The sequence below is a fragment of the Janthinobacterium sp. AD80 genome, assembly GCF_002878455.1.
Taxonomy (GTDB): domain Bacteria; phylum Pseudomonadota; class Gammaproteobacteria; order Burkholderiales; family Burkholderiaceae_D; genus Janthinobacterium.
In genome coordinates, this window is the sequence record NZ_NRDQ01000120.1 from 1 (window position 1) to 42,908 (window position 42,908).

At 63.3% G+C, this 42,908-nt stretch carries 44 protein-coding genes; 22 read left to right on the plus strand and 22 right to left on the minus strand.

Features of this window, described 5'->3' with window-relative positions:
* The 3 genes from nadC to JaAD80_RS20555 all read right to left on the minus strand — a co-directional run.
* Positions 1-689, minus strand: a 689-nt coding sequence (gene nadC, locus JaAD80_RS20545) for a carboxylating nicotinate-nucleotide diphosphorylase (protein WP_102296811.1), incomplete at its 3' end; no start/stop codon positions are given.
* The gene (gene nadA, locus JaAD80_RS20550; RefSeq protein WP_102296901.1) at positions 686-1,819 is read right to left on the minus strand and encodes a quinolinate synthase NadA; all 1,134 of its coding nucleotides are present in this window, start codon (positions 1,817-1,819) and stop codon (positions 686-688) included. The genes nadC and nadA, both read right to left, overlap by 4 nt.
* A 228-nt stretch (positions 1,820-2,047) precedes the next feature.
* Positions 2,048-3,646 carry an ABC-F family ATPase gene (locus JaAD80_RS20555; protein ID WP_102296814.1) on the minus strand — a complete coding sequence of 533 codons (1,599 nt, stop codon included), beginning with the start codon at positions 3,644-3,646 and terminating at the stop codon, positions 2,048-2,050.
* Positions 3,647-3,865: 219 nt separating this feature from the next.
* Here JaAD80_RS20555 and JaAD80_RS20560 point away from each other — a divergent pair, with 219 nt between their 5' ends.
* The 3 genes from JaAD80_RS20560 to JaAD80_RS20570 all read left to right on the plus strand — a co-directional run bounded on the left by JaAD80_RS20560 (position 3,866) and on the right by JaAD80_RS20570 (position 6,303).
* Positions 3,866-4,534 carry a hypothetical protein gene (locus JaAD80_RS20560; RefSeq protein WP_146012451.1) on the plus strand — a complete coding sequence of 223 codons (669 nt, stop codon included), beginning with the start codon at positions 3,866-3,868 and terminating at the stop codon, positions 4,532-4,534.
* Positions 4,535-4,905: 371 nt separating this feature from the next.
* Positions 4,906-5,451, plus strand: coding sequence for a DUF2939 domain-containing protein (locus JaAD80_RS20565; RefSeq protein ID WP_180979509.1), 546 nt, complete (start codon positions 4,906-4,908; stop codon positions 5,449-5,451).
* Between the two features lie 168 nt (positions 5,452-5,619).
* Positions 5,620-6,303, plus strand: coding sequence for a hypothetical protein (locus JaAD80_RS20570; protein WP_102296820.1), 684 nt, complete (start codon positions 5,620-5,622; stop codon positions 6,301-6,303).
* A gap of 101 nt (positions 6,304-6,404) precedes the next feature.
* Here JaAD80_RS20570 and JaAD80_RS20575 read toward each other — a convergent pair whose 3' ends face one another.
* Positions 6,405-7,097: a DUF3334 family protein gene (locus JaAD80_RS20575; RefSeq protein ID WP_102296904.1), complete on the minus strand. Its 693-nt coding sequence runs from the start codon at positions 7,095-7,097 to the stop codon at positions 6,405-6,407.
* Positions 7,098-7,539: 442 nt separating this feature from the next.
* Between JaAD80_RS20575 and JaAD80_RS20580 the strand changes: the two genes are divergently transcribed.
* The 11 genes from JaAD80_RS20580 (at position 7,540) to JaAD80_RS20630 (ending at position 15,242) form a co-directional block, all read left to right on the plus strand.
* Positions 7,540-9,234, plus strand: coding sequence for a DUF6138 family protein (locus JaAD80_RS20580; RefSeq protein WP_102296823.1), 1,695 nt, complete (start codon positions 7,540-7,542; stop codon positions 9,232-9,234).
* A 95-nt stretch (positions 9,235-9,329) separates the two neighbouring features.
* Positions 9,330-10,019, plus strand: a complete 690-nt coding sequence (locus tag JaAD80_RS20585; protein ID WP_102296826.1) for a hypothetical protein — start codon at positions 9,330-9,332, stop codon at positions 10,017-10,019.
* 24 nt (positions 10,020-10,043) lie between these two features.
* Entirely contained in the window at positions 10,044-10,376 is a 333-nt protein-coding gene (locus tag JaAD80_RS20590; RefSeq protein WP_102296829.1) for a hypothetical protein, read from the plus strand.
* A 109-nt stretch (positions 10,377-10,485) separates the two neighbouring features.
* Positions 10,486-11,127, plus strand: a complete 642-nt coding sequence (locus JaAD80_RS20595) for a hypothetical protein (protein ID WP_146012452.1) — start codon at positions 10,486-10,488, stop codon at positions 11,125-11,127.
* A gap of 132 nt (positions 11,128-11,259) precedes the next feature.
* Positions 11,260-12,126: an alpha/beta hydrolase gene (locus tag JaAD80_RS20600; protein ID WP_102296832.1), complete on the plus strand. Its 867-nt coding sequence runs from the start codon at positions 11,260-11,262 to the stop codon at positions 12,124-12,126.
* A gap of 106 nt (positions 12,127-12,232) precedes the next feature.
* Complete coding sequence (locus tag JaAD80_RS20605; RefSeq protein WP_102296835.1) at positions 12,233-13,087, plus strand: undecaprenyl-diphosphate phosphatase; 855 nt, start codon at positions 12,233-12,235, stop codon at positions 13,085-13,087.
* A gap of 59 nt (positions 13,088-13,146) precedes the next feature.
* Complete coding sequence (gene mntP / locus JaAD80_RS20610; RefSeq protein ID WP_102296838.1) at positions 13,147-13,716, plus strand: manganese efflux pump MntP; 570 nt, start codon at positions 13,147-13,149, stop codon at positions 13,714-13,716.
* Between the two features lie 115 nt (positions 13,717-13,831).
* On the plus strand, positions 13,832-14,053 hold the full coding sequence (locus JaAD80_RS20615; RefSeq protein WP_102296839.1) for a DUF2158 domain-containing protein: 222 nt from the start codon (positions 13,832-13,834) through the stop codon (positions 14,051-14,053).
* Between the two features lie 94 nt (positions 14,054-14,147).
* On the plus strand, positions 14,148-14,354 hold the full coding sequence (locus tag JaAD80_RS20620; RefSeq protein ID WP_146012454.1) for a hypothetical protein: 207 nt from the start codon (positions 14,148-14,150) through the stop codon (positions 14,352-14,354).
* A gap of 138 nt (positions 14,355-14,492) precedes the next feature.
* Positions 14,493-14,897, plus strand: coding sequence for a hypothetical protein (locus tag JaAD80_RS20625; protein WP_180979510.1), 405 nt, complete (start codon positions 14,493-14,495; stop codon positions 14,895-14,897).
* Positions 14,898-15,005: 108 nt separating this feature from the next.
* Positions 15,006-15,242, plus strand: a complete 237-nt coding sequence (locus JaAD80_RS20630) for a hypothetical protein (protein ID WP_146012456.1) — start codon at positions 15,006-15,008, stop codon at positions 15,240-15,242.
* 16 nt (positions 15,243-15,258) lie between these two features.
* Here JaAD80_RS20630 and JaAD80_RS20635 read toward each other — a convergent pair whose 3' ends face one another.
* Complete coding sequence (locus JaAD80_RS20635) at positions 15,259-15,480, minus strand: hypothetical protein (RefSeq protein WP_102296849.1); 222 nt, start codon at positions 15,478-15,480, stop codon at positions 15,259-15,261.
* Between the two features lie 153 nt (positions 15,481-15,633).
* Here JaAD80_RS20635 and JaAD80_RS20640 point away from each other — a divergent pair, with 153 nt between their 5' ends.
* The gene (locus JaAD80_RS20640; protein ID WP_102296851.1) at positions 15,634-16,350 is read left to right on the plus strand and encodes an SOS response-associated peptidase; all 717 of its coding nucleotides are present in this window, start codon (positions 15,634-15,636) and stop codon (positions 16,348-16,350) included.
* Positions 16,351-16,386: 36 nt separating this feature from the next.
* Here JaAD80_RS20640 and JaAD80_RS20645 read toward each other — a convergent pair whose 3' ends face one another.
* The 8 genes from JaAD80_RS20645 to queE form a co-directional block, all read right to left on the minus strand.
* Entirely contained in the window at positions 16,387-17,529 is a 1,143-nt protein-coding gene (locus JaAD80_RS20645; RefSeq protein WP_258003104.1) for a DUF418 domain-containing protein, read from the minus strand.
* Positions 17,530-17,579: 50 nt separating this feature from the next.
* Positions 17,580-18,497 carry a muramoyltetrapeptide carboxypeptidase gene (gene ldcA / locus JaAD80_RS20650; protein WP_102296907.1) on the minus strand — a complete coding sequence of 306 codons (918 nt, stop codon included), beginning with the start codon at positions 18,495-18,497 and terminating at the stop codon, positions 17,580-17,582.
* Between the two features lie 43 nt (positions 18,498-18,540).
* On the minus strand, positions 18,541-19,458 hold the full coding sequence (locus JaAD80_RS20655; protein WP_102296857.1) for an alpha/beta fold hydrolase: 918 nt from the start codon (positions 19,456-19,458) through the stop codon (positions 18,541-18,543).
* 271 nt (positions 19,459-19,729) lie between these two features.
* Positions 19,730-20,887 carry a hemin-degrading factor gene (locus JaAD80_RS20660; protein ID WP_102296859.1) on the minus strand — a complete coding sequence of 386 codons (1,158 nt, stop codon included), beginning with the start codon at positions 20,885-20,887 and terminating at the stop codon, positions 19,730-19,732.
* A gap of 61 nt (positions 20,888-20,948) precedes the next feature.
* Positions 20,949-23,312: a TonB-dependent hemoglobin/transferrin/lactoferrin family receptor gene (locus JaAD80_RS20665; protein WP_102296861.1), complete on the minus strand. Its 2,364-nt coding sequence runs from the start codon at positions 23,310-23,312 to the stop codon at positions 20,949-20,951.
* 274 nt (positions 23,313-23,586) lie between these two features.
* Positions 23,587-24,132 carry a tRNA adenosine(34) deaminase TadA gene (gene tadA / locus JaAD80_RS20670; RefSeq protein WP_374755262.1) on the minus strand — a complete coding sequence of 182 codons (546 nt, stop codon included), beginning with the start codon at positions 24,130-24,132 and terminating at the stop codon, positions 23,587-23,589.
* Position 24,133: 1 nt separating this feature from the next.
* On the minus strand, positions 24,134-24,580 hold the full coding sequence (queD, locus tag JaAD80_RS20675; protein WP_035819191.1) for a 6-carboxytetrahydropterin synthase QueD: 447 nt from the start codon (positions 24,578-24,580) through the stop codon (positions 24,134-24,136).
* Between the two features lie 8 nt (positions 24,581-24,588).
* Entirely contained in the window at positions 24,589-25,224 is a 636-nt protein-coding gene (gene queE / locus JaAD80_RS20680) for a 7-carboxy-7-deazaguanine synthase (RefSeq protein WP_102296909.1), read from the minus strand.
* 313 nt (positions 25,225-25,537) lie between these two features.
* Here queE and JaAD80_RS20685 point away from each other — a divergent pair, with 313 nt between their 5' ends.
* The 6 genes from JaAD80_RS20685 (at position 25,538) to JaAD80_RS20710 (ending at position 33,744) form a co-directional block, all read left to right on the plus strand.
* On the plus strand, positions 25,538-26,440 hold the full coding sequence (locus JaAD80_RS20685) for a sensor histidine kinase (protein WP_102296866.1): 903 nt from the start codon (positions 25,538-25,540) through the stop codon (positions 26,438-26,440).
* 87 nt (positions 26,441-26,527) lie between these two features.
* Positions 26,528-27,514, plus strand: a complete 987-nt coding sequence (locus JaAD80_RS20690; RefSeq protein WP_258003105.1) for a diguanylate cyclase — start codon at positions 26,528-26,530, stop codon at positions 27,512-27,514.
* 83 nt (positions 27,515-27,597) lie between these two features.
* A complete protein-coding gene (locus JaAD80_RS20695; protein ID WP_102296868.1) occupies positions 27,598-27,885 on the plus strand; it encodes a type II toxin-antitoxin system Phd/YefM family antitoxin in 288 nt (95 codons plus the stop codon).
* A gap of 1 nt (position 27,886) precedes the next feature.
* Positions 27,887-28,219 carry a hypothetical protein gene (locus tag JaAD80_RS20700; RefSeq protein ID WP_102296869.1) on the plus strand — a complete coding sequence of 111 codons (333 nt, stop codon included), beginning with the start codon at positions 27,887-27,889 and terminating at the stop codon, positions 28,217-28,219.
* Positions 28,220-28,320: 101 nt separating this feature from the next.
* Positions 28,321-31,197: a pitrilysin family protein gene (locus JaAD80_RS20705; RefSeq protein ID WP_102296872.1), complete on the plus strand. Its 2,877-nt coding sequence runs from the start codon at positions 28,321-28,323 to the stop codon at positions 31,195-31,197.
* 183 nt (positions 31,198-31,380) lie between these two features.
* A complete protein-coding gene (locus tag JaAD80_RS20710) occupies positions 31,381-33,744 on the plus strand; it encodes a M28 family metallopeptidase (protein ID WP_102296874.1) in 2,364 nt (787 codons plus the stop codon).
* Positions 33,745-33,767: 23 nt separating this feature from the next.
* On the opposite strand, the gene JaAD80_RS20715 is transcribed toward JaAD80_RS20710, so the two are convergent.
* Positions 33,768-34,022, minus strand: coding sequence for a hypothetical protein (locus tag JaAD80_RS20715; RefSeq protein ID WP_102296876.1), 255 nt, complete (start codon positions 34,020-34,022; stop codon positions 33,768-33,770).
* Positions 34,023-34,042: 20 nt separating this feature from the next.
* Positions 34,043-34,828 carry a DNA/RNA non-specific endonuclease gene (locus JaAD80_RS20720; protein ID WP_102296878.1) on the minus strand — a complete coding sequence of 262 codons (786 nt, stop codon included), beginning with the start codon at positions 34,826-34,828 and terminating at the stop codon, positions 34,043-34,045.
* Positions 34,829-35,044: 216 nt separating this feature from the next.
* Between JaAD80_RS20720 and JaAD80_RS20725 the strand changes: the two genes are divergently transcribed.
* On the plus strand, positions 35,045-35,572 hold the full coding sequence (locus JaAD80_RS20725; protein ID WP_102296881.1) for an SRPBCC family protein: 528 nt from the start codon (positions 35,045-35,047) through the stop codon (positions 35,570-35,572).
* 177 nt (positions 35,573-35,749) lie between these two features.
* Here JaAD80_RS20725 and JaAD80_RS20730 read toward each other — a convergent pair whose 3' ends face one another.
* The 7 genes from JaAD80_RS20730 to JaAD80_RS20760 form a co-directional block, all read right to left on the minus strand.
* Entirely contained in the window at positions 35,750-36,085 is a 336-nt protein-coding gene (locus tag JaAD80_RS20730) for a hypothetical protein (RefSeq protein ID WP_146012457.1), read from the minus strand.
* A gap of 201 nt (positions 36,086-36,286) precedes the next feature.
* Positions 36,287-36,628, minus strand: coding sequence for a hypothetical protein (locus JaAD80_RS20735; protein WP_102296887.1), 342 nt, complete (start codon positions 36,626-36,628; stop codon positions 36,287-36,289).
* A 148-nt stretch (positions 36,629-36,776) separates the two neighbouring features.
* Positions 36,777-37,790, minus strand: coding sequence for a response regulator (locus JaAD80_RS20740; RefSeq protein ID WP_102296890.1), 1,014 nt, complete (start codon positions 37,788-37,790; stop codon positions 36,777-36,779).
* Positions 37,783-38,880 carry a hybrid sensor histidine kinase/response regulator gene (locus JaAD80_RS20745; protein WP_102296893.1) on the minus strand — a complete coding sequence of 366 codons (1,098 nt, stop codon included), beginning with the start codon at positions 38,878-38,880 and terminating at the stop codon, positions 37,783-37,785. Before JaAD80_RS20745 ends, JaAD80_RS20740 begins: the two co-directional genes overlap by 8 nt.
* Complete coding sequence (locus JaAD80_RS20750) at positions 38,881-40,224, minus strand: sensor histidine kinase (RefSeq protein WP_102296896.1); 1,344 nt, start codon at positions 40,222-40,224, stop codon at positions 38,881-38,883. It lies immediately after the preceding gene.
* Entirely contained in the window at positions 40,224-41,618 is a 1,395-nt protein-coding gene (locus tag JaAD80_RS20755; protein WP_102296899.1) for a class I SAM-dependent methyltransferase, read from the minus strand. Before JaAD80_RS20755 ends, JaAD80_RS20750 begins: the two co-directional genes overlap by 1 nt.
* Positions 41,619-41,901: 283 nt before the next feature.
* On the minus strand, positions 41,902-42,908 hold a 1,007-nt coding region (locus tag JaAD80_RS20760; protein ID WP_374755261.1), incomplete at its 5' end, for an AraC family transcriptional regulator.

A 42,908-nucleotide genomic window follows, 5' to 3' on the forward strand; every position in this document is an offset into this window, starting at 1 on the left:
TTGCTGAAGTTATCGAGCAAGACGGAGACGGCGCCCGCGTCGAGCGCTTCCTGCAATTGCGCCAGGGTTTCCACTTCGATCTGCACGGGCACGCCCGCGTCGAGGTTGCGCGCGTTTTCCAGGGCCTGGCTGACACCGCCGGCGGCCGCGATATGGTTTTCCTTGATCAGGATGCCGTCGTACAGGGCCAGGCGCTGGTTCTTGCCGCCACCGACGCGTACCGCGTACTTTTGCGCCAGGCGCAGGCCGGGCAAGGTCTTGCGCGTATCTAAAATGGACGCCCTGGTGCCGGCCACCACGTCCACATACTGGCGCGTGGCCGTGGCCACGGCGGATAGCAGTTGCAGGAAATTGAGGGCGCTGCGCTCGGCCGTGAGCAAGGCGCGCGCCGGCGCTTCAATCGTGCAGACAACGCTGTCGGCCGCCATCATGTCGCCTTCGGCATAATGCCAGGCAATGTCGATGCTGCGGTCCAGGCTTTTCATGATGCCTTCAAACCATGGCGCGCCGCACAGCACGGCCGCTTCGCGCACGATGACACGGGCCGTGACGATATGGTCGGGCGGCACCAGTTCGCCCGTCAGGTCGCACTGGCCCACGTCTTCCAGCAAGGCGGCCAGCAAATTGCCTTCGAACGCGCGCGCCAGGGCCGGGTCAAAGGGAGCGAAAGAATTAACGAGGGTACTCATGCTGGACCGATTCCTTGGAACAATTTAGTTTCTTTTGCCAGATCGGCGCCCGGCTGCACACCGGCCTTCTTGGCGGCGGCGAAGTCGAGCATGCGGTTGATCGAGCGCACGGCCAGCTGGCCGACGGCGGCGTCGACGTGGATTTCGTTGTGCATGTTTTCCAGCGTCTCGGCCAGATTCAGCAAGCCATTCATGGCCATCCACGGGCAGTGCGCGCAGCTCTTGCAGGTGGCGCTGTTGCCGGCGGTCGGCGCTTCGATGAAACGTTTGCCTGGCGCGGCCGCGCGCATCTTGTGCAGGATGCCGTTGTCGGTGGCGACGATGAAAGTGTCCGTGTCCATGCTTTGCGCCGCCGCGATCATCTGCGACGTCGAGCCCACCATGTCGGCCAGGGCCACGACGTTGGCGGGCGACTCCGGATGCACCAGCACCTTGGCCTGCGGATACTCTTCCTTGAGCAAGTCGAGTTCGATGCCCTTGAACTCGTCGTGCACCAGGCAGCTGCCCTGCCACAGCAGCATGTCGGCGCCCGTCTGCTTCTGAATATATCCGCCCAGGTGCTTGTCCGGCGCCCAGAGGATTTTCTTGCCCTGCGCATGCAGGTGGGCCACGATGTCGAGGCCGATGGAAGACGTCACCATCCAGTCCGCGCGCGCTTTCACGGCCGCGCTGGTGTTGGCATACACCACCACCGTGCGGTCAGGATGCGCGTCGCAAAAGGCCGTGAACTCATCAGCCGGGCAACCGAGGTCGAGCGAGCAGGTCGCGTCGAGGTCGGGCATCAGCACGGTTTTTTCAGGACTGAGGATCTTGGCCGTTTCGCCCATGAAACGCACGCCGGCCACGACGAGGGTCTTGGCCGGATGGTCGCGCCCGAAGCGGGCCATTTCCAGCGAATCGGAGACGCAGCCGCCCGTGGCTTCCGCCAGGTCTTGCAGGTCAGCATCAACGTAGTAGTGGGCAACGAGCACGGCTTCGCGCTCGGTCAGCAGGCGCTTGATGCGCGCGATGAGTTCGGCTTTTTCAGCCGGGGACGGCGTCGCTGGCGTGCGTGCCCAGGCGTGGGCAGTGCAGCTGGCTCCGTCTTGTGGATGTTCATACTCGACGGATTTGATGGCTAAAGTTTGCATGGCTGTGTCAAACAAAAACGGGATAGACCGGCACGATTGCAATAAAGCAGGTGCGCCGGAACGAATGGACCGCGGCGCGTCGGTGCGGGGCTGGGTGGCAGCTGGCCGGCATTGTCGGATTACGCTGCGCCTCGGCGGCCCCGCTAATCCGACCTACACGACAAACTCACCCTGGCGTAGGTCGGATTAGCGCACAGCGCGTAATCCGACGCAACGTTAAGCTACAAATCAATCAATACCCTGGCTCTTCAGATAGTCTTCATAGTTGCCACGGTAGTCGACCACTTCATCTTCCTTGATCTCGATGATGCGGTTGGCCAGCGAGGAAACGAATTCGCGGTCATGCGAGACGAAGATCAGGGTGCCCGCGTATTTTTCCAGCGCGATGTTCAAGGATTCGATCGATTCCATGTCCATGTGGTTGGTCGGCTCATCGAGCATCAGCACGTTGTGGCGGCCAAGCATCAGCTTGCCGTACATCATGCGGCCTTTTTCACCACCGGACAGTACCTTGACGGCCTTTTTCACGTCGTCGCCGCCGAACAGCAAGCGGCCCAGGATGGAGCGCACGGCCTGGTCGTCGTCGCCCTCTTTCGTCCACTGGCCGATCCAGTCGGTCAGGTTCGTATCCTTGGCGAAATCTTCCGTTGGGTCTTGCGGCATGTAGCCGACATTCGCATTTTCCGCCCACTTCACGCGGCCCTGGTCTGGCTGCAGGCCGGCGATCTCGCCCGCGATGCAGCGCAGCATGGTGGTCTTGCCGGCGCCGTTGGCACCGATGATGGCGATGCGTTCGCCCGCCTCGACCATGATGGAAAAGTTCTTGAACAGCTGGCGATCGAAGCCTTTCGAGATGTTCTCGACTTCCACGGCCAAACGGTGCAATTTCTTCTCGCCGTCAAAACGCACGAACGGGTAGGCGCGCGACGATGGCTTGATGTCGTCAACCTTGATCTTTTCGATCTGCTTGGCGCGCGATGTCGCCTGGCGGGCCTTGGATTTGTTGGCGGCGAAGCGGCGCACGAATTCCTGCAGCTCGGCAACCTTGTCCTTGGCTTTCGCGTTGTTGGCCAGTTGCTGGTTGCGCGCCTGGGTCGAGGCGAACATGTATTCGTCGTAATTGCCCGGATAAATCTTCAAGGTACCGTAATCCATGTCGGCCACGTGGGTGCAGACCTGGTTCAGGAAGTGGCGATCATGGGAAATGATGATCATGGTGGAGTTGCGCTCGTTGAGCACGTCTTCCAGCCAGCGAATCGTGTTGATATCGAGGTTATTCGTCGGCTCGTCGAGCAGCAGGATGTCCGGGTTCGAGAACAGCGCCTGCGCCAGCAGCACGCGCAGCTTCCAGCCTGGCGACACATTGCTCATCGGGCCCTGGTGCAGGTCGATGGCGACACCGGCGCCCAGCAGCAGTTCGCCGGCACGCGATTCGGCCGTATAGCCGTCGTATTCGGAGACTTTGCCTTCCAGTTCGGCCGCCTGCATGTAGTCGTCGTCCGTCGCTTCAGGGTTCGCGTAGATCGCGTCGCGCTGCTGGATGGCGGCCCACATTTCCGTGTGGCCCATCATGACGACGTCGAGGACGCGCATGTCTTCAAAGGCAAACTGGTCCTGGCGCAGCTTGCCCAGGCGCTCGTTGGTATCGAGCATGACATTGCCGCCCGACGGGTCGAGGTCGCCACCCAGGATCTTCATGAACGTCGATTTGCCGCAGCCGTTCGCGCCGATCAAGCCATAGCGGTTGCCGTCGCCGAACTTGACGGAGATATTCTCAAACAATGGCTTGGCGCCAAACTGCATCGTAATATTTGCTGTAGATAGCATGTGATATTGGGTCTTTATTCAGTTAAAACAGCTAGTTAAGTACTTTTCTCCCATTATACAGCACCGGCCATCATCCACTCCATAGTTGCCGGGGCAAAGGCCGTGGCGACAGGCTGAACGGGGCTCGCCTGGCCCCATGCACAGGGTGAAAATATATTCTCGCCAACTACCCGGCAAGCGCTACAATGTTGCACCATTAACAATTTCCCCAGAGGAATAATGAAACGATACAAATCCATCGCCACTTTGCTGCTGGCCACCTTGCTATGCGGCTGCGCGGCCAGCCAGCGTCTGAGCACCGAAGACAGGACGCGGTCAAAAACCGTGACGCTCAGCGAGCATGTCATGAAAGACAACCTGACCATCCAGGCACCAGGCTGGGCCAATCCGGGCATGATGTTCGGCGCCATCGGCGGCGGGGTTGGCGCCGCTGCGGCAGGAAGCCTGGAGGGATCGACAGCGGGCCAGTCGATCACCGACGTGCAAGCGGCGTTCGGCGCCTACCTGAAGGAGAACGGGGTGTCCATCGAGGCCATCGTGCGCGAGGAATTTGAAAGCGTGCTGCGCGAGTCCGGAAAAGTCGTGCTGGTGCCACCAACGGCGGAGAATGCCGCCTTGCCCGTCATCACGGTTTCCGTGCCCATGTATGGATTTGGCGTCACGCACCTGCTCGGTGAAAATGCCGTCCCCATCTTCAAGATCAGCGCCGCCATGACGGACGGCACAGGCAAGCTGATGTGGATCGAAAGCGAGATGATGCTGCCCTCCGTCTTGAGTCCCATGGAGGCGACGCCATGGGTCAAATTGCGCACCGACCCCAAGGTCGTCGAACAGGATTGGCGCAAGGCGTCACGCTACATAGCGCAGAAGATTATCGGCACGCTCTGAACCCGCGCGGGCCCGGGCGCCCCTCCCGCCGCCGCCCGTTGGCACAAGCGCAGCGGCGACCATGGAATCGTGCATGCTTGCGCGGCGCAGTGCTCCGGCAATCAGCGCCAGGCCTGCGGCCAGCATGCCGGCATGCGCCGGTCCAGGCGCCGTGGAGACAATGCTGGTGATCGATGCATTGATGCGCATGGAAATGTTAACAACTATCTGACATCATGCGCCGGCATGGCGGCGAGCAAGCCATGCCAGGAAAATATTATTGCTGTATTTCTATTTTGAAGGTAGGCTGCGACGGCATTGCCTGGACCGCCGCCATGCCCGGGAGCCGGTCACTGGCCGTCTTCTCTTTCCCATACATCAACAGGTATCACTTGAAAAAAATCACCCTCGCCGCCACCGTGGCCGCCATTGCCATCGTCGCTACCGCCTATGCGTCGCCGTACTACGCCCTGCATCAGATTAAGACCGCCGTCGCCGAGCGCAATGCCGACGCCCTGGCCAGCCACGTGGACTTCCCTGCCCTGCGCGACAGCGTCAAGACCCAGCTGCAAACGGCCATGGCCGGCAGCGTCCAGGCTGCGGGTGGCAGCGACAACCCCTTCGCCGCCATGGGCCAGGCCATCGCCGGCGCCATGATGGGCAAGATGGTCGACGCCATGGTGTCGCCCGCCGGCGTCGTCGCGCTGGTCAACAAGAGCGCCGTCAGCCCGCAAGCGGGTGCGGACGATGGCGCCAGCGCCAGCACTGGCGATGCACGGGGAAAAGCCGATTATTCTGCAGGCTATACCGCCTGGGACACCTTCGCCGTACGCTCGAAAGATGGCGAGAAGCATGGCGCGCTGCTCATGAAGCGTCATGGCCTGTGGGGCTGGAAGCTGAGCGCAATCGAGATTGCGCCGGCGCTGGCCGGGCGATAGGACGGCAGGCGCGGCCATCCTTGACGCGCCCGCCATTCTTGCCGGCACGCCACGCCATGCACGCACTTCCTCCCGTGCGCCCATAGGCAAAGCCGGCATTCGATGCCAGAATGCCTATGAGTCGTCTCGATATCCATGTGCTATACCGCTCAACATTTCCGAGGTCCCATGCTGACTAAACACATTCTGACACTGGCCATCGCCGCCAGCCTCGCCGGCCTGGCCCACGCCGCGCCGCTTGAAACGAAGCAGGTCGAGCGCATCCGCGCTGCCGAGGCACGCATGCAGGAAGAAGCGTCGAAAGCGTCCAATCCGGATGCACCCGCAGCGCTGCCGATAGCGACCGACATCTCGCTGGCGGAACTGGAGCGCCGCTGGGCCCTGGGCCAGGCGCAGACGACGGAACAGCGCTTCACCAGCGCGATCGCGCCAGCCGCGCTGAGCGCCATGGCGCAGCAGATCGGCTGCCAGGATATTGTCGGCGTGCAACCGATGGGCTTCCCCATGGCGCGCGAGCAGCCCACCGTGCTGAACGGTGGACACTTGCTGGCCCGTTGCCCTGACAGGGCCTACCTGACGATCTCGGCCATGTCGATGGCTGGCAAGTCCGGTAACCGCGCCAGCATTTCGCCGCAGTCGTTCGACCAGACCGTCGATGGCAAGCCGGCGCGGCGCCTGTACTACAAGGCGCCCAACGGACGCCAGCAGGAAACGCTGACCGTCGCCGATGGCGATCTGGTCTACATGCTTGCCTACTGGTCGCACGATGACGCCAAGCACCCTGGCATGGCCGGAGAACGGCGTCTGTTGAAGCTGTCTTCCCTGCCGGCACCAGCGCCTGCTTCCAAATAAAGTCTGCGTACAACGCAAACCGGCTATGCGGGCCTGTGCGGCCGGCACAGCCGGATGTCGATATGGCGCGGCGGCAAGCATGCCGCCATGCCGGGTGATATTTACATGCCCAGCGACTTGAGCAGGTCGGAGTTGTCGTCCTCGTCCGGCGCGGCCGCTGCCGGCGTTGCTGCCTGGCTGGCCTGGCTGGCGTGCTCGGTGGCCATCAGCGCATCGGTATCGTATTCCTTGGAATCGAAATCGTGCAGTTTGATGAACTCGGTGCGGTCGATGGCCAGTTCCAGGTAGAAAATGTTGTTCTTTTCCGTGTAGAACGTTACGCGGCGCATTTCCGGGCGGTCCAGCGGCGTATCAACGCTGAGCATCACCTGCTTGTTCAGCACCAGCATCTTCGGCTGGTTCTGCGTGATATTCGTTTGCAGCTCACGCCGCACCTTGCCCGTGAAGTCGCCCACGATCTGGTTCATCAGCTCGCCCATGATGTTGGACACTTCGTCCGACGTGTAAAAGCTGGCCAGTTCCGACTTTGGCATACCCATGTGCAACATATAGCGCTCGTAGATCTCCATCGCCGTGTCGGCAGCGAAATTCAAGACCACCAGGCCCGTGAAGCCGCCATCGAACATCACGAAGCAGCCGATGTCCGGCTTCAGCCCGGTCTTGGTGATGCGTTGCACCATGCCCGAATAATTCACCTTGCTTTGCGTCGCCACGTTGAGCACCCGCACGACCGAGTTACACAAACTCATCAACAAATCTTCTGTACCGTACACAACTGCCTTTTCTGGATTCATGAACAACCTCTCTTACTTTTTTAAGATGACAGCACAGCTTCCCTGCCCGCCGCGAGCCGCAACCGGACGGTTGCGCTCAGCTGGCGGACGACTTCATCTTTGCCTGCCCGATGGTGCCTGATGGTGCCTGGCCACGCCAGCCTTCCTGCTGCTGGAGCGTGAGCGTATTCTTACTTTTTTCTGTATAGAAATAAGTATCAGATGCGCAGAATACCGAGATGTAACATTTCCGTCCAGCCATACCTGCATTTACTTGACGATCTGTGCGGAAATACAAAAGCGGCGCGCATCGTCCGCAAAGCGGCCAGGCATGCAACATTATGCGAAAGATCACCTTTCCCGGCCGCTACCCGCGCACGGCAGGCGGCGAGGGGCAGCCGCTTGTTTTATACTGCCGCGCAAGAATGACGCAAACGCAACATGAATGGAGAGGCAACAGACGATGAGCACACTGCAAGAGCAGATCACGGCGGAAATGAGCGCGGCGATCCATGCCTGGTTTGATGAACGGCTACAGCGCACGGACCTGGCACAGACGGTCGAGCGCACATCCTTGCAAGTCGGCATCTTCAACGACTTCATGCTCGACTATAAGCCAGGGCGCGCGACAGCCGACGATATCGACCTGGGCCTGGACTTCGACGACGCCGCGCCACGCAAGACGGTGGAGCGCCTGGACGAGGCGCAGATGCGCGACGCAGTCGTGCCGCAGCTGACGGCCGTGGTGCAGGCCCGGCTGGCCCCGCTGGTGGACACGCGGATGATCGACTACCGCTTTACTTGCCGCGGCAAGTTCCAGACGGCGCAAGGCAAGCTGCATATGACCTTGCTCGACTATGTCAACGAGCCAAAACGCCAGGACTTGCTGGCGCGCATCCACGCCTACGTCGATCAACAGCTGGCCCACGGCACGCAGCCGACAAAGCCACTGGAAACTTTTTTCCTGGCGCGCCACCTGCTCGACCCGCAGCTGTTTCCCAAGCCTGACGCGGCCTGGACCATCGCCCAGTACGAACGCATCCAGGCATTGAGCAAGGCCAACCCCGACGCCTTGGCAGAGCACCGCCACAACATCATCCGTGCCATTACGCAATGGGCGGAAGATGATTTCCTTCCCCAATTTTATGACCGCAGCCTGTCCGCCTACCGCGCCACGGAATACAGCCTGAAGGCGGGCACGCCACCCGCGACCGGCGCGGACGCGCTGCAGCCGATCGACCTGCTGCTGTATGGCGCGGTGATGATCTTGCGCCATGATGCCAGCTATGCCAAATCGAAGGGCCTGAAATTCCTGGAAATCGCCCGTGAACTGGGCAGCGAGCGGGCCGTGCGCATGCTGCAGGAAGGCAGCGGCACCTTCGGCAATGCAGAAGTGCACCTCAAAAATACCCTGCTGGAATGCCGTGCCAATGACGTGTTCGCCACCATGACCATCCACATCGCCAGCGAAGAGGCCGAGGCCTATGCGCAGGCGCTGGCCTTCATCACCCACTTGCTGCGCAACGGTTTTCCGCCCAGCTACCAGATCAAGCTCAAGTCGAAGGTCAAGGACTACTTGCCGGTCAAGGGCCTGGCGAAATCCGATACGCACCGCTTCTTTGCCAACGCCCTTGCCTTCCCCGCCCTGCATATGGCGCTGGAAACGTATGCGCGCGCGGCCATCGCGCAGTATGAATTCTATGCCGACACGGAAGGCGAGAAAAATTGCATGCCCGGCAGCTACGCCGCGTTTGGCCTGGGCTTGCTGGACGCCCGCCACTTCCCCCTGGTGCAGAACTACATGGCGCAGGTGGACGAGGAGCATCAATCCGTGCAGGACCATTTCACGGCAGCCTTCGTGGCGCGTCACGGCATCACGCCGCAGAGCATTCCCGTGCTGGTGGCCTGCCTGCGCGCCTGCACGGATGACGTGAAGCTCAAGGTCCAGGCGGACTTCGAGGACGTGGACCACCTGGCCTGCCTGTACCAGCAGCTGCAGCCGCTGGAAGACTATCTGGTCGAACATGTGCTGTATGCCATCTGGGGCAAGCTGGACAAACTGGCGGCGCTGGCGCGCAAGGCGGATGGACGGCGCCAGGAACTGCTGCTGGCCCTGCTTGCTGCGGCGCACAAGAAGGACGGCAACGGCCATGCCTGAAGTGTGCAACGTTATGACTTTCACCATCTATAATGCGCAGCGCAAGAGTTGCCATTATGCATCTTTTGCGCCTGACATTGAATCGTGGAGAAAACATGCAAAAAATGAAACACCGCGCTGCCAGACTGCTGGCCGCTACGCTGGCAACGACGTTCGCCGCCGCGCTGATCCAGCCTGCCATGGCGGCCCCCGCCGCCGAGCTGGCGCCCATCGACGTGGCCAATCTGTACATCAAAACTATCGTCAACCAGGATGAAGCCAGCGTCGCCAGGCTCAACGCCTATCTGCGCCCCACCCGCCTGGCGGGCCAGCAGCCGGCCGAATATGCATCGTTGAGCGGCCTGCAAGAAACCACCGCGCAATTCCCGAAGCAAACCGGCAAGCTGATCGTTGACCTCTTCCCCGCCAGCATGCACGCGGCACTCACGCCGGCCGCCGAGTCGCTGGCCGCGAATGTCATCGCCGCCAAGAATGGCGCCGTCTGCCAAGCCACCAAGGCCGATCCGGTGACGGTGGACAATGGCATACAGACAGCCGCCGTCAGTTTCGAATGCCAGCTCGTCAAGGTCGCTGTCGCCTGGGCACCTGCTTCACAGCAACTGGCGAAGAGCGGCTGCAAGGTCGAGCAATGCGTCGCCGGCTTGCAAAAGATCGCCGCGGCGTACACGTCCTCGCCGAAGCAGACCTGGCGCGCCGTGTTTGCCGTCAGCCGCGAGAAAAACACGGAAGCGTGGCGCAATGATTTTGCGCGCGAAACGTTCGATGAAATCTGGGACTACCTGTAACCGCGCACGCAATGACAAACGCCGATGGATAAACCCAAGCTGACGCCCGTCGCCCAGCCCGCAGGCATGGCCTTGCTGCGCCTGCTCGACCCCGACCACGTGGACGGCGCACTGGTCAAGCAGGTGCTGGCGCAAGACCTGGCCAGCCTGCACGGCAAGCAATTGCTGGCGCTGCTGCGCCGGCTGCGCGCCGCACAATCGAACGAGTGCGATTATGCGGGCGCCAGCCCGGCGCACGCCGGGCAGCAGTTCGGCGCCGCCATCGCCGCCGTCAAGGCGGAGCTGGCGAAGCGCCCGCACATCCTGAACAAGCAGGAAGCCAGGGCGCTGCGCCAGGCCGCAGCCAGGCAGCGCTAATCAAGGCGCAGGCCGGCCGCAAGGCGTCCAGCCGCCTTCCAGCCGTGCGCGCAAGCACGCCACCCGCCTTCTATAATCGACGGATCGTTTCCGCAACTGAAAGGTTCTCATGCCCACCCGATTTACCCGCCACCTTGCCAGCTGCTCGGTGCTGGCGCTGGCCAGTCTGGCCTCCATGCCGGCGACCCATGCCCAGGAGTTAGGCCCCGTCGATGCGCGTGCCGTGTGGCAGGAACGCTCGCTGTCGGCCTGCCGCAGCGAAACATCGACGACCGCGCCCGACGTCTGCCTGCTGCGCACCATACGGCGCAGCGGCGCCCGCCCGCAAGCCATCGCCGCCGCCAGGATGCTGGTAAAAGCCAACAATCCCGGCTTCATTTCGGCCTGGCGGCCGCTGGGCAAGGCCGCCCTGGCCACCGTCACCTATCCTTTCCGCGCCAACATGAATGAAGGCACCCTGCTGATCGGCAGCGATGGCGCGGCCTTCGACGTCGACGTGGGGTCCGTGAGCGAGGAAGACCGCGCCACGCCGGCCTGGCGCGCCTTTGCCGCCGCCCACCCGGATGCCGTACCATTTGCGCTGGCCGATTTCGTGGGCAGCACGGCCACGGCCGATGGCGGCCTGAGCGTGCTGTTTTCCACGGCCCTGAAAACCTGCCACGCCTGCGCGGACGACGGCGCCCTGCTGGTCGCGTATGCCCTCGACAAGGAGGGCATCGTGCGCGAACGAAAGCTATTGACGATCAAGTGATAACGATCAGACGATAACGATCAAACAAGGCTGCAGCAAAGACAAGATAGAGAGGGGAATAAGATAGAATTGCCCGATGGCATGTCTATACGCGTACATGCCATCGTTCTCTATTACTTATCCCAGGAAACCATGCGCCTTTCACGTTTGACCCTGCACCTCAGCACCGCCCTGCTGCTCGCTTCCGGCGGCACCCTCCACCTGGCCCACGCCGCAGCCACCGTTGCCGTCAGTCCAGCCACGCCGCTGACCATCGGCGAAAGCTTCAGCATCGATTCGCAGGCGCTGAAGGAAAAACGCCACATCAATGTGTACATGGCGCGCGCCTGGGATACGCCGCCCGACGCGCCGCTGCCCGTGCTGTACATGCCGGACGGCGGCGTGGCAGAAGACTTTCTCCATGTCGCCGGCTTGCTGCAAGTGTCCGTTGCCAACGGCACCATGCGCCCCTTCATGCTGGTCGGCATGCAAAACACGCAACGCCGCCGTGACTTGACGGGCCCGACTGACAACGCGGACGACCGCAAGATCGCCCCCGTGGTCAGCGGCGCACCGGCTTACCGCGCCTTTATCCGCGACGAGTTGGTGCCGGAAATCAAGCGCCGCTACCGCACCACGGGCGAGACGGCCATCGTCGGTGAATCATTGGCCGGCCTGTTCGTGGTGGAAACGTATCTGCTGGAGCCGCAACTGTTCGACCACTACCTGGCATTCGACCCCAGCCTTTGGTGGAACCGTGGCGCCCTGCCGCGCCAGGCGGCAGCGCTGCTGGCCAAGGGTGCGCCAGGCAAGCACAGCCTTTATCTGGCTACCAGCGCTGAAGTGGGCATCGCCAGCGAAGTGCAGCGCCTGTCCGAGGTGCTGGAAAAACAATCGCCGCCCGGCTTGCAATGGCACGTGGAAAAGATGCCGGAGGAAACGCATGGCACGATTTACCATCCGGCAGCCTTGAAGGCCTTCCGCGCCGTGTTCAAGCCGCAAGCGCCGGCTGCCCAGTAAAACATGGACAAACTGTAATCGTGCGCTGGGCTTGTCCGCCCGGCGAGGCGGGTAAAATCGGCTGCCCTTTCCCGGCAGCTTTTTTCGCCCACCTGAGTCTACCTCCATGAGCTTTTTGCAACTTTTCATCGTTTCCATCGTTCAGGGCTTCGCCGAGCTGCTGCCCGTCTCCAGTTCCGCCCACGTCATCATGGCGGAAAAACTCATGGGGCTCGATCCCACGTCGCCGGCGCTGACCATGCTGCTGGTGATGCTGCATACCGGCACCATGTTCGCCGTCATCGTGTACTTCTGGAAATCCTGGCGCGCCACCTATTTCAGTTCGGCCCCAGCCTTCCGCAGCAATGCCTGGTTGCTGGTGGCCGCCACGGCCCTCACGGGCATCGTCGGCTTCGGCTTGCTCAAGGGCATTACCCACTTCATGCGCAAGACCGCGCCCGGCTTTGAAATCGAACATCTGTTTGGCAACGCAAAACTGATGGCGGGCGCGCTGGCGGCCGCCGGCGTACTGATCATTGTCTCGTCGCGCCAGCAAGCGCGCCAGCACGGCACTTTGTCAGTCGGCAAGGCGATGGTGATTGGCGCCGTGCAGGGCCTGTGCCTGCCGTTCCGCGGTTTTTCCCGCTCGGGCGCCACCATTTCGGCCGGCATCGCCATGGGCGTGCCGCAACGCCGCGCCGAGGAATTCAGCTTTGCCCTGGCCGTGGTGTTGACGCCAGCCGTGCTGGTCAAGGAAGGCTGGCGCTTTTACCAGGCTGTCGCCAATGGCAGCCTGGATCACCTGGAACATGGCAACAGCCTGGCGCACCTGCTCGCCCCCAGCCTGCTGGGCATGCTGTTATCTTTCCTGGCCGGCTTGCTGGCCCTGCGCTGGCTGTCGCGCTGGCTCGAGCAAGGGCGCTGGCATTTCTTTGGCGCTTATTGCCTGGCCGCTTCCTTGGTCGTGCTGGCAGTGGGGTAAAATCGCCGGGTTTGTAGTTTGACATGCACATCCCAGCCAGGTTCCACTGAAAGCCAACGATGAATTTCGCCGCCACCGCCGCCCTCTCGCTTGCCATGTCCACCGATGCCTTCGCGGCCGCCGTGGGCAAGGGCGCCGCCCTGCACAAACCACAATGGCGCGAAGCGCTGCGCACGGGGCTGATCTTCGGCGTCATCGAAGCCATCACGCCCGTCATCGGCTGGGCCCTGGGCAGCGTGGCCGCCCCCTATGTGGAAGCGTGGGACCACTGGATCGCCTTCAGCCTGCTGGGCATTATCGGCCTGTTGATGATACGCAATGCGCTCTCCGATGCCGGCGACGAGGAAGCGCCGGCGCAGTCGCATTCATTCTGGGTGCTGGCCGCAACGGGCCTGGCCACCAGCATCGACGCCATGGTGGTGGGCGCGGGCCTGGCCTTGCTGGGCGCGAACATTGTCGTGACGGCCGCCGCCATCGGCTTTTCCACCTTCGTCATGGTCACGCTGGGCGTGATGCTGGGCCGCGTGCTGGGCACGGTGGCCGGCCGCCGTGCCGAACTGGTGGGTGGCCTGGTGCTGATCGTCATCGGTTGCGTGATCCTGTACGAGCATATCGGCCATCCGGGCTGATGCATGGCAGGCGCGGTGCAATCACCCCCTAAATGCGTGCGCAAGCTGCTTGCACAGGAGTATGATGGCTCTCAGCCAGCGCCATTGCCTGGCCTTGCATGGAGGAAGGGAAGCGATGACGATGCAATTTAACGAGGGCGATATCGTGCGCGTCAAATGCGGCGGCCCCGAAATGACGGTATTGTGTGTCGACGGCAACTATTTCACTCAGGAAGAACGCCGCACGGCTGTCTTTTGCGTGTACGAAAAAGACCATTACCTGTTCGAGCAGGCGTATCCCGAATGCGCGCTCGACATCATCCGCTACGAACGCCGTCGCTACGCGCGCGACGCCTGAGGCCAGGCGCGCACACTACAGGCGTGCGAGTGGACGAGCGCCCGCTTTGTGCTACATTAAATGCTCCGCACTCATGCCTCGCTAGGTGACCATCATGGAAACTCTGGAGCTGCTCTTTGCCTCGCTGGTACGCGACACGGCCGAATCCATACGCGACCACCACGTCCCTTTTGCCATCAAACATGACGAGCGCGCGTATTTCGAATGGATGGATGGGCATCCGATTGATGGCTATATCCAGGAGGCGTATCGGGAGATCGAAGAAACAGCCCAGCAGATCCGCGCCATTCGCGCTGGATGAGGATGCTTGGCCAAATCGGCTGCGCGGGGCGCTGTGCGGCCTGCGATGCTCACCGTACTGACGTACGGTTGCGCTTCTTAGCCACAAATCACCGCCGCTCGCCTTGATTTTGCCAGGCGTTGTGACGCTAGTGGGATCTTGGGTAAAAATTGGGGTATTGATCCAGATCAAACACTCTTCTGTTTCAACCGTGCAGTTGATCCCGTACCGCGACAATTGGTGCTGGAGGGGATGAATATGGATCAGCAACAAAAGCATCAGATCAGGGGCTATGAATATCATGTGACGGGAGCGCTGGAGAAAGATGGGCGCTACCGGGGCATGATTTTGATTAGCAGGCGCGGCGATACGCAACAGGTGTATGCCAAGCCCGTGCTGATCGAAACGGCCAGCAGCTTCAAATCCGTGCATGCGGCGCTGATCGAGGCATCCGCCTATGCCCAGGAAATCATCTACAACGGCGCCATCCAGGCCCTGTTGCCGGCGGAACTGCCCGTCACTGGCAAGCAGGCGCCACAGCCACCGGATTTGGTGGGCAACTAAAGCTTGGCAACCAAGCGGCGATGCTGGCCTGGCAAGCAAGCCCAGCCCTTCGGCACGGCGCGTATAATCACGCGCTTTCCCCGATAAAAACCCGGAACGATGGAATTTGTGAATTTACCGCTGGTCTTCCTGCTCGCCTGCGCGCTGATCGCCTCGCTTGCCAAGCGCAATGGCTATTCGTGGTACCTGTTTTTCTTTGCCGTTGCCGTGCCCGCGCCCCTTTTGCTGCTGATGCTGCCATATGTGCTGGGCGTGGAGATCGCCTCGCTGCCGGCCGTGCGCCTGGGGGCTGTCCTGCTCTTTCCCCTGATCGGGCTGCTGGTGGCGCTGCGGCGCAAGGCATGAAGCGCCTGCAGTGGCCTCAGCGCATCTGTACGCCATCGGCCAGGCGCCAGCCCATCGACAAGGCCACTTGCTGCGCCTCTTTTTCGTTGCTGCAGTCATCGTAGTCGCAGGTATCGGCATACGCGCCGCAGGCCTGGTTCAAGCTGATGAAAGAGCCAACCCAGCGACCGTCGCGGCGCTGGCTGGCCGTGGCGCTGATGGTAAAACCTTTGTGGATGGTGGGATTCTCAAAAGACATATTTCCTCCGATGCAAAGAGCGCCAGGGATCTGACTGCTATCTGACTGTGGCCAGTGTGCGCCGGCGCGCGCAAGCAGTCTGTACGTTTGACCACACTCAGCAAACGTGGCTGCCGCAGCGCGTGCGCCGCGACCTTCGGGTATGATTTCGCCATGTGTGGACGATTCGATCAAAATGACACGGCGCGCGTGCTGGCGTCGTCCTTCGGCTGGACCGACGCGGTGTTCGACAGCGAGGCCGAGCCGCACCTGAACGTGGCTCCCGGCACGTACCGGCCCGTGCTGCATATGGCCGATGGCGTGCGTCGCGTCGACGACGTCTTCTGGGGCTACCGCCCCGCCTGGGCTGCCGCGGCCACGCCCGCCGCCGGCAAGAAAAAAATTCCCATCGCTATCAATGCCCGCCTGGAAAAACTTGCCGGTGCCTACTGGAAGCCGCTGCTGCGCGCGGGCCGCGGCATCGTCTGCGTCGATGGCTGGTATGAGTGGACGGGTGAAAAAGGCGCGAAGCAGCCGTGGCATATCCACCGCCGCGACCGCGCGCCCCTGTTTTTGCTGGCGCTCGCGCATTTCGGCTCCTACAAGCTGAACCGTGAAGAAGCGGGTTTCGTGCTGGTGACGGCCGACAGCCTGGGCGGCATGGTCGACATCCACGACCGGCGCCCCGTGGCCGTCAGCCGCGAGGATGCCTGGCGCTGGCTCGACCCCGCATTGACGCCGGAGCAGGCGCTGCACCTGGCGCGCACCTGCCTGCTCGACGCGGAACTGTTCGAATGGCATGCCGTCGACAACCCGCTGGTGCCGTCCGCCAAGCCCAGGGCAGCGCCGCCGGCCGCGGCGCAAGCGGCGTTTGACTGGGGCGCGGATTAAGCCCCTGTTCCAGCAAGTGCGCCCTGCTCGCAAGCCCTAAGGCAGCCGCGCCAGCCGGCGCCACAGCGCCTCCATGGGCCCTTGCCGAAAGTAGCGCAGCCAGCAGCGGCTCAGCAGCACCTGCCCCGCCATGACCAGCACGGCCAGGCCCAGCATCTCGGCTGGCCGTATAGCCGCGCCCCAGCCCAGGCCCGAGCCTTGCAGCAGCCAGGTGCCGAGCAGCGATTGCAGCAGATAATTGCTCAGCGCCATGCGCCCCACGGGTGCCAGCCAGGCAGCCAGCCAGCGCAGCGCAACGGGGCCGGCCAGCATCAGCGCCGCCACATAGCCGGCCGCCAGCACGGGGCCGCCGGCGAACAGCAGGGCCTCGAACAGCGCCGCATCGAACACCTGCTGATACGGATCGACAACTTGCGCCGTGACGGCCCACGCCGCCAGCAAGTTGAACGGCAGCCCCGCGCCCAGCCCCACGCCACAGACCCAGCGCCACAGGCGCCGGTGGCGATGCGGCCGCGTGAGCCAGCCAACGCGCACGGACAGGATGCCCAGCAAAAACAGCACGATAATATGCGGCAGCATGACGGTGGCGTACAGCAGCGAAACGAGGAAATCGTTGGCGCGCAGCTTGGCCACGGCCCAGGCATTACCTTGCGTGTAGATGGCAAAACGGGCGGCAAAGTTTTGCAGCTCTTGCGCCGTGTCCGGCGCGCCGTCTTGCCGGCCGGTGGGAATGAGCAGGCACATGAACAGCAAAAAGCCGCCCGCCACCAGCCAGGCGCGGTTGCGCACCCGGCTCAGCCTGGCTGCCGCCAGCGGCAGGATCAGCATGCCGGCGACCGCATACGAGGTCAGCACGTCGCCGCTCCAGACAAGGAAACCGTGCAGCAGGCCGAACACCAGCAGCCAGCGCAAGCGGCGGCGATACGCCGTTTGCGCCTGCTCCCAGCTGCCCAGCTGGCGCTTCAGGGAACGCGTCTGCAGGGCGAAACCGGCGCCAAACAGATAGGCGAAGATGGGATAGAACTTGAACTGCGCCAGTGCCGCCACGAGGAAGATCCCCAGCTGGTCAGGCACGGGCGGCTGCGCCGGCAAGGTGCCGTAGCGCAAGGAGATGGTGCCCCAGGCAAAGCCCCAGATATTCACCAGCAGGATGCCAAACACGGCGATGCCGCGCAGCACGTCGAGCTGCAGCAGCCTGCCGGGCGTGGTGGCGGCGGCGTTCAGAGCGTTCAGGGCCGCGCCAGGGTGGGATACTCGCCCACCTGCAAGCTGAAGCCATTGGCATCCGAGCGCAGCCGCGCCTGGCCGCCGAACGGCAGAGTGACCCGGCGGCGGATGTGGCCAAACTCCAGCCCCGTCAGCACCGGCACGGGCAAGCGCTGGCGCACATAGGCCAGCATGGCGTCGAAATCGTAGCCGTTATCCATGGGACTCAATTTGTAGGCGGAAAAGTCGCCGAGCACCACCGCCTGCTGGCGCTGCAGCACTCCCGCGTGCAGCAGTTGCAGCAGCATGCGCTCGACCCGGTACGGGTGTTCGTTGACGTCTTCCAGGAATAAAATGCCGCCATCGATCTGGGGGAAATATGGCGTACCGAGCAGATGCACCAGCATGGCCAGGTTGCCGCCCCATAATTTTCCGCTTAGCTCGACTTGCGGGTTGCCGGCGGCCACGCCCGTCACGGTGTGCGTGGGACCGGCCAGGCACGACCACAGCTGGTCGAGGGTGAACTGCTCGGCCTCGTCGCGGATGAAATCGTCGCAGACCATGGGCCCGGCAAAGCTGGCGCGGCCCGTTTTCGCCATCAGGCCCATGTGGAAAGCCGTGAAGTCGCTGTAGCCGACAAACAGTTTGCCGCTGTCCGCCATGGCAGCAAAGTCGATCTCGGGCAGAATGCGGCTGATGCCATAGCTGCCGCGCAAGGCAAGCACCACTTGCACGTCCGGGTCGGCGGCCGCGGCGTTCAGCTGCGCCAGGCGGCCTGCGTCCGTGCCGCCGAAACGCTGGAATTTGTGCGCGGGATCGTAGTAATTATGCACGGTGGCGCCTTGCGCCTGCAGGCGGGCGATGCCGCGTTCCAAAGCTGCCTCGTCGGGCGCATAACCGCCTGGCGCCACGATGGCGATGCCAATCTCAGGTGTCTTCAACATGCCCGTGCCTTCAAAAGTTGTGGGCGCGCCCGAGTTGCTTTCAAGCTGGCTGGGAGCGCATCTGGGGCGCCATCTTACCTTGCAGATGCACATCGATCAAGGCGAGCAGGCGCTCGATCAGCTGGGGCGGCATGTCGTGCCCCATGCCCTCGATCACTTCCAGCCGCGCGCCCGGGATCAGCGCTGCCGTATCGATGCCGCAGGCAACGGGTATCAGGGGATCGGCCGCGCCATGGATCACCAGCGCCGGACAGCTGATGCTGGGCAGCAAGGCCGTGCGTTCACCCGAGGCGGCGATGGCGACCATTTGCCGCGCCACGCCTTCCGGGCAACTGCCCCGCTCCAGCGCCGCTTCGATGCGCTGGTACAGCAGCCGTTCCGAGACAGGATAGGCGGGACTGCCGATGACGCGCACGGTGGCGGCCATGTGCGCCATCAGTTCGGCGCGGCTGGCCTTGCGTTTCGGTCTTTGCAATAAAGCGTTGCGCGCCGCGCGCGTGGGGCCGGGCAAGCCGCGCCGGCCGCTGCTCGACATGATGGACGTCAGGCTGAGCACCTGCTGCGGCGCGCGCGCCGCCATCACTTGCGCGATCATGCCGCCCATCGACACGCCAATGACGTGCGCCTGCGTAATGCGCAGGGCCGCCAGCAAGCCCAGCGCGTCTTGCGCCATGTCATCGAGTGTATAGGAGGTTTTCAGGGGCCAGCCCAGCAGATTTTTCACGTAGGCCAGCGGCAAATACGGTTTGCCCGCCAGCGCCATCTTGCTCGACAGGCCGCTGTCGCGGTTGTCAAAACGCACAACCCGAAAACCCTGCTCGACGATGCCTTCGACGAAGTCGGATGGCCAGGCGATCAGCTGCATGCCCAGCCCCATCACCAGCAATACGCACGGGTCATCGGGATCGCCGTGGCTTTCATAGGCTATGTTGAGGCCGTTCGCCATGATGGTTGCCATGATTGCCTCTCTTCCAGGAACCAGCACGCAGGCACGATCGCTGCGGCCTTGGAATCAGCATACCACTATTGTGCTTCAGACATGAGACCGGCACGCGGCACCCATGCTGAAGTGTTGCTCTGCTTGCACATGACAGAACCTGCTGCGCGTCGCCACTTGCGCCCTGCGATGCTCAGCGTACCTGAAGTACGCTTGCGCTTCTCAGCCACAATTCGCTGCCGCTCGCCACGGTTCTGTCACGTGCTGATACTCATCAACTTGCAAAAAAACCTTATTTTGCCTTTGGCAGACTGTCGGCCAGATCCACCCACGCTTGCGGCTGCGGCTTGCCGCGCTCGCGCACGCCGAAGAAGGAGACCACTTGCGTGCCATCCTTGTCGAAGAACTCGACCGAGGTGACGCCGCCGCGCTTGACGACCCAGCCGCTGCGCAGTGCCGTGTCGCGGATGTGCAGGTTGAAGTCCGGGTCCAGCACGTTGAAGAAGCCGCCGGCAGCCATGGTTTTCTCGATCTTGCCGCTGTAGATCTGCGTCAAGCCTTCGTTGCCCAGGAACACCATGATGGCGACCTTGTCCTTCGCCGCGTTTTCCAGCAGGGTGCGCAGCGCTTCCGGCGTCACGCGCTCGACCACGCCGGCTGGCGCCAGGCGCAGGGCCTGTTCGCGCGACAAATGGAATTCACGCATGATTTGCGCAAACTGGTGCACGTCCGTCATGTCTTTCCATGCCAGCTGGAATTCCTTGACGTCGATCTCCGCGTCCGGCTTCTCGGCCGCTTTCGGCGCCACGGCCAGCACGTTCAATTCCGCGCTTTGCTGCGGCATGCGGAAGGCGGCTACCAGCTTGTCGTAGACGGCCACGCCCGGTTCGTTGCGCAGGTAGATCTTGTGCACGGCCGTGCCGTTGGCGTCGAAGAATTGCAGGCTGCGCGTCGGCTTGCCGTCACGGCCAGGCTGGACCACGGCAAATGCGTATTTCCAGTTTTCAAAGTGGAAGCGCAGGTCGATGGCGCCGCCCAGGTAGCCGCCGGCGATATTGCGCTGGCGCGCTTCCTGTTCCGGATCCTGCTTGGCATCGGCCTGTTCCGACTTGTCGCCCGCCTGCTTGAACTTGCTGGCCGTGCCCGTCGTTTCAATGACGCCGTTTTCATTGCGCGTGATGGCTTGCACCACGCCCAGGTCCAGCGCGGCGCGCATGATTTCGCGCGGCTGGTTGCCGTCCGCTTGCAGGCGCGTGACGCCGTTGCCGATATTGGTTGCCAGCAATTGTGCCTCCGACACACCCAGCGCGCGCGCCGCGTCGCGGATCTGCAGTTTCGGCTGTTCCGTGCGCAGGGTGGACCAGCGTTCCGCCAAAGTGGCTGGGGCCGCATATGCGTTTGCAATCAGCAGGCTGCCTAGCAGGGATAGAACGAGTTTGGATAACTTCATAGATAGACCATTCAATCAAACATGGAAAAAAAGAGGGGCAGCCGCCCCTCCCCGGTAAAAATCAATAGCTGATGCTGAGGCTGGCGGCAACGTTGCGGCCCGGCCTGGCGTAGCGCTCGATCTCGGCGCGGCTGGCGGCCGTGGTGCCGGCGGCCAGGCTGCGCGAGGCGGCGTAATCCCAGTACTTGCGGTCCGTCAGGTTGTACACGCCGACGATGAGCTTCGCGTTCTTGTGCACGTTCCAGTAGGTCGACAAGTCAAAGATGGTGTACGACGGCACCTTGAAGCGGGGCGCGGTGGTGCCCATCAGCAAGTCGTTCGGCGCCTGTTTTTCGCCGGCATGCAAGGCCGTCAGTTCCAGGCCGAACAGCTTGTTGCTGTGGTCGTAGCCGAAAGTCAGCGCCGTCTTGGCCGGCGCCACCGAGGCCAGGCCGCCGCTCTGGCCCGTCCCGGTATTGAAGGAGCGGCCCTTGGCCACGCCCGTGGCCAGGTCGACGCGGTAGCCCTGCATGGCCGGCGCCCAGGCGCCCAGCTCCGCGTGCAAGCTCAGCTCGCCACCCCAGGTACGCGCATCGCCGATGTTTTCAGGACGGAACAGACCCTGCACGATGGTAGGAAAATTGACGGGATCGTCTTCCTGCGCCACATACTCGATCATGTTCTTGTATTCCGTCTGGTACACGGACGCGTGCATGCTCAGGCCCTTGACGATGTCGCCTTTCAAGCCCAGTTCATAAGCCTGGCTGGTTTCCTTGCGCAAATTTGCATTGCCCAGCACGGCATAACCGGTGCCCGCTCCCGTGTAGCTGAAGGAATCGTAGGTGCCGGTGCGCTCGGCCGCCGTCGGCAAGCGCGTGCCGCGCGTCACCGTGGCGTAGGCATTCATTTGCGGCAAGACTTCCATGGACAGGCTCAGGCTAGGCGTGAAATAGGTATCGCTTTCCTTGCGCACTTCCTTGGCTGCGTTGGGCACGGCGATCACATAGTTCTGCAGGTTTTTCGGCGCCAGCTTGCGGTAGTCGGCGCGCAGGCCCGGCGTCAGCACGGCCTTCTTGCCGCCTAGGTCGAAGCTGTAGTCATCGCGTACATACAGGGCCAGCCTGGTGGTATCCATGTCGGCCATGCGGTTCTTGCGCGTAATCTGGTGCACGCCCGTGGCGATGATGGTGCGGTCCTCCACCCACGGGCGGCGCGACTTGGTTTCTTCCAGCTGCACGCCGTACAGCAGCGCGTTGTCGGCGTTGAGCTGCTTGAGCGCTTCCGAGGTCAGGCCGATGCTGTCATTCTTGAAGCTGGTGTAGATCGAACGCTGGGACGGGCTGCCGAAGGTGTAGCGGCCTTGCGTCTTGTCATCGATTTTCGCATTCTGCAGGTACACTTTCGACGTCAGGCGGTCGAACAGGGCGAAATCCTTGAGTGCCACATCGTGGCCCAGGCTGACGCGCGTGCGCTTGGTGGTGGAGTCCTGCTGCACGCCGGTCGGGTAATAGGTGCTGACCTTGTTGCGCAGATCGCGCTTGTTCTTGCGCTCGAACATGTCGACCGTCAAGTCCAGCTTCTGTTCGCCAGGCAAGGCCCACACCAGCTTCGACAGCAAGGCGTTCGAATGCCAGTCGTCGGGGTTGATGGTCGCCGTGCCGCGGCTGTCGAGCTGTTCGCCATCGCGGTGCACGTACACGGCCAGGCCCTGCAGCTTGGCGCCGATCTTCGCGGCGCCCGTCAGGGTATGCGCATTGCTGCGGTCGGCCGTGGCGCGGCCGTATTTATACGCCACGTAATGGTCTTGCCCTTCGCCCAGGTAATCCTCGGGCGACTTGGTGATGAAGGCCACGCCGCCGCCCAGGCCAGGGCTGCTGCCGCTGACGGAGGTGGTGCCCGACTCGATGCGCACTTCGCGGAAGGTTTCAGGATCAAAATAGTCACGGCCCGTGCCGAAGGCGTTCAGGGTCGTGCCGTCCGGCTTCGGTGCGGCGTCCGGCAGGGATATGCCATCCACGTCCAGGCTGACCCGGTTGCCTTCCAGGCCACGGATGTTGTAGCCGGTATTGCCCGAACCATCCCACACGCTGCCGCCGCCCGAGGCCGCCATCGGTGTGCTGATCAGCGGCTGATAGCGCACGATGCCGGCCATGTCCGTCACGCCACGGCGCTCCAGGTCGTCGCTGCGGATCACCGTCCGGGTACCGGCGCGGCGCTCGTAATCCTGCTTGGCGTTGACGACGATTTCCGGGAAGACGGGCAGCTTGGCCGGTTCCTGGGCGGCCGTGCCCGCATTGACGGCGGCCGTTTGCGCTTGCACCGGCAGCAACGGCGCGGCGAACAGGCCCAGCAAGGCGGCACGCAGCACCAGGTTATGGCGGCGGACAGGCAGGTGGGCTGGGGATACGACGGGTGCAGCGGAGCGCTGCAGAGGCACTGTAGTCATGATGGTCCGGTGGAAGAGTGAAGGCTGGCTCTTGAACCCGGATCGATGACGATACGCAAGGGAAGTTTGCTGGCGAAAACAATACTGTAACACGAATCATTCTCATTTGAGAATGGCAAAGTGGTCTAGACAGATGTTATTTCGCAACAATTATGAAAAATGCCAGCCTGGCGGCTGGCAAAGGAGCACGGCAAGGCGGCCGCGACGCAGAGGAAATGGGCGCGCGCTGCGCGCCACCCTGCCCGGCGGGCCCTCCTGGCCCTCCTGCCATGCTTCAGGCCGGCGGCTGAGCCAGCTTGCGCGCTTCCGCCTGCGCACGGCGGCGCTCGGCAAAGAAGCGCCGCAGGAAAGCGCCGCACTCGTCGGCCAGCACGCCGCCTTCGATGGCCGTCTGGTGGTTCAAGGCGGGCTGCTCGAACAGGTTCAGCACGGAACCGCAGGCGCCCGTCTTCGGATCGCCCGCGCCATACACGACGCGCGCCAGGCGCGCATGCAGCATGGCGCCCGAGCACATCACGCACGGTTCCAGGGTCACATACAGTTCGCAGCCGGGCAGCCGGTAGTTGCCCAGCTTGTCGGCGGCCGCGCGCAAGGCCATGACTTCCGCGTGCGCCGTGGGGTCATGGCGGCCGATGGGCTGGTTGTAGCCCACGGCAATGACGACGCCATCCTTGACGACAACGGCGCCGACAGGCACTTCGCCCAGATCCCACGCATGCTGGGCCTGTTCCAGGGCCAGCCGCATGAAGGCCGCATCGGCCGCGCTCGCGACAGCAGCGGCAGGCGCGGCAGGCGCGGCAGGCGCGGCGCTGTCAGGCATTTCAGTCATCGGTCACTTCTGCCCAGCAATTCGGCGTTTCATGCAGCACCAGTTTATGCAGGTGCAGGCCGGTGCCGAAATGGTCGGTAAACGCCGCCTTGAGGATCTCGAAGGCGATGCGCGCCAGGTTTTCCACCGTCGGGATGCGGTCGATGACGACGGTTTTATGGTCGGGCAGGCTGGCCAGGAAATCGCGCACGGCCGTATCCTTTTCATACACGAGGAAGGCGTGGTCCCAGACGTCGACCAGGTGCTGCTTGGCCAGGGTTTTCACGTCGGAAAAATCCATGATCATGCCATTGTCGGAATTGCCTTCCGCTTCGATGACCTTGCCGACCAGGGTGATTTCCACCGTGTAGCGGTGGCCGTGCAGGTTGCGGCACTGGCTTTTGTGGTCGGGAATGCGGTGGCCCGCGTCGAATTCGAGCTTGCGTGTGATAGTCAGCATAAGTGTTATTAAGGTATTTGCAGGAGTTTATGGGTTTGCAGGCTCAGCTTCCACTTCGGGTTGCTTTTGCAAGTCTCGATGGCCAGCTTCATGTTGTGCGCGGCCAATGGACCATCCATCGCCTGCACGAAGAAGTTCTCGAAATCGAGCTGTTCATAAGCGGCCAGGTCTTGCTGGAACTGGGGAATCACCACCTTGATTTCGTTACCCTTGTGCACCACCAGGGTGGAACCCATCTTCGGGCTGACGCAGATCCAGTCCACGCCTGGCGGCACGGGCAAGGTGCCGTTGGTTTCGATGGCGATGGTAAAGCCCACCGCGTGCATGGCGTCGATCAGCGCGGCATCGAGCTGCAGCAGCGGTTCGCCGCCCGTAAACACCACGTATTTGCTGGCCGGATAGCTGGCGGGCCACAGGCTGTCGATCAGCGCGGCCAGTTCGGCCGGCGTCTTGAACTTGCCGCCCAGTTCGCCGTCGGTGCCGACGAAATCCGTGTCGCAGAACTGGCACACGGCCGTGGCGCGGTCGCTTTCGCGGCCCGTCCACAGATTGCAGCCGGAAAAGCGGCAGAACACGGCCGGACGGCCCGCGTGCGCACCTTCACCCTGCAGGGTGTAAAAAATCTCTTTGATGCTATAAGTCACAGTATTTCCTAAGAGCTGGCTGGCGCCATCGCGCATGGCGGGCGCATGGACACGGACGCGCACGGCGCAAAACACCAGGCCGTGGCCGCAAAGCCGATTGACAACCCTCTATTATATGCCGCCGCGACACTTTCCGTGCAAATGCCGCGGCTGCCGCCCTCACGCCCCATCGCCCGCCGCGCCAGAAAACGACAGTGGCACGCGCGCCACGCGCTATCCGCATAGATTTTGCGTTTAGACAATATAAATACCTTCAAGGTAATATATTTTCAGTAATGACATTGCATGTTGGAAAACATCTGGGAGCAAGTGGATGATGCTACGCAACATACGGCTGCCGCTGCGCCTGGGCATTCTGGGCTGCCTCGGCGCTGGCGCCGCCCTTTCCCTGCATGCGGGCCATGCCGCCGAACCACCGGGAGTGTCTGGCACGCCCTGCGACCTGGTGGCGGCCTGCGCCGTGCTGCTGGGCGCCCTGGCCTTGCTGCTGCTGTGGCGCGCGCACCGCCTGGCCCTGCACCAGCAGGCGCAGGAGCGGCTGCACGCGCAGGCAGAATGCGCGCGCCTGGATGGCGCTCAGCAGAAAGCGCGCGCGCAGGAACGCCTGCGCATCGGACGCGACATCCACGACGACCTGGGCCAGCACCTGCTGACCCTGAAGATCGACCTGTCCATGCTGCAGACGAGCACGCGCGACGCGGCGCCGCTGCTGACGCAGAAACTGGCCCTGATCGCGCACAATGTCGACCTGAGCATCGCGGCGCTGCGCTGCGTCATCCACGACTTGCGCCCGCCAGCCCTTGACGACGGCCTGCAGTCGGCCTGCGACGGCTTGCTGGCCGACTTCAGCCGCACCACGGGCACGGCCTGCGGCTGCGACTACCGCCTCGATGCCGCAGCCGGTGGCGCGCATGGCCCCCTGCTGTACCACGTGCTGCAGGAAGCGCTGGCGAACATCGCCCGCCATGCGCACGCCACGCAGGTGCAGCTGCACCTGCTGCAAAGCGGCGCCACCCTGGAATGCCGCATCAGCGACGATGGCATCGGCCTGAGCGGCTCGCCTCCGCGCCTGGGCTGCGGCCTGTCCGGCATGCATGAGCGCGTGGCAGCCGCCGGTGGCAGCCTGCACATCGACAGCCGCACCGGCGCCGGCACCACCCTGCGCATCTGCCTGCCGCTGCCCGCCAGCCATGGCGAAACACCGGCACAATCCTGAAAATATTGCTCTATATCAACACCCTCCTCCAGCCGCCCTGCATCATGGCGCTCTACCCTTTCCACGCCCCTACACAAGGATGCCTACATGCCGGACAGTCACGCAGCAGCCAGCAGCGCAGCAGTTGGCGAAGCCCAGGGATTCGCCGTCAAGATGATGGAATTGCTGGTCGTGCCGACTTTCGTGCTCGACGTGCAGGGCAAGGTGATGATCTGGAACCGCGCCTGCGAGCAGCTGACGGGCGTGCCGGCCGCCGAAGTGCTGGGCACGCAGCAGCCTGGCCGCTGCTTCTACGCCCAGCCGCGCCCCACCCTGGCCGACCTGCTGCTGGCCGGGCGCGGCGGCGACTTGCGCGCACTGTATGCACAGCAGCAATACCGCAGCAGCACGGGCAGCAATCTGTGCGCCGAGAACTGGTGCGACATGCCGCGCACGGGCCGGCGCCGCTACCTGGCCGTCGATGCCAGCCCCATCTGCGACAACAATGGCGAGCTGATCGCGGTCGTGGAAACCTTGCGCGACATGACCGATGAAAAGCGCGCGAACGTGGAACTGGAACGGCTGGCCACGCGCGACGGCCTGACTGGCCTGGCGAACCGGCGCTGCTTCGATGACACCATCCTTGCCGAGTGGCAGCGCGCACAGCGCCAGCGCCAGCCCCTGTCGCTGCTGATGGTCGACGTCGACAATTTCAAGGAGTACAACGACAACCACGGCCACCAGGGCGGCGACCTGTGCCTGCGCAAGGTGGCCGGCGCCGTGGCCAGCGAAATGCGCACGAATGACCTGGTGGCCCGCTACGGCGGCGAAGAGTTCGCCGTCATCCTGCCCAACGAATCGCTGAAAGGCGCGGCCATCGTTGCCGAGCGCATCCGCCAGCGCGTGGAGCGGCTGCAACTGCCGCGCAAGCGCGCCGATGCTGCCTGCGTCACCGTCAGCATCGGCGCCGCCACGGCCTTGCCCGGGGCCGGCACGGAACTGGGCCAGCTGATCCACACGGCCGACTGCGCCCTGTACCGCGCCAAGCACCTGGGCCGCAACCGCATCAGCCTGCCGGAAACGACGCTGACGTAAGCAGCAAATACCAGCATCAGGAAACACGAGCAAATTTGGTCTAAATTTAGTCCTCACAGAGTTTATTCACCTACGGAGCCGCCATGAACCCCAAGGAACGCATCAAGCCGATTGCCTACCTCAAGGCGAATACGACCGAGATCGTCAATGGCTTTGACGCGGGCCAGGACGAACCCATCATCATCACGCAGAATGGCGAAGCGAAGATGGTCGTGCTGTCCATGCACGCGTACCAGGAAGGCAAGCGGCAGGCGCGGCAGATGCAGGAACAGCATGCGTTCATGAAGCTGATCGCCATGGGCAACCAGGAAATCGCGCGCGGCGACGTGATATCCGAAGCAGACTTCCTGTCCAGCCTCGACCAGGCCTGAGATGGCGCGCATCGTCGTGCTGAAAAGCGCGCAAACCGATTTCAACGAGCTGCGCAGCGACTTCAAGGCGCACCACACGGCCGCAGCCCATGCGCAGTTCATCGCCGCCTTCCGGCAATTGCTGGCTGGCCTGAAAACCTTTCCCGACAGCGACTTGCCTGTCGAGGCCGCCCGCGAAGTGGGCATGGATGTGCGGCAACGCCTGTGCGCAGAGATCCGCGTCATCTACCACCGTGACCGCGCGCACGGCATCGTGTACCTCCGCATGTTTGTGCCGACCCGGCGCGACTTCCTCAGCCACCTGACGGCGCGCATCCTGCGGCCGGACTTCTGAGCGTCCTTCCGCGCAACAACGCCTGCCCCTATGCACGGCGGCGCGAATATTCTATGCTGCGGTGTTGCACTTTCATAACATCCAAAAAAGAAGGAGCCCTCGTGTCAAGAATCATGCCCGCTTTATTACCCGCGTTCGCCCTGGCCCTGTCGGCCATGGCCTCGTCGAACCTGGGCGCCGCGCCCGTCAAACCGGCCGCCGCCCATAGCGCCAGCGCCAGCAAGGCCGAGCTGCTGCCGTTCAAGGCCACGGAAAAAACCCTGGTCAACGGCTTGAAAATCATCATCGTGCCGACCGGTTTCCCGAATATCGTTTCGCTGCAGATCCCCGTGCAGACGGGTTCGCGCAATGAAGTCGAGCCGGGCAAGTCCGGCTTCGCGCATTTCTTCGAGCACATGATGTTCCGTGGCACCAAGGCCTATCCGCCCGAGAAATACCAGGCAATCATCACCAAGGCCGGCGCGCGCCAGAACGCCTACACCAGCGACGACCTGACCAACTACCACACGACGTTTGCCAAGGATGACCTGGAAACCGTGCTGAAGGTGGAAGCGGACCGCTTCCAGCACCTCGACTATGCGGAAGACGCGTTCAAGACGGAATCGCGCGCCGTGCTGGGCGAATACAACAAGAACAGCGCCAATCCCGTCTCGAAACTGTTCGAGGTGATGCGCGACAGCGCCTACACGACGCATACCTACAAGCATACGACGATGGGTTTCATCCAGGACATCGAAGACATGCCGAACCAGTACGCATATTCGAAGATCTTCTTCGACCGCTGGTACCGCCCGGAACGCACCACCATCATCATCGCCGGTGACGTCGAGCCGCAAAAAGCCATCGCCCTGGTGGAAAAATACTGGAGCGCCTGGCAGCGCGGCAAGCAGCAGGCGGCCGTGCCCGTCGAGCCAGCGCCACGCGGCCCCGTCTACAAGCACGTGGCCTGGCCTACGCCGACCCTGCCATGGGTCGCCATCGGCTTCCATGCGCCCGCCTTCTCCGTGAAGGACAAGGACCAGGCTGCCCTGGCAACCTTGCTGTCGCTGTCGTTCGGCCGCACCTCGCCGCTGTACAAGCGCCTGGTGCAGAACGAACAGAAGGTCGATCAATTGTTCGACATGACGCCGGAGCGGGTCGACCCGACCCTGGCCGTGATCGGCGCGCGCGTGAAAAACATCGATGACGCCGTCTATGTGCGCGATGCGATCCTGAAAACCGTGGCCCAGCTGCGCGACACGCCAGTGAGCGAAAAAGACCTGGCGGACGCCAAGTCGGCGGAAAAATATGGCTTGATCCGCACCCTGGACAACACCGAGCAGATCGCCGGCACCCTGGCGTCCTTCGTGCATTTCGACCGCTCCTACGCCACCATCAACGAGTACTACCGCCTGATCGACACGCTCACGCCGGCCGACCTGCAGGCGGCCGCGCGCAAATACCTGACGGACGAGGGCCTGGTGGTGACCACCCTGTCGAACCAGCCGATGGCCGCCGCCATTGCCACCACGCCGAAACTGGCCAGCCTGCTGCCTGCCACGTCGACGGCCAAATTCGACGTGCTGGTGCAAAAGTCCGCGCTGCCGCAGATCCGCTACAAGCTGCTGTTTACGGCCGGTTCCGCGCAAGACCCGAAAGGCAAGGAAGGCCTGGCGGCGCTGACGGCCTCGATGGTGGCCTCTGCTGGTTCGTCCGAGCGCAAGATCGACGAAGTCAACCAGGCCCTGTTCCCGCTGGCCGGCAGCTTCAGCCAGCAGACGGACAAGGAAATGACGACGTTTACGGGCTCCATCCACAAGGATAACTGGGCCCAGTTCAATGCCATCGCCCTGCCGCTGCTGCTCTCGCCCGGCTTCCGCGAAGACGACTTCCGCCGCCTGAAGGATGCGCAAAAGAACGCGCTGCTGCTGGACCTGAAGGATAACAACGAAGAGGAATTCGCCAAGGAGCGTTTGCAAACGAATGTGTACGCGGGCACGCCGTATGGCCACCCCGTGCTGGGCACGGTGGCCGGCATCGACGCCATCACCCTGGACGACGTGAAGCAGTTCTGGAAGAGCGCGTACGCCCAGGGCGCCGTCAAGGTGGGCATTTCCGGCGACGTGTCCGACGCCATGACGGCCTCGCTGACGCAGGCGCTGGGCAGCTTGCCGGCCGGCCCCGGCTTGCCGGCCACGGTGAAACCCGTGGGCCGCAAGGCAAATGGCCTGGAAGTGGAAATCATCGAGAAAAACACGCGCGCCACGGCCATCTCCTTCGGCCTGCCGCTGGAGGTGACGCGCACGCACCCGGACTTCCCCGCCCTGTGGCTGGCAAAGACCTGGCTGGGCGAGCATCGCGCCTCGAATTCCTATCTGTACCAGCGCATCCGTGAAATCCGCGGCATGAACTATGGCGACTACGCGTATATCGAAGCCTTCCCGCGCGGCATGTACCAGTTCTTCCCGGATCCGAACCTGGGCCGCAAGGCGCAGCTGTTCGAGATCTGGATCCGCCCCGTGGCGCCGGACAACGCGCACTTCGCCCTGCGCGTGGCCCTGACGGAGCTGGGCAAGCTGGTCGACAATGGCCTGACGCAGGACGACTTCGCCACCACGCGCGACTATCTGATGAAGAATGTCTTCGTCATGACCTCGACGCAGAACCAGCAGCTGGGCTACGCGCTCGATTCGCAGTGGTATGGCACGCCCGAGTTCACCAAGCTGATGCGTGATGGCCTGTCGAAGCTGACGGTAGCCGACGTCAACCGGGCTATCAAGCAGCACCTGTCGGCGAAAAACCTGTCCGTGGTGATCGTTGCGAAAGATGCGGCCGGCCTGAAGGAAAAGCTCGTCAGCGACGCGTTTTCGCCCATCAAGTACGATGGCAACAAGCCGCAGGCCTTGCTCGATGAAGACAAGGTCATCGGCGCGATGAAACTCGGCATCCCGGCATCGGCCGTGACGGTCACGCCGGCAGCGCAGGCGTTCGCCAAGTAACACGCGCAGTCGCCACCTCATCCGATGCAAGCTGTCGGATGAGGTTTTCCCGGCATTTCAGCACGGCTATCCACGCCTTCAGGCCGCCTATCCTCGCCTTGGTCGGAAAATAGCATCAAGACAATCTGGTTCTCCGCATACTGGTTTTCCCGCTCCCCAGGGAAAACCATGACAAGGACAACCATGCATGCGCCGCGCCTCCATTCGTTCCACCCCCTGATATATGCCTGCTGCGTGCTCGCCACCGCGCTGCCCTCCGCCGTGCACGCCAACGCGCCGGCGCCGGCCCTGGCCGGCCACTGGCGCTTCCAGACCGCCACCGGCAGCACCAGCAATAACGGCGTGACGGTCGACCTGATCGACCAGGGCATGCTCGACATCAGCGACGACGGCGGCCGCCTGACGGCAAGCATCGCCTGGCTCGACGAACGGGGCCAGCTGACGGCGCCGCGCCAGGTGCAAGGAGTGCCGGGGCCGGCAGGCACCGTCTTTCGCCACGCCGGCAAGCGCGTGAGCACGGGCCGCAATGGCAAGGACAGCAGCACCGACGTGACGATACGCTGGACCCTGCAGGCACACGGCGACGTGCTGGCCGGCACGCGCCTGGTCGAAACCGATGAAAACGACCCCAAGCCGGTCAGCGGCACGCGCCTCAAGGCGCGCTATGTCCCGCCTGCCTTGCCGCCCGCAGCCGTGGCAGCGGCAGCGGCAAGCGAGGCGGCGCGCGGCCCTTCCACGCCAGCCGAGCGCGCCCGCGTCGTGCAAATGGCGCTGGAGGCGCAGCAAGACCCGCTGGGCGTGCAGCGGCGCGATGGCGCCTGGCTTGCGGCGTGGATAGAATCCATTCCCGACCTCGTGCTGGCGCCCAGTCCGCTGGAAAGCTGGCTCGATGTCGCGCCCGCCGCCGCCATGCGCGAGGCTGCCGGCGTCCAGTACCTGGCCAGCGCGCTGGCCTTCCAGATCTCCCATCCGCAGCAGGCTGGCGACGTGGCCGCCACCAGCCTGGCCGCCATGGAAGGCGTGCTGCGCGGCTATGCCACCTTGCTGCGCCAGGATGCGCGCTACCGCTCAAGCAAATTGGACCAGGCCGTGGCGGCGCGCCGGCAGGGACGCCTGCCCGCTTTCGTGGCGGCGCTGTCCGGCAGGCATGCCACGCTCGCCGGCGCGCCAGCGCCAGCGTCCGATGCGACGGCGCGCGCCATCGTGGCGCTGGGCACGGGCGAGCCGCGCGTCATGGACTGGCTCGATATCCTGAGCAACCGTTTCGGCGGCCGCATGGCGGGCAGCGATGCCTACACGCATGCTGCGCGCTGGACGCGCACGCAACTGCAGCAATGGGGCGTGCAGGCCGAACTGGAAGAAGCGGGCCAGATGCCGCTGGGATTTAACCGGGGACCCTGGTCGGCGCGCATGCTGGCGCCCGTGGCGCAGCCGCTGCGCATCGCCACGCCCGCCTACACGGCCGGCACCCGGGGCGTGCAGCAGGGTCTGGCGATCCTGGGACCAGCCACTCTGGAAGAGGCGCAGGAGCGCGCCGCGCAATTCAAAAACAAGTGGGTGCTGGTGGGCGGCGAGAACAGCGGCGACGGGCGCGACGGCGAGTTCGTGCACCAGCCCAGGGCCATCACACGCCTGCTGCTGGCGGCCGGCGCGCTGGGCACCATCCAGTCCGGCGAGGAACCGCTGTACGCGGCCAGCGGCGCGCCCACCAGCTGGGAATCACTGCCGAGCCTGCCGGACATCAAACTGGCCGCGCCGCAATACGCCGACATCCGCCAGCGCCTGGCCAGCGGCGAGCCGGTCACGCTGGAGTTTGACATCCGCAACTGGTTTTATCCTGGCCCCGTGGCTTATCACAATGTCGTGGCGCGCATTGCAGGCACGGACAAGCCGGAAGAAATCGTGCTGCTCGGCGCCCACCTGGATAGCTACGATGGCGGCACGGGCGCCGCCGACAACGGCGCCGGCGTGGCCAGCATGCTCGAAGCGATGCGCCTGCTGGCCAGGGCCAATGCGAGGCCGCGCCGCAGCATCGTGATGGTGGCGTTCGGCGCGGAGGAGCTGGGCCGCAAGGGGGCGCTCGCCTTTGCCAAGCAGCATGCCGGTGAATTGAAGAATATCGTCATGATGCTCAACCGCGACGGCCGGCCCGGCGCCATCAGCGGCATGACCATCCCCACCGCGTGGCAGCCGGTATTCCGGCGCGTCGAGCAGGCGCTGGATGGCGTCCATCCCGTGTTTGGCTACGCCACCACGCTCAACGATACGCCGCGCGATGCCGGCAAGGCCATGCGCGCGGGCAGCGGCAGCGACGACGCCGTGTTCGCGGTAAACGGCGTGCCGACGCCGCGCTTTGGCATGCTTGGCGATTTCGACTATGCGCGCGTGCACCACACGGTACGCGACACCTATGAGAACGTGCTGCCGTTCAGCGCGGCGCAGCAATATTCCGCCATCGCCATCGCCCTGACGGCCTACACGGTGGCGAATGCGCCGGAAGACATCAGCAGGCAGGGCTACTATCGCGCCGCCGAAGCGGCACAGTAGACCTGCGCGCCGGCCTTGCCCGCTTATTCGAAGGGATTGGCCACCGACGTGACTTCGGGCGGCGGCAGCTGGTCCGGCAGCTGCTGCTTTTCCAGCTGCGCCACCACGTCGGCCAGCAGCTTTTGCAGCTGCTTCGCCAGCGCCAGGCCGGGCTTGTCGAGGGTCAGGTCGATGTCGCCGCTGATGCTGATGCGGTCGATGCGGTTTTCGATGGTCAGGTTGCCGATCTCCAGCACATCGCTTTCATTGGCATACGGGACGAATTTTTTTGCGCACATACGGTTTCCTTTGAGACGGATTATTTCCTGGACTTGCTATTTACCTTCGGCAAGCTCAGCATGCGCAGCTTCTGCTGCCGCGTCAGCGACGGTAACAGATCGATGCCGATCCTGTCTTCCAGTTGCGCGATGCTCAGCACCTCGTAGGCCTTGGTATCGGTGTTTTCAATGAAATAGGCGGCGCCGGCGCGCTGGCGCGGGCTGTACACGGCCTTGTACAAATGGCTGGGCACGATCACGCGGCCCACCTTGCGCAGGTTGCCGCCGATGAAGGCCGGTCCCGTGATCACGTACAGGTCGCCCTCCTTCTTCGCCATCTTGCGCACGGCGCCTTCGATGCCGGCCCACACGTAGCGGTTGTTGCGCGCGTCTTGCGGCACCATGTTGGCCAGCGTAAAGCTGTCGCGCTGGCTCTGGCGATCCGGCATGTCGCCGTTGGGCGCCATGTGGCCACGGTCGAAACCGCTGCGCGCGTAATCGGCCAGCTCGGCGCGCTGGCCGGCCGGCAGCTTGCGCTCGGCATGGAAAGAGTTTTCGCGCGACAGATCCTGCGCCGCTTCCAGGTTGCTCGCCTTCAAGTGCTCGGCCGACCACAGCGGCGTGCGCGTGATCCCCGAATGCATGACGCCAAACACGCTGTAGCACAGCTCCCTGGTGGCCACGTCCAGCTTGGGGTTGGTGATTTCCGGCTTGCGGCCGTCGACGTAATGGGATGGGCAGGCATCGGCATGCGCCAGGTTCGCGGCAAAGGCGGACGCCAGCAAGCCGCACGCCAGGGTCAGCCTGGCGATCGATCGTTGAATCATATTTCTCTCTGAAATCTTTGCAGGCCAGCATTTTAGCGGACGCGGAGCCCATACCACAATCCTGCCGTGCGCCCCTGCGCGCCAGGGGAAACGGGCAGGCATGCGGGCCTGCGCGGAGCCGGCGCAAATAAAGGCCAGGTTGCCGCGCACAGCCATACATATCTGCTAAGATTGACCCGATTCGTTCGCATCGACCATTCAAGATTTGGAGAGCATATGATCAAAAAAACCCTGCTGCTGATCGTAGTCGTCGTCGCCGCCATCCTCGGCTATGCCACCACCAAGCCCGACACCTTCAGTGTCCAGCGTGAAATCACCATCCAGGCCCCGCCCGAGAAAATCGCCGGGCTGATCACCGACTTCCGCTACTGGGCCGCCTGGTCGCCGTGGGAAAAGCTCGACCCGGCCATGCGCCGTACCTTCAGCGGTCCGGCCAGCGGCCTGGGCGCACAGTACGCCTGGACGGGCAATGACAAGGTGGGCGCCGGCCGCATGGAAATCACGGAAGCAGCCCAGCCCGAACGCACCGTCATCAAGCTGGATTTCCTGAAACCGTTCGAAAGCCACAACACCACCACCTTCACCATGACGCCCGAAGGCGACAGCACCAAGGTCAACTGGACCATGACGGGTCCCAGCCCCTACGTCAGCAAGGTCATGACGGTTTTCGTCAGCATGGACCGCATGATCGGCAAGGATTTTGAAAAGGGCTTGAATAGTCTGAAGGCTGCGGCGGAACGGTAAATCGTCTCCGCCCCCATGACAGACAGGGCCTGCGCGGCCCTGTTCTTTTGGGACGACGGCTGGAGGCGCGGCCCTTGCATACCCATGCAGGCAGGTGCGTTGCGCCGCCTGCCGGCGGGACCAGCAAGCATCCAAGCTGACAGGCATTCACATGGTAATGCCCTTGCGCTTATTATTTCAGGAAAAGAATACTGGCGTCCTCGACGACACCGTAAATCGCGCAAGTGCCCTTGCCCTGGCCATAAACCGTGGCGCCGCCGGTTTGGCCAGCAAGACCATCGCGTACATCGCCTTGCCGCCGGCTGTCGCCGCATCAAATGACATGGAATGGTTATAACCGGCAATGGCGCACGCCGGCGGCGTACCCGTGATAACGTCGACAAATGTCACCAGGCCCTTGCCGTCGGAATCAATGCGCACTTCCGCGACCTTGCCAATAATGGCGCCCTCCGCATGGGCTTGCGACGAGATAAAAGAAAGGGCAACAGCCAGGCTCAATAAAACAGGTTTCATTTGAATATCAATAGAATAAAACCTTATTTTATATTGGCAAATGCAATAAGCAAAGTTATTAAAAGATTAAATATGACATCCACCGCCTAAAAGCGGTGCGCCTGCAAGCCGTCGGCCGTCAGGAGCGCCGACAGCGGCACTGCCACGGGCGGCTGATGTGACGGAGCGGCCAGGATGTTTTATCAGAAAACCCGATAATCGTCATTTCAAGAAAAGAATATTGGCATCCTCGACGACACCGTAGGTCACGCAAGTGCCCTTGCCCTGGCCATAAACCGTGGCGCCGCCGGATTTGGCCAGCAAGGCCATCGCGTACATCGCCTTGCCGCCGGCTGTCGCCGCATCAAATGACATGGAATGGTTATAACCGGCAATGGCGCACGCCGGCGGCGTGCCGACGACGACATCGACAAATGTCACCAGGCCCTTGCCGTCGGAATCAATGCGCACTTCCAAGACCTTGCTAATAATGGCACCCTCGGCATGGGCTTGCGATGAAATAAAAGACAGGGCAAAAACCAGGCTCAGTAAAATAGGTTTCATATGAATCCGAATACAATAAAACCCTATTTTATACTGGGGGATGCAATAAACAAAGTTATTCGAAGATTAAATATTCCATCCACCGCATGAAAACGGTCCGCCTGCACGCCGTCGGCGCCACGCTGGCAGGTGAAAGCAGACCGCATGCTTAAAACTGCTCGATCCAGGCCGCCAGGTGGTCGGGTGTGAGGCCAGGTTCGGCCTGCACCAGCTTGCCCTGCAAGCCTTGCTCGGATTTACTCAGCTGCAAGGACCAGCCGCGCCGCGCCAGCCACAGCAGGCTGGCCAGCCAGAACGAGTGGATGGCGGACACGGGCGTGGCGGTCGGCGTTTCCAGGAATTCCGTCAGCAGGCGGCCATCGAGGAACAGGGCCGTGCCGCCCTGATTCAGCAGCGCCGCGCCAAACACGGGCACCAGCAAGTCCACAGCTTGTTCCACGCCGCGCCCCGGATGGTCGCGTTCCAGGCTCTCGAGCTGCTGGCGCACGGCGGCGGCAAACGCCGTGCTGCGGAATGCTTCCGAACTGATCAGGTCGGCATAATCCATCAGCAGCCAGTCCGGTTCGGGCGGCGTGACGCCGGCCGTCAGGGCCGCCGACAGGTACGCCTCCACAGGCAGCTGCTGCTCCGGCCCGGCCAGGCTGGCGCACAGCGTGTACAGGGTGCCGATGCGGTTGGCGATGGCTTGCCGCTGGCGCACCATCAGCTTTTCGCGCAGCAGTTGCGCATGTTCATTGCGCAGCCGCGCCAGTTCCAGCGCCTGTTTCAGCTCCATGCGCAGGGCCGCGATATCCCACGGCTTCTGGATGTAGCGGTGGATCTGCCCCTGGTTGACGGCTTCCACCGTGTGCTCCAGCTCGGAATACGCGGTGGTGAGTATGCGCACGATGTGCGGATGGCGGTCCCAGGCGTATGACAGCAGTTCGTTGCCATACGCGCCCGGCATGCGCTGGTCCGAGACCAGCACCGCGATGCGGTCGGCCTGCTCGTCGAGGATGCGCTTGCCCTCCTCGACCGAGGTGGCCGTCAGCACGTCGGCCAGCGGTGCGATGGCGCGCTGGAAATATTTGAGGGCGTTGGCCTCGTCATCGACATAGAGTATCGTCGGCAAGCCTTGCGCCGGCTCACGCTGAGCCGGTAAACGCAGATTGGCGTCAATCATGCTCGTTCCTTATATGTACTGGAAAATTCAGGGTCACTGTGGTGGAACTGCCAAACTCGCTGGCGATGTCCAGATTGCCGCCGAACGACTGCATCATGCGGCGGCAAAAGACCATGCCCCAGCCCTTGCCTTCGCCACTGTCGGCGCTCACGGGATCGAGCAGCAGCTGTTCGACAATCTCGGGGGCGATGCCGGCGCCATTGTCGCGCACCTTGATGGTGCCGGCGCCGATGCTGATGGTCAGCGCCGGCTCGGCCTGCTCTTCGACCGAACGCAGGGCCTTGCCCAGCACGGAAGAGACGATCAGCGAAACGCAGTTGGGCGACTCGGCGATGGCAAAGTCTTCCTGCACCTCGACCTGGATGGCGGCACGCTGCTGCGCGCTCAGCGGATAGCTGTCCAGCAAGGCCGCCAGCAGCTGGCGCGCGCTGCCGGCGCGGCGGCCATCCTGCATGCCTGGCCCGCTGCTGGCCAGGCGCACGGTATCGATGAAGCTGGCCAGCACGGACAGGCAGTAGCGGGCATTGCCGCGCATGAGGGCGGCCGCTTCCGCGATCTCCGCTTGCGCCTCGGCCGTGCCTTGCGCGCGCCGCTCGATGCCGCGCGCAAAGTTGGCGATGGCCGCCAGCGGCGTATTCAATTCATGCGCCAGGAAGGCCAGCGATTCTTCCATCGCCACCAGGCCCTGGCGCCGCGCCGTGCGCTCCCTTCCCGCCTGCACGGCCAGCTGCAGCGCCGTCTGCATGGCGGCCATGTCGAGCGGCTTTTCCAGCAGGCGGAACAAGGTGCCGCCATTCAGCAGTTCCAGCAGCACATCCTTGTCCGCATACGCCGTGACCAGCATGCACACGATGTGCGGATAGCGCTGCACCACTTCCTGCAGCAAGTCGCTGCCCAGGCGGTCCGGCATGCGGTAGTCGGTGACGAGCACGTCGACCTCGCCTGCCACGTCCTGCAGCAGGGCCAGGGCCGTGTCGACGCTGGGCGCCGTCAGCACCCGGTAGCGCGCGGCAAAGGCCCGCTCGAAATACTTGCAGGCCAGTGGCTCGTCGTCCACGTACAGCACGGTGGCGCGGCTGTCGTTGTCCATCTAGCGGCCCTCCCAGTCCGAGCGCTGCAGATCGAAATTCATGCTGGCCCACTCGCCGAGCACGCTTTCGGCGCTCAGGGTGCCGCCGTGGCGTTCGATCACGCCATAGCTGATGCTCAGCCCCAGTCCCAGTCCCTGCCCCACTTCGCGCGTGGTGAAGAACGGTTCGAAGACGCGCGCCAGGTTTTCCGGGGCGATGCCGGGGCCATTGTCGCGCACGCTGATGCGCAGGCGCTCCTCGTGCCAGTGGGCCGTGATGCGGATCTCGAACGGCGGCGCATTGCCCTTGCGCATGGACAGCACGGCATTGCCCAGCAGGTTGATCAGCACGCCGACGATGGCCGCCTCGTCGCCGCGCACCAGGGTATCGACCGGCAAGTCGTGGCTGATGCCGACATTCTTCGTTTCGTGGCCCACCAGGCGGATGGCCGCGTCGAGCGCGCTGCGGAACTGGAAGTGGCCCGTTTCCAGCTGGTTGCCGCTCTTGCGGTAGGCAAAGGTTTTCAAGTCCGAGACGATGTGCTGGACGCGCAGCATGCCCTGCTTGGCATCGGCCAGGCATTCGCTCACCAGCGCGCTTTGCTTGGCGGCCGGGTCTTCGATGGCCACCTCGATGGCCATCATGCAGAAATTCACGGGATTGTTGACCTCATGCAGCATGCCGGCGGCCAGGGTACCGATGGCGGCCATTTTCTCCTGCTGCAGCATCTGTCCCTTGATATCGGCCAGGCTTTTATTCGTTTCTTCCAGCTGCGTATTCTTTTGCGCCACTTCTGCCTTCAGCTGGAACAGCATGAAGCGGGCGCGCTCGTTGAAATAGGTAAACACGGCGCTGATGCTGGCCGACATGATGAGGAACAGGCAATTGACGACAAACGTCCCCGGCAAGTCGAAGCCATGCGCATGCCAGACGCAGGCCGCCACGTACAGCAGGCAGGAAATGGCGCCGAAGACCATGTTTTGCCACAGGCCGAACGCCAGCACGATGCCCGAGGAATAGATCGCCAGGGTCATGCCCACGTAATAGATCGAGGTGGCGCCTTCGGTGACGGCGATCATCCACGCGATCATGATTTGCGGCAGGATCAGCCAGACGAAAGTCAGGCCCTGGATGCGGTCTTGCGCCCACTGCGTGCGCATGGCCAGCACGACAATGAAGATCAGCGCCGACACCAGCACACGCGCGCTGGTGAAAGCCGACTGCATGTCCGGATACAGGGCCGAATCGAGGCCCATGCCCAGCAGGATCAGGACAATGCCCGTGTAGGCGCCGCCGCGGCTGAACTCCAGGCGGAAATCGCGCAATACGGCCGTATAGCCGGCGTGCAGGCCTGGACTATCCATCAAGGAATGCTCACTTCCGCAAAGACATTGACACCGGTGGCATCAACGTAGACCAGGTGATCAGTGGCATGTTCCGGCAACAAGGCCGACAAACTGGCTTCATTGCGATAGATCAAATGCCATTCCAGCAAATGCTCCATGCCGAACTTGCCCGGATTATCGGCGTGCACATTCGTGACGAGCAGGCGTCCGCCCGGTCCCACGCGCGACGCGAAGTGCAGCAGCAGGCGCGCGCACACCTTGTCGGACAGGTAGTCGAACAGGCCGGCGCAATACACGGCGTCGAAGCTGCCGGGCAAGCCCGTGGCGCCCGAACCGTGGCGCCGCTTGAGCAGGTTGTGCACGGAGTCATGCACATAATCGATTTCCACCACGCGCCCCGTGCGCTGCATGATCGTCGTCAGGCGCGCGCGCGTCCAGTCCAGCGTTTCGCTGCTGAAGTCGACCAGCTCGAAGGCCAGCCACTGGGCATCCGGGCAGGTTTCCAGGAAACGCTGCACCTCGATGGCGGGGCCGCAGCCCACGTTGAGCACCTTGAAGACGCGCCCCGCCTCGCGGGCGGCGGCTGCCTTGCGGGCCAAAAATTCCGTCAGGATATCGATGCGGTTGCGGTGCGCCGTCGCCACGGCCGCCTGCAGGAAGGCCGCATTGACGATCTGAAAGTAGGTGCTCGGTCCCTGGCGCGGATCGTCGAGCAGCTGGTTGACCATCTGGTAGTCGCCCGCATAGCCCAGCGGCTTGGTAAAGGTGCGGAAAACAAAGGGCGCGCGCAGGATCAAGGGGTGCAGCGCCGCCTGGGCAAACGCGCGGTGGGCCGGCGCCCGCTCTTCCTCGACCAGCGAGGCTTCCGCTTCCAGCTGGCGCAGGTACAGCTGGGTTTGCTCCATCAGCGGCAGGGCCAGCTCATCGAAGATATCGGGGCGCAGGCGGCCATTTTCCTTGGGCAGCGAGTCGGACAAGTCGACCTGCTCGACCCAGCGCGCCACTTCCGACAAAAAGGCGCGCATTTCATTGACGACAATCTGGTAGTCGCGGCGGATGCGGAAGCGCTCGCCCCATCCCGCCACAAAAGCGCTGGATTCCTTCGCCACGGCGCCCTTGACCACCACCACGTCGCTCAATTCGCGCCACTCGTCGATCAGGGTGACGGACACGATCGCCGTCAAACCCGTGTTGACGCTGCTGATGACGACCGCCTTGCCCACATAGGCATTCTTCGCCCCCATGCGCACCGTCACTTCGTTGAGCACCTCGCTGACCTGCACAATCGAGTAGGGATTGTAGATTTCCATGACCAGCGAGTTGCGCTGCAAGTTGAAAATCGTGCCGCGCACCGCCTCACCCTGGGTGTTGCGGAAACTGACGACTGGATCGATTTGCGATTGTGAATACACGATTGAGCATTATCAAGTTGCCCGGTTCCCGGCGCGCCAAGATGGGACGTCGGTTGCCAGACTGGGTTAAGGCAAGGCAAGCCGGTCAGCTGCCGCCGGCACACCATCGATATGGCGGCGCTGCGGCCTCGCGTGCTGCCTTGCCGGACCGCCTCGAAGCGCGTCTGTTCGCTCTCTGATCGAGTGTACTATGGATGTAGCAGAACGGGCAATTGTTCCCTCTGGAACCACTCGCTGTGGCGCCGGCGCACAACGCTGCCCCGCGGTTGGTGGAAAATCGTCCTCAGCCCGCCACGAATAATGCCAGCGCATGGCGCAGCAACTGTGGCGTCTGCCCCGTCCAGCGCTTGAAGGAACGGCGAAAGTTGGTGGCATCATGAAAGCCGAGATAGGCGGCGACAGCGTCATTGTCGTAGCCATGCGCCTGGAACAGGTAGATCGCCTTGTGCGCGCGCACCTGGTCCAGCTCGGCCTGGAAGTGCGTGCCATGGCGCGCCAGGTGGCGCTTGAAGGTGGCGGGACTGACGCCGAATTCCTGCGCCGTGCGCTCCAGGGTGGGCGCGCAGCGGATGTTGGCCAGCAAATAATCGTACAGCGCGCCCAGCAGGCTGGCCGCCGGGACCGGTGCCATTGCCGCCGCGCGCAAGGCCAGCGCGGCCGCCGTGGCGTTGCCGCGCGGCCAGGGCTTGTCCAGCCAGCTGGAATCGATCAGCATGGCGTCGACCTGGCAATCGAAGCGCAGCGCCTGGCCCAGGTGGACTTCGTGCTGCTCCACATGCCGGGGCCGCGCCCGGTTGAAACAGAAGCGCCACGGCAGCGACTCGCCGGCCAGCCAGCGGCACATGGCGGCCAGCGCCGTCATGTGCATTTCCACCAGGAAGGGCAGCTGGCTGGGCGCGCCAAAGGCGTCGACCCAGTACAGCACGTGCATGTCGCCCGCCTCGCGCAGGCGCGGCTGCAGCAGCGGACACAGCAAAGTATGAAAGCCGCACAGGATGCCCAGGGCCTGGCGCAGGTTCTGCGCCTGCAGCAAGGCGTGGCTGACGGCGCCGTAATGGCCGGGCAGCATTTGCTGGCCCAGCATGAAGCTGGTATCAGCGCTGTCGAGCCCGCGCGCCGCGTTGGCCAGCAATTGCAGGTATTGCGCGGCGCTGACCTGGCTTTCCTCGGACGGCAGCAGGCCGTCGTCGAGTCCGGTTCCCTTGAGCAGCGGCGCCGTGTCCAGGTCGCGGCTGCGCGCGTAGTCGAGCACCAGCGCCGGCTGGTGCCGCGCCGCGATGCCGGGGTCGC

Coding starts and splice junctions, on each gene's coding strand:
- JaAD80_RS20585 (WP_102296826.1), top strand. CDS start 9,330: ATGCAAAAAATGAAACACCGCGCTGCCAGACTGCTGGCCGCTACGCTG.
- JaAD80_RS20665 (WP_102296861.1), bottom strand. CDS start 23,312: ATGACTACAGTGCCTCTGCAGCGCTCCGCTGCACCCGTCGTATCCCCA.
- JaAD80_RS20690 (WP_258003105.1), top strand. CDS start 26,528: ATGCCGGACAGTCACGCAGCAGCCAGCAGCGCAGCAGTTGGCGAAGCC.
- JaAD80_RS20655 (WP_102296857.1), bottom strand. CDS start 19,458: ATGGCAACCATCATGGCGAACGGCCTCAACATAGCCTATGAAAGCCAC.
- queD (WP_035819191.1), bottom strand. CDS start 24,580: ATGCTGACTATCACACGCAAGCTCGAATTCGACGCGGGCCACCGCATT.
- JaAD80_RS20555 (WP_102296814.1), bottom strand. CDS start 3,646: ATGCTATCTACAGCAAATATTACGATGCAGTTTGGCGCCAAGCCATTG.
- JaAD80_RS20685 (WP_102296866.1), top strand. CDS start 25,538: ATGATGCTACGCAACATACGGCTGCCGCTGCGCCTGGGCATTCTGGGC.
- JaAD80_RS20730 (WP_146012457.1), bottom strand. CDS start 36,085: ATGAAACCTGTTTTATTGAGCCTGGCTGTTGCCCTTTCTTTTATCTCG.
- mntP (WP_102296838.1), top strand. CDS start 13,147: ATGAATTTCGCCGCCACCGCCGCCCTCTCGCTTGCCATGTCCACCGAT.
- JaAD80_RS20605 (WP_102296835.1), top strand. CDS start 12,233: ATGAGCTTTTTGCAACTTTTCATCGTTTCCATCGTTCAGGGCTTCGCC.
- JaAD80_RS20600 (WP_102296832.1), top strand. CDS start 11,260: ATGCGCCTTTCACGTTTGACCCTGCACCTCAGCACCGCCCTGCTGCTC.
- JaAD80_RS20710 (WP_102296874.1), top strand. CDS start 31,381: ATGCATGCGCCGCGCCTCCATTCGTTCCACCCCCTGATATATGCCTGC.
- JaAD80_RS20620 (WP_146012454.1), top strand. CDS start 14,148: ATGGAAACTCTGGAGCTGCTCTTTGCCTCGCTGGTACGCGACACGGCC.
- JaAD80_RS20640 (WP_102296851.1), top strand. CDS start 15,634: ATGTGTGGACGATTCGATCAAAATGACACGGCGCGCGTGCTGGCGTCG.
- JaAD80_RS20745 (WP_102296893.1), bottom strand. CDS start 38,880: ATGGACAACGACAGCCGCGCCACCGTGCTGTACGTGGACGACGAGCCA.
- JaAD80_RS20580 (WP_102296823.1), top strand. CDS start 7,540: ATGAGCACACTGCAAGAGCAGATCACGGCGGAAATGAGCGCGGCGATC.
- JaAD80_RS20615 (WP_102296839.1), top strand. CDS start 13,832: ATGACGATGCAATTTAACGAGGGCGATATCGTGCGCGTCAAATGCGGC.
- JaAD80_RS20635 (WP_102296849.1), bottom strand. CDS start 15,480: ATGTCTTTTGAGAATCCCACCATCCACAAAGGTTTTACCATCAGCGCC.
- JaAD80_RS20735 (WP_102296887.1), bottom strand. CDS start 36,628: ATGAAACCTATTTTACTGAGCCTGGTTTTTGCCCTGTCTTTTATTTCA.
- nadA (WP_102296901.1), bottom strand. CDS start 1,819: ATGCAAACTTTAGCCATCAAATCCGTCGAGTATGAACATCCACAAGAC.
- JaAD80_RS20575 (WP_102296904.1), bottom strand. CDS start 7,097: ATGAATCCAGAAAAGGCAGTTGTGTACGGTACAGAAGATTTGTTGATG.
- JaAD80_RS20560 (WP_146012451.1), top strand. CDS start 3,866: ATGAAACGATACAAATCCATCGCCACTTTGCTGCTGGCCACCTTGCTA.
- JaAD80_RS20695 (WP_102296868.1), top strand. CDS start 27,598: ATGAACCCCAAGGAACGCATCAAGCCGATTGCCTACCTCAAGGCGAAT.
- JaAD80_RS20715 (WP_102296876.1), bottom strand. CDS start 34,022: ATGTGCGCAAAAAAATTCGTCCCGTATGCCAATGAAAGCGATGTGCTG.
- JaAD80_RS20590 (WP_102296829.1), top strand. CDS start 10,044: ATGGATAAACCCAAGCTGACGCCCGTCGCCCAGCCCGCAGGCATGGCC.
- JaAD80_RS20570 (WP_102296820.1), top strand. CDS start 5,620: ATGCTGACTAAACACATTCTGACACTGGCCATCGCCGCCAGCCTCGCC.
- tadA (WP_374755262.1), bottom strand. CDS start 24,132: ATGCCTGACAGCGCCGCGCCTGCCGCGCCTGCCGCGCCTGCCGCTGCT.
- JaAD80_RS20725 (WP_102296881.1), top strand. CDS start 35,045: ATGATCAAAAAAACCCTGCTGCTGATCGTAGTCGTCGTCGCCGCCATC.
- JaAD80_RS20595 (WP_146012452.1), top strand. CDS start 10,486: ATGCCCACCCGATTTACCCGCCACCTTGCCAGCTGCTCGGTGCTGGCG.
- JaAD80_RS20750 (WP_102296896.1), bottom strand. CDS start 40,224: ATGGATAGTCCAGGCCTGCACGCCGGCTATACGGCCGTATTGCGCGAT.
- JaAD80_RS20700 (WP_102296869.1), top strand. CDS start 27,887: ATGGCGCGCATCGTCGTGCTGAAAAGCGCGCAAACCGATTTCAACGAG.
- JaAD80_RS20740 (WP_102296890.1), bottom strand. CDS start 37,790: ATGATTGACGCCAATCTGCGTTTACCGGCTCAGCGTGAGCCGGCGCAA.
- JaAD80_RS20720 (WP_102296878.1), bottom strand. CDS start 34,828: ATGATTCAACGATCGATCGCCAGGCTGACCCTGGCGTGCGGCTTGCTG.
- JaAD80_RS20660 (WP_102296859.1), bottom strand. CDS start 20,887: ATGAAGTTATCCAAACTCGTTCTATCCCTGCTAGGCAGCCTGCTGATT.